Genomic DNA, 56194 nt, shown 5'->3' on the forward strand with positions numbered 1-56194 from the left:
ACGATGCATTGCGCGCCGCCGAAGAGGAGGGACTCGACCTCGTCGAGATCCAGCCCAATGCGGACCCGCCGGTCTGCAAGATCATGGATTTCGGCAAGTTCAAGTTCGAAGCCCAGAAGAAGGCCAACGAGGCCAAGAAGAAGACCAAGCAGGTCGAGATCAAGGAACTGAAGTTCCGGCCGGTCACCGACGAGGGCGACTACCAGATCAAGCTGCGCAAGATGCGGGCTTTCCTGGAAGACGGCGACAAGATCAAGGTCAACATCCGCTTCCGTGGCCGCGAAATGAGCCACCAGGAACTGGGCCGCGAGATGGCGGCGCGGATCGAGGCCGACCTCGGCGAGGACATCGTCATCGAGTCGCGGCCGCGCCTGGAAGGCCGGCAGATGGTGATGATGATCGCGCCGAAGAAGCGCTGACCGGTCGCGTCCTAGGGCGCCGCAGGACTCCAGCTCGCCTGTTCCGGACCGGGGCAGGGTGAAGAGAGGCGCCGCAAGGCGCCTCTTTGCGTTTTCGGCAACGCCGCCATTTGGCCGCGCCCCAGGGCGATTGCCCGGCGAGGCCCGGCGGACGCGGACGCGCCGCTTTCCGGAAGGCCAAGCCGATGATTTGCAAGCCAAAGCGGCGCGCGGCATAATGCGCGGCTCCCGGCCTGTCCGGGTGATTTGAGCGGTATCAGGACCGGCCGGAATCCCGTGGGGATCGAGGCCTGAACACCGGCATGGGCATGGATGGAAAGTGTGGCGAGCGCCACCGCCCGGTCAGTACTCGTATCCCACAAGGACTCTCGCAATGCCCAAGATCAAGACGCACCGGGGCGCTTCCAAGCGTTTCCGGAAGACGGCTTCCGGCAAGTACAAGGCCGGCCACGCCAATCGCAGCCACATCCTCACCAAGAAGGCGACGAAGCGGAAGCGCAATCTCCGCCAGACGAACCACATTCCGGCGTGCGACAGCGGTCGTCTCGACCGCATGCTGCCGTATCTCTGAGGAGGACTGAACCATGGCACGAGTCAAGCGTGGCGTCCAAGCGCGCCGCCGTCACAAGAAGGTCCTCGGCCGCGCGAAGGGCTATTACAACGCCCGTCGCAAGGTCTTCCGCGTCGCCAAGCAGGCCGTCATCAAGGCCGGCCAGTACGCCTACATCGGTCGCAAGCAGAAGAAGCGCGACTACCGTTCGCTGTGGATCACGCGTATCAACGCGGCGGCCCGTCTGAACGGCATCAGCTACAGCCGCTTCATGAATGGCCTGCTCAAGGCTGGCATCACGCTGGACCGCAAGGTCCTGGCCGATATCGCGGTGCACGATGCGACCGGCTTTACCGCGCTCGCCGAGAAGGCGAAGGGCGCGCTGGCGGCCTAAGGCCGTCGTCTCCACCGTAAAGCGGTACTGCCGCCGGATCCGTCCGGCGGTCACGTGGGGAAGGGCGCAAGTCCTTCCCCATCGTTTTTTGCGGCATCCGAACGTGCGACGCCCCGGTTTCGGGCGCGTCTGCGACGCGGACCTTTCATCAGTGACGGGCCTGTAGATGAGCGAAATCGAATCCCTGTCGAGCCGGGCGCTGGCCGACATCGACGCGGCGGACACGCCCGAGGCGCTCGAAGCGCTGCGCGTGGCGCTGCTGGGCAAGAGCGGCAGCATCACCGCCCAGCTCAAGGCGCTCGGCGCACTGCCTGGCGACCAGCGCAAGGCGGCCGGCGAGGCCATCAACCGCGCGCGCGACGCGATCGGCGCGGCATTGGCCCAGCGCAAGACCGCGCTCGAGGACGCCGCGCTCGACGCGCGCCTGGCCTCGCAGACGATCGACGTGACCCTGCCAGGGCGCGATGCGGGTCGCGGCGGCGTGCATCCGATCAGCCGTACCCTCGAGCGCATCGCCGACATCTTCGGCCGGCTGGGCTACGAACTGGCCGACGGCCCGGAGATCGAGGACGACTGGCACAACTTCGAGGCGCTGAACTTCCCGCCGCACCATCCGGCACGCGCGATGCACGACACGTTCTATTTCGCGCCCGACGCGGCCGGGGTCGCGCGCCTGCTGCGCACGCACACCTCCGGCGTGCAGGTGCGCTACATGGGCGAGCACCGCCCGCCGTTGCGGATGATCGCCGCCGGCAAGGTCTACCGCTCCGACAGCGACCAGACCCACTCGCCGATGTTCCACCAGGTCGAAGGCCTGCTGGTCGACGAGCACGCGACGTTCGCTGATCTCAAGGGCACGCTCAGCGAGTTCGTGCGCGCATTCTTCGAGCGCGATTTCGAGATGCGTTTCCGTCCCAGCTACTTCCCGTTCGTCGAACCCGGCGCCGAGGTCGACATCGCCTGGCAGCAGGCCGACGGCAGCACCCGCTGGCTGGAGGTGCTGGGCTGCGGCATGGTGCATCCCAACGTGCTCAAGGCGGTCGGCATCGACCCCGAGCGCTATACCGGCTTCGCATTCGGCATGGGCGTGGAGCGCTTCGCCATGCTGCGCTACGGCGTCGATGACCTGCGCGCGTTCTTCGAAAACGACGTGCGGTTTCTCAGGCAGTTCGCCTGAGGGATGGGCCATGCGTGATCCGGGCAGACCGATCACGCGCGCCATCGCGACCTGCCGCTTTTTGAACCACGCATCCCCCATTACGACTCACGGAATTTCAGCATGAAATTTTCCGAAAGCTGGCTTCGCCAGCACGTGCGCACCGAGGCATCGCGCGAGGACCTGGCGGCGACGCTGACTGCGATCGGCCTGGAGGTCGAGGACATCGTGCCGCTGGGCGACGCGCTTGAGGGCGTGGTCGTGGCGCGCATCGTCTCGGCCGAGAAGCACCCCGAAGCCGACCGGCTGCAGGTGTGTCAGGTCGATGTCGGCGGCGCGGCGCCACTGCAGATCGTCTGCGGTGCGCCGAATGCGCGCCCGGGCCTGGTCGCACCGCTGGCGACGATCGGCACGCGCGTGGGCGAGTTGACGATCCAGGCCACCAAGCTGCGCGGCGTCGCGTCCAACGGCATGCTGTGCTCGGCCAAGGAGCTGGGGCTCGACGCCGATGCCTCAGGACTGCTCGAACTGCCCGACGACGCGCCGGTCGGCCGTCCGCTGGCCGATTACCTCGGCCTGCCGGACGCCACGATCGAGCTCAAGCTCACCCCCAACCGCGCCGACTGCTTCAGCGTGCGCGGCATCGCGTTCGACGTCGCTGCCGCCTTCGGCAGTCAGGTCGCGCCGCTGCAGGCGCCGCCCGTGGACGTCGCATCGGACGCCGCGTTGCCGGTGACGCTCGATGCCGGCAGCGACGCACCGCGGTACCTGGGCCGGGTGATCGAGGGCGTCGATGCGACGCGTCCGACCCCGGTGTGGATGGCCGAGCGCCTGCGCCGCAGCGGCATCCGCCCGGTCAGCTTCCTCGTCGATGTCACCCAGTACGTGATGCTCGAACTCGGCCAGCCGATGCATGCCTTCGACCGCGACCTGCTGACCGGCCCGGTGGGTGTGCGCCGTGCGCGCCAGGGCGAAACGCTCAAGCTGCTCGATGGCCGTGACGCGACGCTCGACCCGCAGTTCCTGGCGATCACCGACAACGACCGCGTCGTCGCACTCGCGGGCCTGATGGGCGGCTTCGACACCCGCGTGACCGATGCCACGCGCAACGTGTTCCTGGAATCGGCGCACTTCGCTCCCGACGCGATCATCGGCCGCAGCCGACGCCTGGGCCTGCACACCGATGCCGCGCACCGCTTCGAGCGCGGTGTGGACCCCGAACTGCCGCGCACCGCGCTCGAGTACGCGACGCGGCTGATTCTGGACGTCGCCGGCGGCCGGGCTGGCCCGGTGACGGCCGCCGAGCTCGATGCGCATCTCGCGCAGCCGCGTACGATCGCGCTGCGCCGCACGCGGCTGGCGCGCGTGCTGGGGCTGACCGTCGACGACGCCGAAGTCGAGCGCATCCTGCGTGCGCTCGGGCTCGAGGTCGCCGCCGATGCCGACGGTTGGCGGGTCACCGCGCCGACGCGGCGCTTCGACCTGGCGATCGAGGAAGACCTGATCGAAGAAGTCGTGCGCATCCACGGCTACGACCGGGTGCCAACGACGCTGCCCGGGGGCGCGACGCGGATTGCCGCCCCCAGCGAGACCCAGGTCGCCGAGGCCGAGCTGCGTCGCCAACTGGTGGCCCGCGATTGCCTGGAGACGGTCAATTTCGCCTTCGTCGACGCCGCCCTGCTCGCGACCTGGCAGGCCGACGACGGCGCTGTGCCGCTGGCCAACCCGCTCAGCGCGGAATTGGGCGTCATGCGGACCGCGCTGCTGCCGGGGCTGGTCGCGACACTGGCGCGGAACCTCGCCCGCCAACAGACGCGCGTGCGGCTGTTCGAACTCGGCAAGGTGTTCGCAAGCGTGGATCCGGCGTCGGGAACGGCGGGTGCGCCAGTCGAGACATTACGGGTCGCGGCGGCCGTCGCCGGCGATGCGCAGGCCGAGCAGTGGGGCCAACCGGCGCGGCCGGTCGATTATTTCGACCTCAAGGGCGACCTCGAGGCGCTGGCCGCGGTCGCGGGTGCGCAGCTGACGTTCAGGCGCTCGACCGCGGCGCACGGCCACCCGGGCCGCTCGGCGGATGTGCTGCGCGATGGCGTGCAGGTCGGTTGGATCGGCGAACTGCATCCGCGCCTGCTGCGTGCGTTGGACATCGACGCATCGGTCGTGGCGTTCGAACTCGATGCTGCAGCACTGCAGGCCCGTGCGCTGCCGCGTGTGGCGCCGCTCTCGCGTTTCCCCTCGGTGCGCCGCGACCTGGCGATCGTCGCCCCCGACGCCGTCGACTGGGCCGCGCTGGAGGCCACCGTCCGCGCGGCCGCCGGCCCGCTGCTGACCGGGATCCGCCTGTTCGACCGTTATGCCGGGCAGGGCGTCGAATCGGGTTTCAGGAGTCTCGCCATGGGCTTGATTCTGCAGGAAACTTCACGCACTCTGACCGATCGCGATGTCGAAACAGTGGTCGCGAACGTGGTCGAAGCGCTGGCGCGCGACCACGGCGCGAAGATCCGAGGCTGAGGTGGACAAGGGGATGCGGGCGTGGCGTTGACGAAGGCGGACATGGCCGAGAAGCTCTACGAGGAAGTCGGGCTGAACAAGCGCGAGGCCAAGGAGTTCGTCGATGCGTTCTTCGACGTCCTGCGCGAAGCGCTGCAGCACGGCCGCCAGGTCAAGCTGTCGGGCTTCGGCAACTTCGACCTGCGGCGCAAGAACGAGCGTCCCGGCCGCAACCCCAAGACCGGCGAGGAGATCCCGATCTCCGCGCGCACGGTGGTCACCTTCCGCCCCGGGCAGAAGCTCAAGGAGCGGGTCGAGGCCTACACCGGCACCGTCGGCGCGGGAGCGGGTCATGCTTGATCCGGGCAGCAACCGCGAACTGCCGCCGATTCCGGCCAAGCGCTACTTCACGATCGGCGAGGTCAGCGAGCTGTGCGACGTGAAGCCGCATGTGCTGCGCTACTGGGAGACCGAGTTCCCCAGCCTGAGCCCGGTCAAGCGCCGCGGCAATCGCCGCTACTACCAGCGCCACGACGTGCTGATGGTGCGTCAGATCCGCGGTCTGCTCTACGAGCAGGGCTACACGATCGGCGGCGCGCGTCTGCGCCTGGAAGGCGCGGGCGCCAAGCAGGAGTCGGCGCTCAGCAGCCAGATCGTGCGCCAGGTGCGCATGGAACTCGAGGACGTGCTGCAACTGCTCAAGCGTTGACGCAGGCATGGGCGAAACGCTCGCCAACGGGTATACTGCCCAGCTTTCCGGGGTATAGCGCAGCCTGGTAGCGCACTTGTCTGGGGGACAAGTGGTCGTCGGTTCGAATCCGGCTACCCCGACCAAATATTGAGGCCCGCCTTGCGCGGGTCTTTTTTTGTTCTCAAGTCCCAGGATTCTGCCCGTTCGATTAGAGACCCGTCCTCGGAGCGCGCGTCGCGCCGGCCGGAGACTGCTTCCCGGCTCGAACAGCGCGTTCCGCTGCCCTGCCCGGCGAAGCGCCCCGCAATGAGGCCGACAGCCACTTTTTCCAGTAGGCGGCTCTATGTCCACCCGAAGCCGGATTGCCAAAGTCCGCGACAGCGGACTGACGGCCGGTGGCCGCGTCGAGCGCGCCATGGATGGCGCGCGCCCGAGTCAGGACAGGGTGAGGATGGATGGCGTTGCGCGGCATGCCGCGCATCCATGCGAACGCCACGCGTGCTTCGCGTGGCTGGGCCGTGAAGCGGTCCTGACCGAGGGAGGAGCGGCTACCGGCCGGCAGGCCGCTGCCTATTCGAAGTGAAATTTCTATCCCCACACTTGCTTTTGAGCATCCACCTGACTGCGGCCTGGTGGCCGGATTGCCAGAGGCTTGCCGGGCGACCCGTGCCGGCATCCAATCGCGGCTTCGGATCTGGGATGCCATCGATGCGCGAGCGAATCGTCGGAATCGTAATGGGCATGGCGCTGATCGCAGGGGCGGCCCCGGCGTGGGCGCAGGCGCCCGCTGCCGGCGCGCCGCCGCCGCCGTCCGGTGAGGCGGGCATCGTCGACATGGGGCCGGTCGTGGTCTCGGGCGTCCAGCCCGGCCCGGGTCTGTGGCAGGTGCGCCGCGGCGATCACACGCTGTATGTGCTCGGAGAGGTGTCGCCGTTGCCGCGCGATATCGACTGGAACACCGACGAGGTCGAGGCGGTCATCGCGCGTGCGCAGACCGTGATCACCGCGCCGCAGATCGAGTTGCGTGCCGATGTCGGGCGGTTCCGAACGCTGTTGATGGTGCCGGCGCTGCTGCGGGCGCGGCGCAATCCGGACGGCAAGCAGTTGCAGGATGTCGTGCCGCCCGCGCTCTATGCGCGCTGGGCGCCGCTGAAGGCGCGATGGATCGGGCGCAGCGATCGCGTCGAGCGCTGGCGGCCGGTGTTCGCGGCCGGCGAGCTCTATGCCTCGGCGATCTCACGGATGCGCATGCGCCAGGACGGCATCATCGAGCCGGTGGTCACGCGCCTGGCGAAGTCGCATCGGGTGCCTATTGTCCGGACCGACCTCGAGATCCGGGTGGAGGACACGAAGGCGGCGCTGCGCGAGTTCGGCGGCGCGCCGCTCGACGACCTGCCCTGCTTCGAGCGCATGCTCGCGCGGATCGAGCGCGATCTGCAGCACATGGGCGAGCGCGCCAACGCCTGGGCCGTCGGCGATATCGATGCGCTGCGCGCGCTGCAGGGCGAGAACACCTACACCGTGTGCATGCGGACCTTCACCCAGGGCGCGCTGGCCAAGCGGCTTGGGGTGGAAGACGTCGACCGACGCGTCGAGGCGAAGTGGCTCGAGACGGCCGAGACCGCGCTCGCACAGAACCAGACGACGTTCGCGGTGCTGCCGATGTCGCTTGTGCTCGGCGAGCATGGCTATCTCGCCAAGCTGGCAGCCAAGGGCTACGAGGTCCAAGCGCCGTAGCGTCATCCGCCGGCGCCCACGGCGCGGCGGACCGTGCACGCGAAGCGCGTGGGCTCAGGCCTCCACAAGCAGGGCGAAGCCGCCATAGATCATGCGCTTGCCATCGAACGGCATTTCGCCGTCCGGGCGCATCCGCGGGTCCTCCATCAGCTTCGGCCACGCCGCATTGCGCAGCTCCCGGTTGGGCCATTCGATCCACGAGAACACCACGTGTTCGTGGTCTTCGAGCAGCACCGCACGTCGGAAATCGGTGTGCTTGCCCTCGGGCACATCGTCGCCCCAGGCCTCCATCACGCGCACGGCCCCGTACTCCAGAAACGCCTCGGCGGTCTTGCGCGCCATCGCGGTGTACGCATCGCGTGCGCGCGCTGGGACTGGCAGCACGATGCCGTCGACATAGCCGCCGCGGCCGGTCCCGGCGTCGACGAGGGAGGCGAAGCCGCCTAGGATCATGCGCTTGCCATCGAAGGGCATGTCCTGCATCTGTTGCATGCGCGGATCGGCCATCATCTTCTCGTGGGCCTGGTCGCGGGTCGCGCGGTCGGGATACTCCATCCAACTGAACACCACGGTCTCATCGTCGGTCGCCTGCACAGCGCCCTGGAAATCGTTGCACTTGCCGCGTGGCACCTCGTCGCCCCAGGCCTCCACACAACGGACGTGCCCGTACGTCTTGAACACCTTGAACGCATCGCGGGCATGCTGTGCGTAAGCGTCCTTGTTGGCGGTCGGCACTGCGACCACGAAACCCTGGACATAGGTCATGCGCTTTCTCCTGTCGGATGGAACGAGGCGTCGCGATGGGCGTGATTGCCGATCCTGGATCATGAAGTTATAAAAAACAACAATGAAGTTAGAAAAAGAAACTGAATCGGCGCAGGCGATGGTGGGGCGCTGGTACGACGACGCCTGCGGCGCTGCGCTTGCGCTTGAACTCGTCGGCGAGCGCTGGGCGCTGCTGGTGATCCGCGAACTGATGTTCGGCCCGCGCCGGTTTTCCGACCTCAAGGCCGACCTCACCGGGATCAGTGCGAACGTGCTGACGCAGCGGCTGGCAGGGCTGGAACGCGTCGGCGTGCTGCGCAAATGCCAGTTGCCACCGCCGGCCCGGGGGCAGGCCTACGAGCTGACGGCCTGGGGCTACGAGGCCGAGCCGATCTTCCAGGTGCTCGGCCGTTGGGCGGTACGCTCGCCGCTGCACGACCCGACGCGGCCGCTGTCGGCGGTCTCGATGATGCTGTCGCTACGGACGATGCTGCGGCCCGATCGTGTGCCGCTGACGATGACGGTGGCCTTCCGCTTTCCCGGCAATGCCTTCATCGGCCGGCTGTCTTCGGCGGGGCTGACGATCGAGCGCGGCGATGCGGACGGGGCGGACGTCGTGTTCGACACCGAGACGACCACGACCTTCGTCGGTCTGGTCTACGGCGGCCTGTCGTTCGCCGAGGCCGAAGCTGCCGGCGCGTTGCGCCTGACCGGCGATCGCGCGCTGGCCTTGCAGTTCATCGGCTGCTTCGCGCTGCCCGACAAGATCGAAGCGGGCGCCCGGTAGCGCGGGCGCCTCAGTCAAGGCTACGTGTCTGATACCGCCGGTGCGCGGGTCGCGACCGGGTGCGGGCGATCAGAACGCGACGCGGCGGCTCAGCCCGCGGCGCTGCCCACGACCGGTGCGGTCGCTGCCGCCAGATCCGGCCAGCGCGTCAGCACCGCGGCGCGGATGCCGGCGACATCGAGTCCGGCCTCGGCCAGCAGGTCTTCGCGACTGGCGTGGTGCTGGAACGCATCGGGCAAGCCCAAGTGCAGCACCGGCATCGCGATGCCCTCGGCATTGAGCAGTTCGGACACACCCGAACCGGCGCCACCGGCGACGACGTTGTCCTCCAGGGTCACGAAGCCGTCGTGCGAACGCGCGAGTTCAAGGACCAGCGCGCGGTCGAGCGGGCGCACGAAGCGCATGTTGACGACCGTCAGATCCAACTCGGCGGCGACGGCCTCGGCGGCCGGCACGATGGCGCCGAAGGCAAGCAGGGCGATGCGGCGGCCCTGTCGGCGGATCTGCGCCTGCCCGATCGGTAGCGTCTCCAGGCCCGGGTCGATCGCCACGCCAGGGCCGGTGCCGCGTGGGTAGCGCACCGCGGCCGGGCCTTCATGGCGGAAGCCGGTGGTGAGCATGCGCCGGGCTTCGTCTTCGTCGGCGGGCGCCATGACGACCATGTTCGGCACGCAGCGCAGAAAACTCAGGTCGAGATTGCCGGCATGCGTGGCGCCGTCGGGCCCGACGACACCGGCGCGATCGATCGCGAACAGCACGTCGAGATTCTGCAGCGCGACATCGTGCACCAACTGGTCGTAGGCGCGCTGCAGGAACGTCGAGTAGATCGCCACGACCGGTTTGGCGCCCTCGCAGGCCATGCCCGCAGCCAGCGTCACGGCGTGCTGCTCGGCAATCGCGGTATCGAAATAGCGCTCGGGGTATTCCTTGGAGAACCGCACCAGGCCCGAGCCCTCGCGCATCGCCGGGGTGATGCCCAGCAGACGGTCGTCGACGGCGGCCATGTCGCACAGCCAGTCGCCGAACACGTCGGTGTAGGTCGGCTTCTTCGCGCCGCCCTTGGCGACCACGCCCGTGCTCGGGTCGAACGGCGAGACCGCGTGGTAGCCGATCTGGTCGCCCTCGGCGAGCTCGTAGCCCTTGCCCTTGGTCGTGATCACGTGCAGCAGCTGCGGCCCTTTGAGGCCCCGCAGCGTCTTGAGCGCACCGACCAGCGCCTTCATGTCGTGGCCGTCGATCGGGCCGGTGTAATGGAAGCCCATCTCCTCGAACAGCGTGGACGGCACGAACATGCCCTTCCAGTGTTCTTCCCAGCGGCGCACGAACTTCGCCGTCGGATTGTTCTTGTCGCCCAGCAGCTTCTTGCCGCTTTCGCGCAGGGCATTGAGCGTGCGGCTGCCGGTCATGCGGCCGAGCATCTGGGTCAGGCCGCCGACCGCCTCGCTGATCGACATGCGATTGTCGTTGAGCACCACCAGCAGGTCGGGCTCGGGCTCCATGCCGCCGGCGTGGTTGAGGGCCTCGTAGGCCATGCCGGCGGTCATCGCGCCATCGCCGATCACGGCGACCACGCGGCGCTCGTTGCCGGCGCGCGCGTTGGCGATGGCCATACCCAGCGCGGCCGAAATCGAGGTGCTCGAGTGGCCGACGCCGAAGGTGTCGAACTCCGATTCCTCGCGCTTGGGGAACGGCGCCACGCCGTCCTTCTGCTTGACCGTATGGATGCTGTCGCGGCGGCCGGTGAGGATCTTGTGCGGGTACGTCTGATGGCCGACGTCCCAGACGATGCGGTCCTCGGGCGTTTCGTACAGGTAATGCAGCGCGGTCGTGAGTTCGATCACGCCCAGCCCGGCGCCGAAATGGCCCCCACTGCGGCCGACGGACTCGATCAGGTAGGTGCGCAGCTCGTCGGCGATCGCCGGCAGTTCGCTCTCGTCGAACTGGCGCAGGTCGGACGGCGCGTCGATGCGCGCAAGGCGCGGGTAGCGCGAGGAATCGATCATCCGCGCATTGTAAGGCCTGGCCCTGCCCGGGCGTCATGCCGCGGTCACGCGGCGGGTTGGCGAAGACCGCGCATGATGTATGGCGTCCCGGTTGCGAGAATGACGCGGCGCACAGGCCGCACGCCGCAGATGCCTGTCGCTTGGCGTCAGACGACGGCGCGTGGGCCGCGGCGGGGCAGGTGGGCGCTCAAAAAGCTCATCTGGTCGGCCAGAATGTTGCGGTTGCTCAGGATCAGATGCTCGATCCAGCTGGGCCGGAACGGCACCGCCAGCAGCGGCATGCCGGCCTGTTGCGGCGTACGCCCGCCCTTGCGGGAGTTGCAGGCCACGCAGGCCGAGACCACGTTCTCCCAGATGTCGAGCCCGCCCTGGGACAGCGGGGCGACATGGTCGCGCGTCAGCGACTGGCGCCCGACCTGGCGGCCGCAGTACAGGCACAGGTGATGGTCGCGGGCGAACAGCGCGGGGTTGGTCAAGGCCGGGGTCGGATCGAGCGCACTGGCGCGCGCATGGCTGCGGCCGGCGATGATCGGGTGCAGGTCCAGCCGGCTCCGGCGGCCGGTTGCGCGGCACAGCCCGCCCAAGACCGTGATGCAGGGCGCGCCGAGGGTCCAGGCGACCGCGTCGCGTGCGTACAGGCACGCCGCGTCCTGCCAACTGATCCAGTTCAATGCCCGGCCATGTGCGTCGAGCGCAAGCAGGCGCACACCGGCAGTGTGGGGGCGGGGCGCGGAATCGAATGCCGATGCTTCGGCGACCGGCGCCGGATCGGAACCGGTGGGGACGAGGCGAGGACGCGCGCAGTCGGTCTCCATCGGGAATCGAGCATATACCCGAACTGTGACGGTTTGTGCAAGACGCGCGTCGAGCGGATCGCGGAGGCGCCGCAGGTCAACGGGCCGGGCGCGCCACTGGCTGTATCAGCGCAGTGGCGCGCCCGGCTTGGGTCAGCTGTCGAAGGCCTCATCGGCCAGCGACAGCAGCGGTGCCGGGCCGCTCTCGATCGCTGCGGCGTGCGCCAGCGTGCGCGGCAGCAGGCGTGCGAAGTAGAACCGCGCGGTCTCGCGCTTGCCGGCCTTGAACGTCTCCGGCCGCGACGACGCATCGGCGACGGCCACGCTGCGTGCCCACCAGTAGGCCAAGGCCACGTAGCCGGAGAAGAACAGGTAATCGTGCGCGGCGGCGCCGACTTCCTCGGGATCGGCCGCGGCGCGTTCGGCGATGGCGCGGGTGAGCGCCTGCCACTGCGCGGCCTTCTCACGCAGCGGGCCGACGAACTCCGCCAACTGGGCATCGCCCTCGTGCTCGCTGCAGAACGCCTCGATCATGCCCAGGAACACGCGCAGTCCCGCGCCCTGCAGCTGCAGCACCTTGCGGCCCACCAGGTCCAACGCCTGGATGCCGGTGGTGCCCTCGTAGAGCGTGGTGATGCGCGCGTCGCGCGCCAATTGCTCCATGCCGTGCTCGGCGATGTAGCCATGGCCACCGAAACACTGCAGCGCGTGATAGGTGCACTCGTTGCCCCACTCGGTGAGGCAGGCCTTGACGATCGGGGTCAGGAAGCCGAGCAGGTCGTCGGCCTGGCGGCGTGCGGTCTCGTCGGCGGCGCCATGTGCGGCATCAACCAGCGAGCCGGCGTGGTAGGCGAGCAGGCGGCCGCCCTCGGTCAGCGCCTTGCAGGTCAGCAACATGCGGCGCACGTCCGGCTGCACCAGGATCGGGTCGGCCGGCTTGCTGGGCAACTTGGGACCCGACAGCGCCCGCGACTGCAGGCGCTCGCGTGCGTAGCGCAATGCGTTCTCGTAGGCACGCGTCGCCAGGCCCAGGCCCTGCACGCCGACGCCCAGGCGCGCGGTGTTCATCATGGTGAACATCGCCAGCAGGCCCTTGTGCGGCTGGCCGACCAGCCAGCCCTCGGCGCCGTCGAAGTTCATCACGCACGTCGCCGAGCCGTGGATGCCCATCTTGTGCTCGACCGCGCCGCAGCGCACCGCGTTGCGCGCGCCGAGCGTACCGTCGCGCCCGACCTTGACCTTGGGCACGACGAACAGCGAGATCCCCTTGCTGCCGGCCGGCGCATCAGGCAGGCGCGCCAACACCAAGTGGATGATGTTGTCGGTCAGGTCGTGCTCGCCGGCGGTGATGAAGATCTTGGTGCCGGTGATCGCATAGGCGCCGTCGGCCGCAGGCTCGGCGCGCGTCTTGAGCAGGCCGAGGTCGGTGCCGCAGTGCGGCTCGGTCAAGCACATCGTGCCGGTCCAGGTGCCGGCGATCAGCGGCTTGAGGAAGACTTCTTTCTGCCACGCCTCGCCGTGGTGGTGGAGGGCATTGACCGCGCCGTGCGAGAGCAACGGGAAATTGCTCCACGCCAGGTTGGCCGCATCGATCATCTCCTCCAGGCAGATGCCCACCGTGTGCGGCATGTTCATGCCGCCGAACTCCGCCGGTGCGCTCATGCCGGTCCAGCCGCCTTGCGCGAACTGGTCGTAGGCGTCCTTGAACCCGTCGGGCGTGGTCACCGCGCCGGTGGCCTTGTCATAGCGCACGCCCTGCTCGTCGCCGATGCGATTGAGTGGCGCAAGCACGGTCTCGCACAGCCGGGCGCACTCGTCGAGCACCGCATCGACCGTCTCACGGTTGGCGTCCTCGAAGCCCAGGGAAGCAAACAGGGACTCGACCTGCAGCACGTCGTGCAGCGCGAAGCGGATGTCGGTCAACGGGGCGTGGTAGGTGCTCATGGGGTCGGCTCTTCTAAAAGGGGAGCGGGCACACAGCGCGTGCTCGGCGGGAGGTGCGCGACGGGATCAGCGCAGCACGCCGGGCAGGCCCGGCACGGGGCTGAGCGCGCTGTCGCGGCGGACGCTGTAGTCGCGGGCGGCGCCGCGATCGTCGGGGGCCGCACGCAGCGTCCCGTCGATGCGATAGGGCAGGCTGCGCCCGGCGGCCAGCGCATCAGCCGTCTGCAGCCGCGCCGGCGCGCTGGGCGCGAACGCCAGCGTGAGCACATCGGCAGACTCGGGCCCGATCGTGATCGGGGTCGAGGACGCCAGCGTACCGGCCGCGTCGCCGCCGACCGTCAGGTCGAGCTGGATGGACTCGAAGCGCATCGGCACGCTGCTGTAGTTCTGCACTCGCAGATCCACCGACCAACTGCCGTCGGCCGCGACGCTCAGTTGCTGGATGCTCGCCGCCGGCTCGGAGACACGGCGCGGGCTGGTGACGCAGGCCGCGACCACGCAGGTCGCCAACAGGAGGGTCAGCAGCTTCCACGGCTTCATCGCAGCGCTCCGTCGAGGGTGGGCCCACGATGTTAGCGCGTCGCCGCGCCCGGCCGATGCCTGGGTGGGTGCCATCGACAATGGGGCGCTCAAGAAATGGTTGCCGTTCTGCGGCGCGCCCCGTATCATGCGCGTCCCGCAGTGGCCGGGTAGCTCAGTTGGTAGAGCAGGGGATTGAAAATCCCCGTGTCGGGGGTTCGATTCCCTCCCCGGCCACCATTGCGTCACGGAAAAGCCCGCAGAAATGCGGGCTTTCTCGTTTCTGGGCGTGGCCGCTCAGGACTTGCACTGCCGCTGTGCTTCAAGCACACCGATGCCGGGGCGCCTGCTTCGGCCGTCCGCTACGTCGATGCGATCGTGGCCTACTGCGAGAGCTTGGAGACGTTCCCGGAGCGGGGGACAAAGCGGGACGATCTATCCCCGGGCCTTCGGATCACGAGTTACCGTAGCGCCGCTGTGATGCGTTCCTGAGGATGCCGAACGGGAAGTAGTCTCGATCTTCGGCGTGTTCTACGGTGGCCAGGACGATGAGGGGATGTGGTCGCTCGACGGCTAATGGCGGCAGTGTCACAGCAGCCCTGCGACCCCATGACACGGCCTGAGCGCCACCCCATAATCCGCGCTTCGCTGCCGCCCGGCGGCTGAAGGACAACGCGTATGCATGCAGTGACCACCATGGAAGTGTTCCTGATCGCGATGGCGATCATCTTCTGTGTGCCGTTCCTGATCTGGCGCCTGGGGCGCACGGACTACTTCGCGCCGCTGGTCGTGGTGCAGATCCTGACCGGCATCGTGCTTGGCCCGGGCATCCTGGGGGCGGCGTTCCCGGGCTACTACACCTTCGTGTTCCGGCCGGAGGTGGTGCAGATCCTCAACGGGCTCGGCGCTTGGGCGGTGATGCTGTTCGTGCTGATCGCGGGGATCGAGCTCGACCTGAGCAAGGCGTGGGTCAACCGCCGCGAGAGCGGCATCACCGCGGGCCTGGCGCTGGGTGTGCCGCTGGTATTCGGTGCGTTGGCGGCGGTCGGCTTGCTGCGCTTTCCGGGCTGGATCGGCGTTTCGGGCGCGGACTGGCAGTTCGTGGTCGGCGTGGGCATGGCTTGCGCGGTGACGGCGTTGCCGATTCTGATCCTGCTGATGGAGAAGCTCGACATCCTGCGCCGGCCGATCGGGCAACGCATCCTGCGCTATGCCAGCCTCGACGACATCGCCATCTGGGGCGTGCTGGCCCTGGTGCTGCTCGACTGGGAGCGCATCGGGCGCCAGGTCGGCTTTCTGCTGGCGTTCGCTGTCGCCTGCGTGGTGTTCCGGCGTTTGATGCGGGCGATTGTCGAACGCGACCGCTGGTACGTGATGCTGATCTGGCTGGCGGTGTGCGCCTTCGGTGCCGACTGGTCGGGCCTGCACTTCATGGTCGGCGCGTTCCTGGCCGGCGTGGTGATCGATGCGGACTGGTTCGATCAGCAGGACATGGACCGGCTGCGGCACAACGTGCTGCTGGTGATGATGCCGGTGTTCTTCCTCAGCACCGGCCTGCGCACCGAATGGAGCGTGGGCGGCGCGGCGGTGTTCGTCGCCGCACTGGTGCTGCTGGTGGCGTCGGTGGCGGGCAAGCTCGCCGGTGTCCACCTGGCGGGACGCCTGCTCAAGTGGGCGCCTGGCGAGGCCTCGCTGATCGGATGGCTGCTGCAGACCAAGGCGCTGATCATGATCATTTTCGCCAACATCCTGCTCGACAAGGCCATCATCTCGAGCGCGACGTTCACCGCGTTGCTGCTGATGGCGGTGATGAGCACGATGCTCACGATCCCGATGGCCACGCCGCGCCTGCGCGCGCTGGGAATGGGCAAGTAGATCGGCCGAGGGGGCGAACGCGTCCAGGCCGGTGCGCCCAGGTGGTGATCAGCCGGCCACGCGCTGAACGCGTGCCGGCGCGGGCCTGGAACGCCGCGCAGGCGGGCGCATGATCGGTATCGGATACCGCGCGAGATCGAAGGAGGTCCGCATGCGCCGCCATCCCGCCCCATTCGCTGCCGCGCTGGTCGCTGCGCTGGCGCTCGGCGCCTGCGCCAGCCCCGGGCTCCGCGACAGCGAGAAGTACGCGCTCTACGACGCGCACGCCGGCACGCCGGTCGATCATTTCCGTTACCTGGGGCAGATCAACGGTTGGACGCCGCTGGGTGACAGCGCGCTCGCGGTCTGGACGCGTCCGGGCGAGGCCTTTCTGCTCGACCTGTCGGGGCCGTGCCAGGACTTGAGCTATACGCCGGCGATCGGGCTGACCAGTACCATGAGCCGGGTCGATGCGCGGTTCGACAAGGTGCTGGTGCACAGCCGCAGTGCCATCAGCATGCCGTGCCACATCCAGCAGATCCGGCCGCTCGACGTCAAGGCGGTGCGCGCGGCCGAAAAGCACAACCGCGAGGGTGGGCCCTCGCTTGACCGGCCGTCCGACGCGCCGGCGCCGGCGGCTCAGCCTTCCGATTCGGGCACGTAGCCCATCGGGCGATCGGTCTGCCGCTCGAACAGGTACTTGCGCATCTCGCCTTCGAGGAAGGCGCGGTGCTTGGGGTCGAGCGGCGAGAGCCGGTTTTCGTTGATCAGCATGGTCTGGTGCGCCAGCCAGCGCGCCCAGGCCGGCTTGCCGATGCTGGCGAAGACCTGCTTGCCCAGTTCGCCCGGCCAGGGGATGAAATCCAGGCCCTCGGTTTCGATCTGGTCGTGGACGCAGTGCACGCGTCGGCTCATGTCAGTCCTCCAGCGCAACGCGCGGCGACAGCAGCAGCGTGCGGATCGGTGCGGGAATGCCGAGGGTCGCGAGTTCGTCGCGGGCCACCCAGCGCAGGTCGTCATTGTCGCGCACGGCGCGGCGCGGAGCGAGGCCGGCCCAGTGCAGCGGATGCAGTTGCAGGCGGTAATGGGTGAAGCCGTGATGCACGGTCTGCAACCTGTGCGGCGTGTCGCGGTCGCCCGCGTCGATCATGTGCGGCGCGTGTGCATCCAGCCAGGCCAATGCGGCGTCGGCATCCTCGCCCTGCGGCAGTGACCACAGCGCGGCCCACACGCCGGTGGCCGGACGCCGGTGCAGCAGCACGCGGCCATCGCGGTCCTCGAGCAGCAGCACGGTCGCCTCGCGCTCGGGCAGCGTCTTGGTCGGCTTGGGCGTGGGCAGTTCCTCGACCCGGCCCTGGGCGAACGCCACGCAGTCGTCGTTGACCGGGCACAGCAGGCAGGCCGGCGAATGGCGCGTGCACAGGGTGGCGCCGAAATCCATCTGCGCCTGGGTGTAATCGGCCATTCGCGCCTGCGGCAGCAGTGTGTCGGCGATCGCCCACAGCGTCTTCTCGACCTTGGGCAAGCCGGGCCAGCCGGAAACGCCATGGTGACGCGCGAGCACGCGCTTGACGTTGCCGTCGAGAATCGCGAAGCGGTCGCCCCAGGCCTGCGACAGGATTGCCGCCGCAGTGCTGCGACCGATGCCGGGCAGTGCGAGCAGCGCGTCGAAGTCGCGCGGCAACTCGCCGTCGTGCCGTTCGACGCAGGCCTGAGCGGCGGCCTGCAGGTTGCGCGCGCGGGCGTAGTAGCCCAGCCCCGACCACAACGCGAGGACATCGTCGCGCGGGGCGGCGGCCAGCGCGCGCACGTCGGGCAGTGCGGCGACGAACCGCTCGAAGTACGGAATCACTACCCGCACCTGGGTCTGCTGCAGCATGATCTCCGACAGCCACACCCGGTACGGCGTGCGCGGATGCTGCCAGGGCAGGTCGTGGCGGCCGTGGACGTCGAACCAGGCCAGCAGGCGGTCAGCGTAGGACGTCGTCATTGCGCGTCGCCGTCGTCGATGTCGATCTCGAGGCCTTCGAGCGTCGCACCCGGCACCTCGAGGCGATCGATCCGCAGCTGCCCGCGCAGCGGTGGCACCGGCGTGCCGCTGTCGAGCGCATCGAGCCAGCGCAGCAGCTCGGGCACCCGCGCACTGCCATCGAACCGCGCACCGGCATGGGCCACGCGCAGCGACAGTGGCGCGCCCAGTGTCGCGGGTCCGGTATAGCGGACAGAGAACGGCAGCGGGCCGTCCGTCTGTGACAGCGGCGCGGGCAACGGGGGCCAGCCCGCCGGCCAATGCGCGATGCGCCCGTCGAGCGCGATGGCCAGCGTGTCGTCGTAGGCGATGCGCCCGCCAGCCGAGAGGCTCGGCACCATGCCATCGGCGCGGGTTGCCAGCCCGACCGGCGCCAGGACCAGGTCGCCATCCGCGAACGTCAGTCGACCCTGCAGGCCGAATGCGAACGGCAGGTCGGTGCCCTCGGCACGCCAGCGTGCGTCCATCGCCACGCGCAGGGGCGCCAGCGTCAGCCCGGGAGCGTCGGGCTCGACGCGCGTAGCGTCGAGTGCGAGTCGAGTGTCGAGCCGTCCGTCGCCGCCGTCGACCGACAGCGTGCCGCGTGCCTCGATGCGGGAGAAGTCGAGCGGGCGGTCGGTGCGCAGCCGCAGGCGGAACGGGATACGCAACGCATCGACGTGCGCGGTGCCCGCGACCTGGCCGGCGAACGCGCGCTCGGCGTGCAGCGACGGGACATCGAGCGTCAGCCCCTCGATACGCCAGCCCTGGGCGTCGAGCCTGCCGTCGCGCACATGCAGGCCGTTGGTGAACGGGGGCAGGGCGCCGTCGCCCGGCGGTCGTGTGTCGAGCCAGTGCAGCAGCACCGGCAGCTGCAACTGCGGGCCGTCGAGTTCGACGCGGGTGATCTCCAGATCGGCGCCGCGGCTGCGGATGGTCTTCCACGGCAGCGCCAGCAGCACGCGTCGGGCCTGCAGCATCGGCGCCTGCGTGCCCGGCACGCGCACGGTCACGGCGTGGACCACCAGTTGCGGGGTGCCGCGCAGGCGGTAGTCGACCGCGCCATCGAACTGGATCGACAGACCGAGGGCGGGCTCCAGGCGCGCGAGCGCCAGACGCAATGCACGCTCGGGCGGCAGCAGCAGCCAGAGCGCGGCGATGCCGGCCGCGAGCAGGGCGGCGATGCCCACCAGCCATTTCAGCCCGCGCCGACGGCGGCGCGGCGGCACCGGCGTGGCCGGCGCCTGCCCCGAGGCGCTCACGTCCCCAGCGTCTCCGGCAGCATCGCGTCGACGAAGGCCTGGGCATCGAACACGCGCAGGTCCTCGGGGCGTTCGCCGATGCCGGCGAAGCGGATCGGGATGCCGAACTCGCGTGCCAATGCGAACAGCACGCCGCCCTTGGCGGTCCCGTCGAGCTTGGTCACGACCAGGCCGGTGACCTGGACCGCGGCATTGAACTGCCGCAACTGCGACAGCGCGTTCTGGCCGGTGGTGCCGTCGATGACCATCAGCACTTCATGCGGCGCGGTCGCATCGATCTTGCCGAGCACGCGGCGGATCTTGCCCAGTTCGCCCATCAGGCCCTGCTGGGTATGCAAGCGGCCGGCGGTGTCGGCAATGAGCACGTCGATGCCGCGCGACTTCGCAGCCTGCAGCGCGTCGAATGCAACCGCGGCCGGGTCGGCATCCTGGCCCTGGGCGACCACGGCCACGCTGTTGCGCTCGCCCCAGGCCTTGAGCTGGGCGACCGCCGCGGCGCGGAAGGTGTCGCCGGCGGCCAGCATCAGGCCGTGGCCCTCGTCCTTGAAGCGCTTGGCGAGCTTGCCGATGGTCGTGGTCTTGCCAACGCCGTTGACGCCGACGGTGAGGATCACGAAGGGCTTGGCGGTCGGATCGATCGTCAGCGGCCGGGCGACCGGGGTCAGCATTGCGACCAAGTCGGCGCGCAGCGCTTGCAGCAGTGCATTGGCGTCGGCGAACGCGCGCGCTTTCATGCGCTTGCGCAAGGATTCGACCAGCTCGGTGCTCGCCGCCACGCCGACATCGGCGGTGAGCAGTGCGGTTTCGATCTCGTCGAGCAGATCGTCGTCGAGCTTGGGATTGCGCGAGAACAGGCCGCCGAAACTGCGCGCGAAGGTGCTGCCGCTCAGCCGCTCGCGCCAGCCCGACTTGCCAGCCGCGGCGGCGGGCTTGGTCGCGAACACGACCTCGGCCATCGCGGCAGCCGGGTCGTAGATCGCAGGGCGCGGCGGCGGTGGCGGCGTCACCGGCGCGGGTGTCGGCGCGAGGGCATCGGCGGCGGGCGAGGTGGTCGGCGCGATCGGCGTCGCGGCGGGCGTCGCGGTTGCGGCAATCGAGGTGTCAGGTGCAGGCGTCGGCGCGGCAGGCGTGGCCGGGACGGGCGCCGACGGAGCCGCAGGCACTGCCACGGGCGCTGCCGCCGGCGCGGGCGCGAGATCCGTGGAGGGCGTCGGGGTTTCGACCGGTGGCGTGGCGGTCGGCGCGCCGAACGCAGCGGCGATCTCCTCGTCGGTGAGACGGCGCCGGCCGCCCTCGGATTGGGGTTTGTCGCGCTTGAACCAGCTGACCATGCGGCCGTCGGAGCCTGGATGGGGGAGAATGGCGCGCATGGTATCACCCGCATTTTCCACGCCCCGTGCAGCGGGGCGCCGATGAAACCGTCCTCCGGCAGGGTCCGCATCGTCGGCGGTCGCTGGCGCGGCACACGGCTGGACGTGCCCGACGCGCCGGGCCTGCGTCCGACCGGCGACCGCGTGCGCGAGACCCTGTTCAACTGGCTGCAGCCGGCATTGCCGGGCGCGCGCGTGGTCGATGCGTTCGCCGGCACCGGCGCGCTCGGGTTGGAGGCGGTCTCGCGCGGGGCGCGCTCGGCCCTGTTGATCGAGCGCGACCCGGCCCTGGCCGCCGCGCTGTCGGCGGTCGCCGCCCGTCTGCCTGGCGGGGAGGCGGTCGACGTCCGTCGGGGCGACGCGTTGCCGCTGCTCGCAGCGCTGCCGGCGGCGGGCTTCGATGTCGCTTTCGTCGACCCGCCGTTCGCCGCCGACCTGTGGACGCCGGCGCTGGCTGCGCTCGATGCCGCCCTCGCGCCGCAGGCCTGGTTGTACGTCGAGTCGCCGGTGGCGCGGCCGGCGCAGGCGCCCGCCGGCTGGCGCCTGCATCGGGAACTGTCGACCCGCGAGGCGCATTGCGCGCTCTGGCGCCGGGACGGCTGAACCGCGCCCGGCGCTGCTACACTTTGCGCCCGCGCCACGCCGCACCCCTGCCTCCCGACAGCGAACGTCAGCCATGAGTGCGAGTCGCAAACGCATCGCGGTGTATCCGGGCACCTTCGACCCGATCACCAACGGCCATGTCGACCTGGTCGACCGGGCGGCACCGCTGTTCGAACGCCTGATCGTGGGCGTGGCCGAAAGCCCGGCCAAACGCCCGGCGATGTCGCTCGACGAACGCGTGTCGCTGGCGCGCGAGGCGCTGGCCCATCACGACAACATCGAGGTCATCGGCTTCGACTCGTTGCTCGCGCATTTCGTCGCCAAGGTCGAGGCCGGGGTGCTGCTTCGCGGCCTGCGCGCGGTGTCGGACTTCGAGTACGAGTTCCAGTTGGCGAGCATGAACCGGCACCTCATTCCCGAGGTCGAGACGCTGTTTCTCACGCCGGCCGAGCAGTACGGCTTCATCTCCTCCACGCTGGTGCGCGAGATCTCGCGCCTCGGCGGCGACGTGTCGGGGTTCGTGCCCGCCGCGGTCGATCGCGCACTGCGCAACCACTCGCAACGCTGACGTTGCCCATCCAAACGCAAGAGAAACAAGAGGGAATGCCATGAAGTCCATCACCCGCGCGCTGCTGATCGCCTGCCTGGTCCTGCCAGTCATCGCCTGCGGCAAGAAGGAAGAAACCCAGCAGGCGCAGGCCGCGCCGGTGGCGGCCCCGACCACCGAGGACAAGGCGGCGTGGAACGCCTACCTCAACGAGGTCGCCAGCCGCCACATGGAAGGCATCAACAACTCGCCCTACGTCTACCTGGTGCCGCCGCCGCCGGCCAACGTGGCCGAGGCGCCGCCGGCCGACGCCCAGACCCCGGCCGATGGCGAGGCTGCGGACCTGTCCACCCCGGTCGACGGCAACTACGAGCGCCTGCTCGACAAGGCCAAGCTGGACGTGGCGCGCGGCATCGTGCGCGGCAACCTGCTGATCTACGCCGGGCTGAATTCGGCGCGCACCGCCGACCTGACGGTCGCCTCGTTCGCGGAAGTCGAGCCGGGCACGATGAAGGGCGTGCGCGTGCTGTTCATCGGCGAGGAAGCCGACAACGCCCGCGTGAAGGCCGCCGTCGAGCCGGCCGGCGTGGAGTACGTGTTCGTCGACACCGCCAAGTAAGCCCCAGGGCGCCGGCCTGGCCGGCGCTCTCGAGCCACACGACGCCGTCGTTGCCCGTTCGGGCACGGCGGCGTCGCTGTTTCCGGGGGCGGCGAGTGTGCCGCACCTACTGGGCGACCCGGTTCCAGCGATGGAACGCCGCGCGCCGCCGCACTCACTACAATGTGCCGATGTCCCTGAAGATCAATGCGCTCTGCGTCAACTGCGACGTCTGCGAGCCGGCGTGCCCGAACCAGGCGATTTCGCAGGGCGAAGAGATTTACGTGATCGATCCGGCGCGCTGCACCGAGTGCGTCGGACACTTCGACGAACCGCAGTGCGTGGTGGTGTGCCCGGTGGAGTGCATCGACCCCGATCCCGATCTTCCCGAAACCCAGGCCGAGTTGCTGGCCAAGCTCGCGCGCCTGCAGCAGGAGTCGTCATGAGCCGTTCCCGTGTCCCCGCTGCCGGCTTGCCGGCGCTGCTGCTCTCGCTATTGCTGTTGGCGGTCGCCCCGTCGTGTGCGCGCGACGTCCGTCCGCAGTCCGCACCGGTCGCAGCGCAGACGCAGGCGACGCCGCCCGGCAACGCGGTCGCCTCGGCGCATGCGCTGGCCACCGAGGCCGGCCTGCAGGTGATGCGCGAAGGCGGCAACGCGTTCGACGCCGCGATCGCGACCTCGGCCGTGCTGTCGGTCGTCGAGCCGATCTCCTCGGGCCTGGGCGGCGGTGGTTTCTTCCTGCTGCACGATGCGGCATCCGGGCGCGACGTGTTCATCGACGCGCGCGAGACCGCGCCGGCCAGCGCCCACCCCGATCGCTATCGGACCGCGGATGGCCAGTTCGACCGCGATCGTGCCGAGAACGGCCCCTGGTCGGCCGGCATTCCCGGCCTGCCGGCCGCGTTCGTGCACATCGCCGAGCGCTACGGCCGGCTGCCGCTGGCGCAGTCGCTGGCCCCGGCGATCCGGATCGCCGAAGACGGGTTCCCGGTCTATGCCCGGTTCGCGCGCGGCTACCAGTCGCGGCGCGAGGTCATGGAGCGGTACCCGGGCACGCGCGCGGTGTTTCTGGCCGGCGGCCGAGCGCCGCAGGAGGGCGATCTGTTCCGCCAGCCGGAGCTGGCGCAGACGCTGCGGCTGCTCGCCGAGCGCGGGTTCGACGGCTTCTATCGCGGACCGACCGGCGAGAAGCTGGTGGCCGGGGTCAATGCCGAGGGCGGGCAGTGGACCGCCGAGGACCTGGCTGGATACCGGGTCGTCGAGCGGGCGCCGATCCGCTTCCAGTACCACGACTGGACGGTGACGACCGCGCCGCCGCCGTCGTCGGGCGGCATCGCGATGGCGCAGATGCTGCAGATCCTCGAACCCTATGATCTGCCGGCGCTCGACGATGCCGCGCGCACGCATCTGGTCGTCGAGTCGATGCGTCGCGCGTTCCGCGACCGCACGTTCTACCTGGGCGATCCGGATTTTGTGAAGATCCCCGAGCGCACGCTGCTCAGCCGCGACTACGCCGCTGGCCTGCGCGCGACGATCAATCCGGCCAAGGCCACCCCCAGCGACTTGCTGTCGGGCGATCCCACGCCGCTGGAGGACGAGGAGACCACACACTTCTCGATCGTCGATGCCGCCGGCAACCGCGCCGCGGTCACCCAGACAGTGAATCTGCTGTTCGGCAGCGGCCTGGTCGCGCCCGGCACCGGGGTGCTGCTCAACAACGAGATGGATGACTTCGCACTGCAGCCCGGCGTGCCCAACGCATTCGGGGTCATGGGCTTCGATGCCAATGCGCCGCGGCCGGGCAAGCGCCCGCTGAGCTCGATGACGCCGACCTTCCTCGAGTCGCCCGACCGCGTCGCGGTGCTGGGCACGCCCGGCGGCAGCCGGATCATCACGATGGTGCTGCTGGGCGTACTCGGCTACGACGCCGGACTCGACGCCCAGGCCGTCGCGGCGCTGCCGCGCTATCACCACCAGTGGATGCCCGATGCGATCTCGGCCGAGTCCAATGCGTTCTCCGCCGACACCGCGGCGCGATTGCGCGCGATGGGCCATACGGTCGACCTACCGGGCGACCGCGCGGCTGGCGGCCGCGGTTCGAGCCACGTGTGGGGTAATCTGCAGACCGTGCTGTGGAACCGTGCCGACGGCACGCTGACCGGCGGCAGCGACCCGCGCAATCCGGTGGGCGCAGCGAAGGTCGAGCCGGCTGCAGGCAACCGTAACGCGCGTCCCGAACACACACGCCCCCGGGGAATGGACACCATGGAGCCCACACGATGACCCCACGTATTGCGTTGTTGATCGCATCGCTGCATGTCGTGCTGTACGTCGCGCTGTCGGTGCGGGTGGCGCTGCACCGTGCCAGTGCCAAGGTCGGCATCGGCACCGGTGGCGACCCGGTGCTCGCGCGCAAGGTCCGCGTGCAGGCCAACTTCGGTGAGTACGTGCCGCTGGCCCTGCTGATGCTGGCGCTGCTCGAACTCGCCGCATTCGATCCCCGGCTGCTGTGGACCCTCGGGCTGGGGCTGTTGCTGGCGCGTGTGTTGCACGCCGTCGGGCTCGGCGGCTCGGCCGGCTATTCGATCGGCCGCTTCGGTGGCGCGATGCTGACCTTCGCGCTGCTGCTGACGATGGCCGGGCTGGGTATCTGGCGTTTCGTCGCGGTGGCGACGCTGGCCTAGAAGGCGCTACCCCGCGGGATCGCACTGCGGCACCTTGCGATGAGCCGAGCTTGTGCAAATGGCTCCGGGCACCATCGACAATCGAAAGCAAACCCAAAGCTTATTTACTGTTTGGGCCGCAACGATCTTGCGCAGGTGGCGATGTAGATGCGGCCAAATTGAGTTCGAAAACGCCTTCTCGCGTACGCTTCCCTTACAGGTCAGCCGAACTGGGCAACTAGGAAATCCACGAAGCTGCGTAGCTTTGGCGACCGATAGCGGTCCGCCGGATAGACCACATGCATCGGCCGGGCCGGTGGTTCGTATTCGGGTAGCAACTGCACCAGGCGCCCGGCCCGCATGTCTGCCTCCAGCAGGATCGTCGGCTGCAGCACGATGCCCAGGCCGTGCAGCGCGGCAACCCGCAGCGCCTGGCCGTGGTTCACTTGCAGCCGCCCCGAGATCGGAATGCGAGGAGCTCGGTCTGCGTCCGTGATACGCCAATGCCTCAACGCGGCGGGGTTGAACGACAGGCAGTCGTGGTGCTCCAGATCGACCGGTGTCCTCGGGACGCCGCGACGAGCCAGGTAGTCGGGCGATGCGCAAATCATCAGTCGGTAGGGAGACAGCGGCTTGGCGATCAGCGCCGAATCCGGCAACTGGCCGATGCGCACGGCCACCTCGAAGCCATCCTCGACCAGATCGACAAGCCGGTCGCTCAAGACCAGATCAATATCGACCTGCGGGTGGCGGTCGAGGTACGTCGGTAGGGCCGGCACCAGCACTTCGGTGCCGAAGGTCACAGGCGCGCTGATGCGCAGCCTGCCCGCGGGCGCCAGTTGCAGCGTCTGCGCCTGCGCGTCGGTCTCGGCCACCAGGCGCAGGATCTCCTTGCAGCGCAAGTAGTAGTCCTCGCCGAACTCGGTCAGGTGCTGCCGTCGCGTCGTGCGGACAAGCAACTGCATGCCGAGGCGTTTTTCTAGCCCGCGCAGGTGATTGCCCGCCATCGTCGCGGACATGCCACTTGCGGCCGCAGCGGCGCTCAGGCTCCCTTTCTCCACAGCCAGGACGTATATCCGCATGCTGTTCAGTAGGTCCATTATCCAGTGGCGCTTTAGAATCAATAAAGTGTTCGAGAGTTTATCTCCCCTGATTTGTCAGTAAAGATGCCTCCTGTTCGTGGCGTCATCGTGCGCGTGCCGAGGGACCGCAGCTTTCGGCGACGGTCGGCTCCGTCCGCGCCCCCCATCCGATCGACACAGGAGCCATCATGGATTCACAGATCGCCGGGCGCGCAGCGCTCGTCTCCGGTGCTAGCGCCGGCATCGGTGCCGGGATCGTCCGTGTCCTGGCCGGGCACGGCGTCCGGCTCGCCGTTACGGCACGCCGGCGCGAACGCCTCGCGCAACTGGCCGATCAGATCATCGCGACGGGAGCTTGCGCGCCGGTCATCATCAGTGGCGACGTGACAGATTCGCGCCAGGCGGCGCGCATCGTCGCCGATGCGGTGGCTGCGCTTGGCCCCATCGACATCCTCGTTAACAGCGCCGGCGGGTCGCGCCCGACGCGTCCCGACGCCCCGGACTGCGATTGGGACGAGGCGCTTGCGCTAAATTTCACCGCCGCACGACGGATGACTCAGGCAGTGCTGCCGTCGATGCTGGAGCGGCGCTGCGGTCGCGTCATCAACCTCAGTGGTTCGATGGAGCCGCGTTCGCTCAACGCTGCCACTGCGGCCAAGGCAGCGCTACACCTCTGGGCCAAGGGTCTGTCCTGTGACGTGGCGGCGCAGGGGATCACCATCAACACGATCGCGCCCGGCCGCATCCATAGCGAGCAGATCCTCGACACCCTGCATCCAACCGAGGAAAGCCGGCGCGACTTCATCGAACGCCACATTCCCATTGGCTACTTTGGCGAGCCTGAGGACGTCGGCCACTTGGTCGCCTTCCTGGCGTCGCCGCAGGCGCGCTACATCACCGGCGCCGTGATCCCCATCGACGGCGGCATGCACGGCTTCGCGCACTGAACATCCACCCGCACCCACCTTGCTTCTGGAGGGACTGGCCGCGCTCGCACGCAATGCACGGCGCATCGCTTAGTCGGCAAGATGGCACTGATGACCGGCGGCGGTGCCTGTATGGACGGAGCGGTCGCCGTGGGCCGTGGGCTGCGAAGGCGCGAACGTGGTGATCGTCAGGTGTTGCCTCGCTGAGTTGCAGCGTCGCTGAGAAGATTGCCGGTGCGTGTCAGCCCGCCGTGTCCTGTCGACGAGCGTGCACCACCATGCGCAGATGACGTTCCTCGTCGATCGTCAGCATCGTGTGCTCGAACGGCACCGGCGCGCCGTCTACACACAGCCGGCGCTCGCCGCTGCAGGGCGCGCCGGCATCGTGGTGTGCCCACCAGGCCGCGAACTCCGGCGATACCTGACGCAGGTTATCGACCAGGGCCTGGGCGTCGGCATCCTGTGCGCCGCGGGCGTAGTCGCGCCGAAAGCTCGAGAGCATGGCGCGGGCCTGGACGTCCCAGTCGACGAGGCGCGTGCGCATGGCCTCATCGGCGAACAGCAGCCAGAGCAGGTTGCGCCGTTCGGGCGGATGCGCGCCGAAGCCGAACAGCGCGTCGGCCGGCGCATTGAATGCCAGCACGTCCCAGCGCAGGTTGAGCACATGCACCGCGTGCGGAGCGAGGTCGTCCATCAAGCGCCGGACCAGGGGCGGGACCTGACAGAACGTGCGCCCGGGCTCGGCCGGCGGCCGCGCATGCGCGAGCAGATACAGGTGCCGCCGCTCGGCGGCGTCGAGCCGCAGCACCCGCGCCAGGTTGTCGAGGAACGTGGACGAGACGCCGATGTCGCGCCCTTGCTCCAGCCACGTGTACCAACTCAGGCCGACCCCGGCGAGCGCGGCGACCTCTTCGCGGCGCAGGCCCGGCGTGCGCCTGCGGCCGCCGTTCTGCAGGCCGACATCGCCCGGCGACAGGCGTGCGCGGCAGGTCCGCAGGAAGCTCGACAGTTCGGGGCGGGCGCGTTGCAGGCGGCTCATCAATCGGGCACCGGTTGCTTGTAGTAACAGTATCAATGGACAAATTGTAACCGGATAGGTGCGACGCCAGACTCCGGCTCCCCCGTTCGGACTCCCCGTCATGCCCGATTGCCGCGCCCCTGCGTCCTCGTCTGTTGCGACCGCTGCCGATGTGGCCGTGGCGGCGCCGGCCCGGCCCCCGTGGCTCGGCCTGGCCGTGCTGCTGCTCGCCGGCTTCGTCACGATCTTCGACCTGTTCGTGGTCAATGTCGCGATCCCGTCGATGCAGGCCACGCTCGATGCGAGCCTGGCGCAGGTGGGACTGGTGGTCGCCGGTTACGAACTGGCCTTTGGTGTGCTGCTGATCGCAGGCGGCCGGCTCGGCGACCGCCATGGCCGCCGCCGGCTGTTCGTGGTCGGCATGGCGGGGTTTGCGCTGGCGTCGGCGTTGTGCGGACTGGCGCCCGACGCCAGCGTGCTGATCGCCGCGCGGGTGCTGCAGGGGCTGGCGGCCGCGTTGCTGTTCCCGCAGGTCTATGCCTCGATCCGGGTGCATTTCGAGGGGACGGCCGCTCGCCGCGCGTTCGGCCTGCTCGGCATGACGCTGGGCCTGGCCGCGATCGCCGGTCAGGTACTGGGCGGCTGGTTGGTGCATGCCGACATCGGCGGCCTGGGCTGGCGCACGATCTTCCTGATCAACGTCCCGATCGGCGTGCTGGCGATCGCGATGGCACGCCTGGTGCCCGAATCGCGAGCGCCCGAGCGCCCTACGCTCGACTGGGGCGGCGTCGCCTTGGTGAGTACCGGGCTGGGATTGTGGCTGGTGCCCTTGCTGGAAGGACCCGCTCACGGCTGGCCGGCGTGGATGCTGATCGCGCTGGTGGCCGGTGCCGTCCTGCTGGCCGTGTTCGCGCGACAGCAGGTCCGACGCCGTCTGCGCGGTCAGGACCCGTTAGTCGACATGCGCCTGCTGTGCGATCGGCAGTTCGCCGTCGGTGGCCTGCTGGTGCTGCTGGTCTACTCGACTTCGAGTTCGTTCTTCCTGTGCTTTGCGTTGCTGGTGCAATCGGGGTTCGGACTCGGCCCGTTGGCGGCCGGCCTGTTGTTCGCGCCGTGCAGCGTGGGCTTCGTGCTCGCTTCGCTGTCGGCGCCGCGGCTGGTGGCCCGCTTCGGTTCGGTGGCACTGGCGGTCGCTGCGGTGGTCTACGCGGCTTCGCTGGCCTGGCTCGTCGGCAAGGTGCACAGCGCGGGCGGGGCGCTGTCGCCTGGGCATCTGGTGCCGACGCTGGTCGTCGTCGGCGCCGCGCAGGGGCTGATCATGACGCCGCTGCTCAACCTCGTACTCGGCACGGTCGATGCGGCACGCGCGGGCATGGCCTCGGGCGTGATCTCGACGCTGCAGCAGGTCGGCGCGGCGTTTGGCGTGGCGATCGTCGGCATGGTATTCGGCGCGGCGCTGTCGGGCGCTGTCGGCGACGACCTGCGTGCGCGTTACGCCGACGCCTTCGTCGCCGGCATGGCCTGCAACGTCGCGGCGGCGTGTGTCGCCGCGCTGCTGCTGTACCGGATGGCGCGCAGCGGCGGGCCGGGCAGTGGGACGCTGCCATCGAGGAGTTGATGGACGATGTCGCGGCAGCCGGTCGGGGTGGTTAGCGTTCGTCGGCAAGCCGACGCACGCGTCATTCGCCCGCTATTGACGCGCGGCGGTCTAGCTTCGGATTCGACCAGTAACGGCGAGGCCGGCATGTTCAATGTGATCCGCGTGGCGCCGGATCGGATCGACGTCGAGATCGACGGGCGGTTCGACCGGGAGACGATGGCGGCGCTGATCGATGCGTTCGTCGAGGCGGCGGACGGCATCGACGGCGGCGCGATGCTCTATCGCGTGCGCGATGTCGACTTGCCGTCGTTCGGTGCGGTCGCAGTCGAATTCTCGCGGTTGCCGGCGCTGCTGCGCGCGGTGCGGCGTTTCGATCGCATCGCAGTGGTCGCCGAATCGCTGTGGATCCGCCGCCTCTCGGAACTGGAAGGGCTGCTGGTGCCGGGCGTCGAGGTCCGCGGTTTCACGCCCGAATGCGCCGGTGACGGCCAGACGTGGTTGCGCGAGCGATAAGGGCGCCACGCGTTCGGCTCGGTGATGGCGCACCGCAGCAAGCATGTTCGGCGACAAGTGGCTACAGTGCCTGCACCGCCGATTGACGCCGAGCGCGCCCATGCCGCTGCCTGCTCCAAGCCGTGCTGTTTTTTTTGGCCCCAGTAATGGTAGCGCTAACTTTTCTGCGCCGGAGGCGCGCGCATGAGCCTCGTCGCCGGCCTCGATCTCGGCACGCAGAGCATCAAGCTCGTGGTCTACGACCCGGCATCGCGGCAGGTGCTGGCGACGCAGGGGCGGGCGTTGGATCTGATCGCCGGCGACGACGGCAGCCGCGAGCAGCACCCGTCCGACTGGCTCGACGCGATCCGCGCTTGTTTCGCCGCAGTCGACCCGGCACTGCGCGCGCGTATCGCCGCGCTCGGCGTTTCGGGCCAGCAGCACGGCTTCGTGCCGCTCGATGCAGAAGGGCAGGTGCTGGCGCCGGCCAAGCTGTGGTGCGATACCAGCACCAGCGCGCAATGCGCGCCGATCATGGACGCCGTCGGCGGCGTGGCGGCCTGCATCGCACAGGCCGGCAATCCGATCCTGGCAGGCTATACCGCGTCCAAGTTGCCTTGGACGAAGATCCATCGGCCGGAGGTCTACGCCAAGCTGGCGGCGATCGCGTTGCCGCACGACTACGTCAATAGTTGGCTGACCGGCGCGCGCTGGATGGAGCACGGCGATGCGTCGGGCACCGGCTGGCTCGACGTCCGCACGCGGACCTGGTCGTCGGCGCTGTTGCAGGCGACCGACCCCGAGCGCGACCTGTCGGCCTGCCTGCCACCGCTGGTCGAGGCCGATGCGCTGTTCCCCGTCCGGCCCGAGATCGCCGCCGAACTCGGGCTGTCGCCGCAATTGCGGGTATCGACCGGTGGCGGCGACAACATGATGGCGGCGATCGGCACGGGCTGCGTGGTACCGGGGCGGCTGGCGATGAGCCTGGGCACCTCGGGCACGTTGTTCGCCTACAGCGACACGCCGGTGGTGTCGGACTCGGGCGCCTGGGCCGCGTTCTGCGACTCGACCGGGGGCTGGCTGCCGCTGATCTGCACGATGAACTGCACGGTGGCGACCGAGCAGGTCGCACGGATGTTCGGCTTTGCGACGCGCGAGGGCGATGCGCATATCGACGCGACCGCGCCGGGCGCCAGCGGGCTGACCTTGCTGCCGTTCTTCAACGGCGAGCGCACGCCCGACCTGCCGTTGGGACGCGGCGTGCTGACCGGCCTGACGGCGCACAACATGGACGCCGCGCACCTGTACCGCGCTGCGATGGAAGGCGCGACCTACAGCCTGAAATACGGCTTCGACGCGTTCGTGTCGGCCGGCATGGCGTTCGATCGCGTCGTGCTGACCGGTGGCGGCGCCAACAGCGCGGCCTGGCGGCAGCTGGTCGCCGACGTGTTCGCGCTGCCGGTGGATGTGCCGGTGCAGGGCGAGGGTGCGGCGTTCGGTGCGGCGCTGCAGGCGCTGTGGGCGCTCGGCCGCGCGCAGGGCGATGCGACGTCGATGGCAGCGCTGGCCGCCGCGCATGTCGCCACTGATCCCGCGCGTGCATGCACGCCCGAGCCGCGCCGCGCACCGGCCTACCGCGCCGCCTACCGGCGCTTCACCGATCACCTCGACGCAGTGCGGCCGCTGTACGCCGCGCCGGCCGCGTAGGCGCGAGCGCCTGCCGATCCGTCCTTTCCACTTCAACACGGGACCGCATATGACCACGACCCCCTTCATCGGCAGCCGGGAGTACTTCCCCGGCATCGGCCAGATCCCATTCGAGGGCAGGACTTCCGACAATCCGCTGGCCTTCAAGGTCTATGACGCCGGCAAGAAGATCGGCGGCAAGACGATGGCCGAGCACCTGCGTTTTGCGGTGTGCTACTGGCACACGTTCTGCAACGCCGGCGCCGATCCGTTCGGACCGGGCACGCGGCGCTTTCCGTGGGACGGCGGCGCGCCGCTGGCGGCGGCCGAGGCCAAGCTCGATGCCGCGTTCGAGTTCTTCACCAAGCTCGGCGTGCCGTACTGGTGCTTCCACGACGTGGACCTGGCGCCCGACGCCGACGACATCGGCGCGTACGAAAAGAATCTCAAGCACATGGTCGCGTTGGCCAAGGAACGCCAGGCCGCGACCGGCATGAAGTTGCTGTGGGGCACGGCGAATCTGTTTTCGCACCCGCGCTACATGAACGGTGCCTCGACCAACCCGGATTTCGCGGTGGTCGCGCGGGCGGCGGTGCAGGTCAAGGCGGCGCTGGAGGCGACCGTGGAGCTGGGTGGCGAGCACTACGTGTTCTGGGGCGGCCGCGAAGGCTATGCCAGCCTGCACAACACCGACATGCAGCGCGAGCTGGCGCATTTCGCGCGGTTCCTGACGATGGCGCGCGACTACGGACGCAGCATCGGGCTCAAGGGCAATTTCCTGATCGAGCCCAAGCCGATGGAGCCGATGAAGCACCAGTACGACTTCGACAGCGCGACCTGCGCCGGCTTTCTGAAGGCGCACGGGCTGGACAAGGATTTCAAGCTCAACATCGAGGCCAACCACGCGACCCTGTCCGGGCACACCTTCGAGCACGACCTGCAGGTGGCCTCCGACCACGGTCTGCTCGGCAGTATCGACGCCAACCGCGGCAATGCGCAGAACGGATGGGATACCGACCAGTTCCCGACCGACCTGTACGACACCGTCGGCGCGATGCTGGTGGTGCTGCGCCAGGGCGGTCTAGAAGGCGGCCTGAACTTCGACGCCAAGCCGCGCCGCGAATCGACGGACATGGAAGACCTGTTCATCGCGCACATCGGCGGCATGGATGCGTTCGCGCGCGGCCTTGAAGTGGCGTATGCGCTGCTGCACGCGTCGCCGTGGGAGCAATGGCGACGCGATCGCTATGCCAGCTTCGATGGTGGCGACGGCCAGGCGTTCGAGCAGGGCAGGCTGTCACTGACCGACCTGCATGCGATCGCCGCCAAGGCGGGTGAGCCGCAGCAGCGCAGCGGCCGCCAGGAGGCCTACGAGAACCTGCTCAACCAGTACCTGCTGCGCTGAGCCCGATGCGCCGTCGGCCCGCCACCGCGAACATCCTGACCGGCGCGCCCACCGGGCGCGCCGCGAGCGGGCAGGGCGCGTTACTTCTTCTTCGGCGGAGCGGCGACCGAGTCGCGCGCAATCAAGCGGTGCGGCACCACCCGGTCGGTGAGCACGCGGGTGCTGGCGTCGTTGCGGCGGATGCAGCGCAGCAGCACGTCGATCGCGGTATCGGCCATCGAGGCGATCGGCTGGTGCATCGTCGTGAGCTCGGGCCAGACCGTGGTCGCGGCCGAGGTGTCGTCGAAGCCGACGACCGACAGATCGCGCGGCACGTCGAGCCCGCGACGATGCGCGACCGAGATCGCCGCGGCGGCCATGTCGTCGTTGCTGGCGAAGATCGCGCTCGGCGGCTTGCGATGGCCCAGCAGTTTCTCGGCCGCCTTCAGCCCCGAGCGGTAGGTGTAGTCGCCCTGGTGCACCAGTGTGGGGTCGTAGGCGATGCCGGCGTCCTCGAGCGCGGCCTGGAAGCCCTGGAAACGCCGGGTGCTCGCGCTGAGGTCGGCGCGGCCCTTGATGAACCCGATCCGGGTGTGGCCGCGTTCGATCAGGTGTTCGGTCATCTCCTTGCCGGCGCGGAAGTCGTCGATGCGCACGCAGGAGATGTCGTCGCTGAAGCGGCCCGACGCGATCGCGACGACCGGGATGCCGGCGCGCACGAACTCGGTCACCGCGGCGCGCGATTCGCACAGCGGCGGCGGCAGGATCACCGCGTCCACGCGCTTGCCCATCGCTCGGGCGGCCTTGCGCTCGGCTTCGGCGTCGAGATCGTCCCAGTAGTCGACCACCAGTTGGATCGGTGTGCGCGAGGCGACGCGCAGCAGGCCGAGCAGCAGTTCGCGCAGATAGGCACCGCTGGGGTTGGTGTAGATCAGCGCGATGCGGGTGTGCTGCGCGGCGGCGAGCGAACTGGCCGCCAGATTGGGGGTGTAGTTGAGTTCGCGCACCGCGCGCGTGACCCGCTCGCGGGTGGTGTCGCGCACCTTGCCCTGGCCATTGATGACCCGCGAGACGGTCATCGGCGAGACACCGGCCAGTGCGGCGACCTCGTCGATGGTGACGCCACGGGTCTTGCGGCGGACCGATTTTTTCGGCTTGTCCAAAAGCGTTCCTTCGTCCGGACGGCGGTGTGCAGGCCCCGTCCGCAAGGCTAAGGGAACTGGAGTGAAGCCGTCCAAGGGGAGGTGATGGGATGTCGGGGATGTTACCGCTAACTATCTGGTTCCGCGACTGGATCCGGCCGGTGTGGCCGGCGGCGGTGCTGGCGCTGGTCGCGCTCGTCGGCCCGGTGCCGGCGCAGGCCGAGGACGGATATGCCCTGTGGCTGCGCTATGCCCAGGCCGGGGCCGAACGCGGACCCGAGGCGCCGCGGGTCTCGCAACTGGCGATCGCCGAGGCGACGCCGACCCAGCGCGCGACGCGCGACGAACTGCTGCGCGGCCTGCAGGGGTTGCAGGGGCAGGCGCCCGCCGTGGTCGGCCGCGTCGGCCGCCCCGACGCGTTATTGGTGGGCACGCCGCAGTCGCTGCCGGCGATCGCCCGGCTGGCGCTGGACCTGGGCGACCTCGGCCAGGCGGGCTACCTGATCCGTTCGATGTCCGTGGACGGGCATCCGGCGACGGTCATCGCGGCCAACACCGATGTCGGCGCGCTCTACGGCGCGTTCGCGTTCCTGCGCCTGATGCAGACCGACCAGCCGATCGCCGATCTCGACCTGCGTCAGGCGCCGCGGATCGAACGCCGGGTGCTCAACCATTGGGACGACCTCGACCGCCACGTCGAGCGCGGCTACGCCGGTCAGTCGATCTGGGACTGGCACCGGCTGCCGGGTTGGCGCGACCCGCGCTATACCGACTACGCCCGCGCCAACGCCTCGATCGGTATCAACGGCACCGTGCTCAACAACGTCAATGCCAACGCTGACGTGCTGACGCCGATGTACCTGGAGAAGGTGGCCACGCTGGCGGACATCTTCCGGCCGTGGGGCATTCGGGTGTACCTGTCCGCGCGCTTCAGCGCCCCGATCGAGATCGGTGGGCTTGAGACTGCCGACCCGCTGGACCCGGCAGTCCAGCGCTGGTGGCGGGCCAAGGCCGACGAGATCTATGCGGCGATCCCGGACTTCGGCGGCTTCCTGGTCAAGGCCAACTCCGAGGGCCAGCCCGGCCCGCAGGACTACGGCCGCTCGCATGCCGACGGCGCCAACCTGCTGGCCGATGCGCTGGCGCCGCACGGCGGCATCGTGATGTGGCGGGCGTTCGTCTATTCCCACGACGAACCCGAGGACCGCCACAAACAGGCCTACACCGAGTTCGTGCCGCACGACGGCGCGTTCCGCGACAACGTGATCGTGCAGGTCAAGAACGGCGCGATCGATTTCCAGCCGCGTGAACCGTTCCATCCACTGTTCGGCGCGATGCCGAAGACGCCGCTGATGATGGAGTTCCAGATCACCAAGGAGTACCTCGGCTTCTCCACGCATCTGGCCTACCTCGGGCCGCTGTACGAAGAGGTGCTGCGCGCCGATACCCAGGTGCGGGGGGAGGGCTCGACCGTCGCGCGGGTGATCGACGGCTCGCTGGACCGTGATGTGCCCGGCAGAAGCGCGCTGACCGGTATCGCCGGTGTCGCCAACATCGGCAGCGACCGCAACTGGAGCGGCTCGCATTTCGACCAGGCCAACTGGTACGCCTACGGGCGTCTGGCATGGGACCCGATGCGGGCCTCGCGCGAGATCGCCGAGGAATGGACCCGCATGACGTTCGGCAACGCCCCGGGCGTGGTCGAACCGATCGTCGGCATGATGATGGGCTCGCGCGAGGCGGTGGTCGACTACACCGGTGCGCTCGGACTGCATCACCTGATGGGCCGCGGCCATCATTACGGCCCCGGCCCCTGGGTCGAGGGTGGCCCGCGTGCGGATTGGACCTCGGTCTACTACCACCGCGCCACTCGTGAGGGCATCGGCTTCGACCGCAGCCGCCGCGGCAGCGATGCGGTCTCGCAATATGCGCCGCCAGTGGCGGATGTGTTCGACGATCCCGACCGCGTGCCCGAAACGTTGCTGCTGTGGTTCCACCATGTGCCCTGGGATCGTCCGATGGCCTCGGGGCGCCCGTTGTGGGACGAGCTGGTGCAGCGCTACGACCGCGGCGTCGCCACGGTGCGCGACATGCGCAGCACCTGGGATGGACTCGCGGGCCGTCTCGATGCCGAGCGGCATGCGCAGGTGGCCGCCTTCCTCGCGATCCAGGAACAGGAGGCGCAGTGGTGGCGCGACGCCAGCATTGCGTACTTCCAATCGATCTCCGGTCGCCCGCTTCCCGCAGGCACCGCAGCGCCGGCGCATCCGCTGGCGTACTACCAGTCGCTTGAGTTTCCGCACGCACCGGGAGATACCCGATGAACGGCCGCCCCCACCCAACCCTCCCCCGCAAACGGGGGAGGGCAATCGAGCACTCTGCACAGGGCAGGGTGCAAACAACCGAGCACCCCGCACAGATCTGGAAGCGGGCAATCGAGCATTTCGCACAGGGCCGGATGCGGGCGATCAAACGCCCCGTCCAAGAACAGGGGCAAGCAAGCGGGCCCTTCGCCCACGATTGGCGAAGGGCAATCGAGCACCCTGCGCAGGACTGCGGGCGCGCAATCGAGCATCCCATTGGTCCGTCGACGCCGGCTTTCGCGCACCTCCCCCGCGTGCGGGGGAGGTCGGCGCCGCAGGCGCCGGGTGGGGGCGGGGGCCTTGCACGCATTGCGTGCCTGCTTGTGCTGCTCGCCCTCGCACCGCTTGTCCACGCCGACACGCGCGAGGCGGCGTTGCTGCATCCGTTGATCCAGGACCACGCCGTCCTCCAGCGCGACCGCCCCGTGCGCCTGCAGGGCGAGGCGCCGGCCGGCACGGTCGTCCACCTCACGCTGGCGGACCGCCGTGCGCAGGCGCGCGCCGATGCCGACGGCCATTGGCAGGCCGAACTGCCGGCGTTGCCGGCCGGCGGTCCCCACACCTTGACCGTCCGCGCAGGCGAGACCACCCGGACCGTCCGCGACCTGCTGGTCGGCGACGTCTGGCTGTGCGCGGGCCAATCGAACATGGAGTTGCAGGTCTGGCGTTCGCTCGATGCCCGCGCCGAGATCGCAGGCGCCGATGCGCCTGACATCCGCTTGCTGACCGTGCCGCAGGTGAGCAGCCCGGTCCCCTTGGCACGCTTCACCGAGCCCGTCGCCTGGCAACCGGTCATGCCGGAGAGCGTGCGCGACTTTTCGGCCGCCTGTTACTACTTCGCCCGCGAACTGCGCAAGACCGTGGACGTGCCGATGGGGCTGATCGAGGCCGCGTGGGGCGGTTCGCGTATCCAGGCCTGGACCAGCGGCGAGGCGCTGCGTGCGGGTGGCCAGCCGGGCGAGGACCTCGATGTGCTCGCGCTCTACCACGACGACCCGATGCAGGCGGCCGCGCGCTGGGGCGAGCGCTGGTCCGCGTGGTGGTTGCAGGCGCCGGGTGTGTCCGCCGACGACCGGCCCTGGACGGATACCGTGTCCGGTGACTGGCGCGACGCTCCGCACGCGCTTGGCGCGTGGGAGCGCTGGGGCGTGCCCGAACTGGCGACGTTCGACGGCATGGTCTGGTACCGGACATCGGTACGTCTGACCGACGCGCAGGCGGCGCAGGACGCCACGCTGCTGCTCGGTCCCGCCGACGAGATGGATCTGACCTGGGTCAACGGCACCGCGGTGGGCAGCAGCTACGGCGCCGGTACCCCGCGCGAGTACCCGCTGCCGCATGGTCTGCTGCGCGCAGGCGAGAACACGATCGTTGTCAACGTGCTCGACACCTACCGCGAGGGCGGCCTGGCCGGGCCGGCGTCCGTGCACCGGCTGCGGCTGGCCGACGGCGCGGTCGTGCCGCTCGACCCCGGCTGGCGTTACCGCATCGTGCCGCCGGAAACCGGCGCACCGCCGCGTGCGCCCTGGCAATCCGCGGCCGGCCTGTCGACGCTGTACAACGGGATGATCGCGCCACTGGGTGGCCCTGCGGTGCGGGGCGTGGTCTGGTACCAGGGCGAAGCGAACACAGGCGAGGCCGGCGCCTACGCAGACCAGCTGCGTGGCCTGCGCGACGACTGGCGCACGCGCTTGGGCGATCCGCGGTTGCCCTTGCTGGTGGTGCAGTTACCCAACTACGGTGCGGCGACCGAGGCGCCGGGCGAGAGCGGTTGGGCGACGCTGCGCGAAGCGCAACGCCGGGTCGCCGCCGAGCCGCACGCAGCGCTTGCGGTGACCATCGACTTGGGCGAGGCCGACGACATCCATCCGGCCAACAAGCAGGCGATCGGTCGCCGGCTCGCGCGCGCTGCACGCCACGCGGTCTACGGCGAGACGCTGACGCCGAGCGGCCCGGTGCCGCGCAGTGCGCGGCGCGAGGCCGGCGCAGTCGTGGTGACGTTCGATGCGGTCGACGGCGGCCTGGTCGCTTACGGCGCGCCAGGACCGGTCGGCTTCGAACTGTGCGGTGCGGACACCGGCAGTTGTCGCTGGGCGCAGGCCGTTCTCGAAGGCGACCGCGTGCGTCTGCACGCGCCGGACGTCGCCGCGCCGGTGCGGGTGCGCTACGCCTGGGCCGACAACCCGCTGGTCAATCTGTTCGACCGCGCTGGCCAGCCGCCGGGGCCGTTCGAGATCGAGATCCGTTGACATCCAGAGCCTTCCCCCCGCGTGCGGGGAAAGGTGCCGAAGGCGGATGGGGGCCCGTCGCAGGCGCGGCAGATGCCCTCATCCGCCACCACCATCGCATCCAGAGCCGCCCACATGTCCGTCCACACCGAACCCAGCCGTCACAGCAGCCGTCACGATCGCGAGATCGTCGAGGCACGCGTCATCGTCACCTGTCCCGGCCGCAACTTCGTCACGCTCAAGATCGTCACCCGCTCGGGCATCTACGGCCTGGGCGATGCCACGCTCAACGGCCGCGAGCTCGCGGTCGCATCCTACCTGCAGGACCACGTGGTGCCGAATCTGATCGGCCGCGATGCCGGCCGCATCGAGGATCTATGGCAGTTCCTGTACCGCGGTGCGTATTGGCGGCGCGGGCCGGTGACGATGACCGCGATTGCCGCGGTCGATGTCGCGCTGTGGGACATCCTGGGCAAGATGGCCGGTATGCCGCTGTATCAGTTGCTCGGCGGCCGCTCGCGAGAGGGCGCGCTGGTCTATGCGCATGCCAACGGCCGCGACATTGCCGAGGCCAGCGACGAGGTCGGCATGTATCTCGAACGCGGTTTCCTCGCCGTGCGCGCCCAGTGCGGCGTGCCGGGCGTCAAGAAGGCCTACGGCATCTCCACAGCCGGAAAACCCTACGAGCCGGCCGAAAGCGAACTGCCGGCCGAGACCGTCTGGAACACGCCGCGCTACCTGGAGACGGCACCGAGGCTGTTCGAGCAGTTGCGCGCCGACCACGGCAACACGGTCGAGCTGTTGCACGACGTCCATCATCGGCTCTCGCCCGTCGAAGCGGCGCGCCTGGCCCGCGATGTCGAGCCCTATCGGCTGTTCTGGCTCGAGGATGCGACCCCGGCTGAGCATCAAGCTTCGTTCGAACTGATCCGCCAGCATTCGGTCACCCCGCTCGCGGTGGGCGAGGTGTTCAACTCGATCTGGGACTGCAAGCACCTGATCGAGCGGCAGTTGATCGACTACATCCGCACGACGATCGTCCACGGCGGCGGCATCACCCACATCCGCCGCCTCGCCGATTTCGCCGGCCTGCACCAGGTGCGCACCGGCTTCCACGGCGCGACCGACCTGTCGCCGGTCACGATGGGGGCGGCGCTGCATTTCGATACTTGGGTGCCGAATTTCGGCATCCAGGAATACATGTTCCATGGCGAGGAGATCCTGGCAGTGTTCCCACACGATTACGCATTCCGCGCCGGCCGGCTGCATGTGGGCGACACGCCCGGGCACGGCGTCGACATCGACGAGGCGCTGGCCGCGAAGTACCCGTACACGCCCAAGCAACTGCCGGTCGCGCGCCTGGAAGACGGCGGGATGTGGGACTGGTGATGGGCGCGCCGACAACGGGGCCGTCCCCACGCGTCTCCCCGCATGGCTGGCTGCGCGCACTTGCGGCCGGCCTGCTGGTCGCGATCGTTGCAGCGCCGGTCATCGCCGCGGACCGGCCCGATCCCGAGCCCGTGCTGTTCGACTGGTTCGAGTACAGCGGAAGCGACCGTGCGTTCGACGCGCCGCTGCCGGCTGGTCACTTCCGCAACCCGATTCTCGCCGGCTTCCATTCCGACCCGAGCATCGTCGCGGCCAACGGGAAGTTCTACCTGGTCGCGTCGACCTTCACCTACTTCCCGGGCATCCCGATCTTCGAAAGCGAGGACCTGGTGCACTGGACCCAGATCGGCAATGCGATCCATCGTCCCGACCAGCTCGACTTCGACGGCCTGGGCCTGTCGCGCGGCGTGTTCGCGCCGACGATCGAGTATCACGACGGCACGTTTTATGTGGTCAATACCGCGGTCGATGCCGGCGGCAACTTCATCGTCACCGCCACCGATCCGGCGGGGCCCTGGTCGGACCCGGTCTGGCTGCCCGGCATCGGCGGCATCGACCCGTCGCTGTTCTTCGACGACGACGGCCGTGCCTACCTCCTCAACAACGACGCGCCGGACGGGCCGGTGCGCTACGACGGCCACCGCGCCATCTGGCTGCAGGCGATCGACATCGCGACGCTGACGCCGTTCGGTCCACGCAAGGTGTTGATCGACGGCGGCGTCAAACCCGAAGACAACCCGATCTGGATCGAGGGCCCGCACCTGTACAAGGTCGACGGCTGGTACTACCTCAACAACGCCGAAGGCGGCACCGGCCCGCAACATTCGCAGGTGATTCTGCGCAGCCGCGACGTCTGGGGACCCTACACGCCGTACGAAAACAATCCGATCCTGACCCAGCGCGACCTGCCGCCCGAGCGGGCGTTGCCGGTGACCAACGCCGGCCACGCCGATCTGGTCCAGGGACCGGACGGCAGCTGGTGGGCGGTGTTCCTGGCCAGCCGCAACTACGACGTGCGCCACTACAACACCGGGCGCGAGACGTTCCTGCTGCCGGTGACCTGGACCGACGGCTGGCCGACGATCCTGCCGCCGGACACGCCGATTCCCTATGCGCTGCCCGCGCCATCGTGGATGTCACGCGAGGCCGATCAGGCGCCGATGAGCGGCAACTTCACCTGGCGCGACGAATTCGACGGGCCCGTGCTCGACCCGGCATGGATGTTCGTACGCGTGCCCAAGCGCGACTGGGCCGATCTCGCCTCCCGCTCCGGGAAGCTTGCGATCCACCCCGGACGTGACGGCCTGGACACGCTGGGCAACCCCTCGTTCCTCGCACGCCGCCAGCAGCATCTCGGCTTCGAGGCCAGCACCGCACTGGCGATACCGGCCGCAGGCATCGTGGGCGGGCTCGCCGCATTCCAGAGCGGCAATCACTGGTACCTGCTCGGTGTGCGGCGCGATGCCGACGATGGCGCCGTGGTGTTCGTCGAACGGGCGGCCGGTGTCGATCAGCCGGCACGGATCATCGCGCAGCACACCATCGCGCGGGCCGCGGATCTGCGGCTGAAGGTGGCCGGCGATGCGGGACGCATCGGGTTCGCGTGGGCCGCCGACGACGGCGACTGGCAATGGCTGCTGCGCGATGCCGACGCCACCTTGCTGAGCACCGACCATGCCGGCGGCTTCGTCGGCGTCACCCTGGGCCCGTACGCGCGCGACGAACGATGAGCCGGGGCCGACTGTCCGAGACCCTGCTCGCAACGCTGCCACCCGCGGTCGCGCGGCCGACCTTCGATCGCGCCGCGACCCGGATCGGCATCGTGCATCTGGGGGCGGGCGCCTTCCATCGTGCACACCAGGTGGTGTACTTCGATGATGCGCTGGCGCTCGACCCCAACTGGGCCGTGTGTGCGGTGTCGCTGCGCAACCCCGATGTGCGCGACGCGCTGCGTCCGCAGGACGGCTTGTACACGCTTGCGATCCTGGGGCAGACGCCACGACTGCGCGTCATCGGCGCACTGCGCGAAGTGCTATGCGCCCGCGACGAGGCCGCGGCCGTGCTCGCGCGCCTCGCCGATCCTGCCGTCCGTCTGGTCACGCTGACCGTGACCGAGAAAGGCTACTGCCTGGCCGGCGACGGCCTGGACCTCAGCCATCCCGACATCGTCCACGACCTCGCGACGCCCGACGCGCCGGTCAGTGCGATCGGCCATGTCGTCGCCGGCCTCGCGCGTCGTCGCGCAGCCGGGCTGGCACCGTACACCGTGCTCAGTTGCGACAACCTTGCCGACAATGGCGTGCGCCTGCGTCGCGCCGTGCTCGCGTTCGCCGAACGTACCGACCCGGCGCTCGCCGCGTGGATCGACGCCGAGGTCGCGTTTCCGCGCTCGATGGTCGACAGCATCACCCCGGCCACCGACGACAAGTTGCGCACCCGCGTGGCCGATGCGCTCGGCCTGGAGGATGCCTGGCCAGTCCAGCGCGAGCCCTACACGCAGTGGGTCGTGGAGGACCACTTCTGCAACGGGCGCCCGCCGCTGGAACGGGTCGGCGTGACCCTCAGCGACGACATCGCCGGCTTCGACCGCGCCAAGCTGCGCCTGCTCAACGGCCCGCACAGCGCGCTTGCCTACCTCGGCCTGCTGCTGGACATCGAGACCGTCACCGACGCGATGCGCTATCCCGGCCTGGCCGCCTTCGTCGCGAGACTGATGCGCGAAGACATCGCGCCGACGCTGAGCGTGCCGGCCGCGTTGGACCTGGACGCCTACATCAACGCGATCCTGGCGCGCTTCCGCAATCCGGCCATCGCCCATCGTCTGGCCCAGATCGCCTGGGACGGCAGCCAGAAACTGCCCGTGCGCCTGCTCGGCACGATCCGCGATGCGCTGGCGGCCGGCCGATCCATCGATCGCCTGTCCCTGCCGATCGCCGCGTGGATGCACTTCGTGCGGCGGCAGGCACACGCCGGTGTCGCGCTGGTCGACCCGATGGCCGACACTCTGGCGCAGATCGGTCGAGAGGCGACCGGCGACGCGCATGCCGATGTGGCGCGGTTCCTAGCGCTGCGGGAAGTGTTCGCAGGTGTGGCAGAGGCGCCGACCATCGTCGATGCGATCGAACGGGGCTATGCAGCGCTTGCGCATGATCCGGCTGAGGCCGTGGCGCGCTAGGACCGATTGCCAATAGTCGGCGATGACGCGCCCGCCGCCGATGTCGCGGTAGGCAATGCCGTAGGTCGCGCGCGGTCCAGCTCAGAACGTGACCTTGACCGAGTCTGCGCTGTAGGTGGCCGGGCCGTGGTAGACGACTTCGATGTTGTTGCCATCGGGGTCGAGCACGAAGGCGCCGTAATAGCCCGGGTGGTACGGGCGTTCGCCGGGCGGGCCGTTATCGGTGCCGCCCGCCGCGATGGCGGCAGTGTGGAAGGCGTCGACGGTCGCGGGATCGCGCGCTTGGAATGCGAGGTGATGCCGACCGGTCAGCTGACCGGCGGCGGCTTGGCTGCTGGCGGTGGAGATGAACAGTTCATCGGCCCAGAAGTAGTCCGGGCCCTCGCCGGCGATCGGAATGCCGATGCTGTCGAATACCGCTTGGTAGAAGCGGCGGCTGGCGGCCAGATCGCGCACCACGAGTTGCAGGTGATCGATCAATCGGCCGCGGTGCAGTTCCATCGTTTCCATAGACACCTCGCGACAAGGCAACGGGCAGGAGAGGGCGTTGGCGAGGCGATCATGCCAGCTGCGCCATGGCTGCGCACAACTGGGTCCCGGATGTGCTGCCAGCGGCGAGTCGAGGCCCGTCCGGAGGGACGTTGTACGGCCTTGGCACACGTGCGCATCTGGCGCATTCGGCCAGACGGGAGTGCCTGCCCGCTTCCGTCTGAAGAGCACCTATGGGGCCGTGCGCGTCAGCCTCGGAGCGCGCATGCTGGCGACCGTGATCGATCGCCGCCGCCCCTGGTCAAAGTGGTTCCAGCGGTCGGCAACCACCGGCAGAGGGCAGACGTGAGCAGACAACCGCATAGGCCCCCGCACGCGCATTCCCGCACGCGCTGGCGCCCGTTTCAGACTTTCACGGCCCGGCCGCGGCTGAGCCTTGCGACGGCGGTGTTCGTTGCAGCCTGTGCCGGCTGCCTGCTGGTCGGGGCCCGGTGGCCGGTTGCGCTGTTGCTGGGGTTCGACGTCGGTGCGCTGGTGTTCCTGGGTGCGGCATGGCGGTTGTTCGATACCGCCGGTCCTGAGCGCATGCGCGAGGTCGCCGTGCGCCAGGACGCGGGCCGCTGGGGCATCCTGTGGAGCGCGATCGGGCTGGTCGCGATCTTGATGGTGGCGCTGGGCACCGAACTGTCGGCGGGAAAATCCGGGGGGATCGCGTCGATCGGTATCGCGGGCAGCAGCATCGTGCTGTCCTGGTTGTTCATGAATGTCATGTTCGCGCTGCACTATGCGCATGGGTTCTATGGAGATTATGGCGACGACCATCGCGGCCTCGATTTCCCCGGCGACAAAGCCCCCGATTACTGGGATTTCGCCTACTTCGCCCTGGTGCTTGGCATGACCTTCCAGGTGTCCGATGTGCAGATCACCAGCCGCATGCTGCGGCGGATCGCGCTGATGCACAGTGTGATCGCGTTCTTCTTCAACATGTTCGTCATCGCGGTCACCGTGAACATCCTGGGCGGGCAGGCCTGAGCCCGTCGCCGACGCGAGCGCCAGCGCGGCGGCGATAGGTCGCGGGCAGGGGCGATGCCGGTAGGGCATGGGGCGCTCCGCTTCCGCTGACACCCCAGACGCGTTAGACCGGCGGCACCGCAGGCGCGGCTCGGCGCGCGCGCCAGGCGGCAATCCGCTCACGTGCGCCCAGCACCGCGACGAAGAAGACCGGCACGAAGAACACCGCCAGGACCGTGCCGCTGACCATGCCGCCGAAGACGCCGGTGCCGATCGCGCGCTGGGTCTCGGCGCTGGCGCCCGAGGCCAGCATCAGTGGCACGACGCCGAGCGCGAATGCCAGCGAGGTCATCAGGATCGGCCGAAAGCGCAGCCGCGCCGCGGTGATCGCCGCGTCGGCCAGACTCCGGCCTTCGGCATGCAGCTGGCGGGCGAACTCGACGATCAGGATCGCATTCTTGGCCGACAGCCCGATGATCGTGATCATGCCGACCTTGAAGAACACGTCGTTCGGCATGCCGCGCAGCATCACCGCCGCGACCGCGCCGAGCAGGCCCAGCGGCACCACCAGCATCACCGAAAGCGGAATCGTCCAGCTTTCGTAGAGTGCGGCCAACACCAGGAACACCACAAGGGCCGACAGCAGCACCAGCAGCGGTGCCTGGGCCGCGGCCTGCCGCTCCTGCAGCGATTGCCCGCTCCAGGCCGCGGCGTAGCCCTGCGGCAGTTGCCCGACGAGGCGCTCCATCTCGGCCATTGCCGAGCCGCTCGACGCGCCCGAAGCGGGCCTGCCCGCGATGCGGACTGCCGGGAAGCCCTGGAATCGCATCATCTGCTGCGGCGCGGCCGTCCATTGCGCGGCAACCACTTCACGCAGCGGCACCATGCCGCCCGAGGCGTTGCGCACGCGCAGGCCCAGCACATCTTCCAGGTGCAGGCGCGCGTTGGCGTCCGCCTGCAGGATCACCTGCTGCATCCTGCCGCGATTGGGGAAATCGTTGACGTAGAGCGAACCCATGGCGGCGGACAGGGTGCTGCTGACGCTGTTGAACGACAGGCCCAGCGCCTCGGCCTTCGCACGGTCGATATGCAGCGCGATGCTGTCGCCGGGCGGCAGGCCGTCGGGGTAGACATCGGCGACCACCTTGCTGCCGGCGGCGAGCTTGAGCAGTTGAGCCTGTGCGTCGAGCAGCGCCGCCTGACCGCGTCCACCTCGATCCTGCAGCATCATCGTGAAGCCCGACGAGGTGCCGAGTTCCTCGATCGAGGGCGGCATCAGGCTCATCACCGTGCCCTCGCTCGTCGCGGCCATCGCGTCCTGCGCAAGCGCGGCCTCCCCGGCAGCGGTCGCATCGCCACGCGCGGACCAATCGGCGAGCATGGTGAAGGCCATGGCGGCATTGGGGCCCGAGCCTGCGAAGCTGAATCCCTGGACGACCAGGTTGCTCTTGATCGCCGGACGCGAGGCGACATGCGCCTCGAAGGTTTTGACGACCTCCAGTGTCCGCGCCATCGTCGCGCCGGTAGGCAACTGGATCGAGGTCATGAAGTAGCCCTGGTCCTCTTCCGGCAGGAAGGAGGACGGCACATGACGCAAGCCGAGCACCAGGACGACACAGAGGGCCGCAAACACGAGCATGACGCGGCCGCTGCGCTTCACCAGCCCGGCCACCTTGCCTGCGTAGCCGGCCGATAGGCGCTCGAAGCCGAGATTGAAGGCGCCGAAAACGCCACGACGCGCGTGATGGCCCGCCGGGACCGGTCGCAGCAGCGTGGCGCACAGCGCCGGCGTCAGCGTCAGCGCCAGGAATGCCGAGACTGCGATCGAGACCGCCATCGACAGCGTGAACTGTTTGTAGATCACCCCCACCGAGCCGGCGCCGAACGCCATCGGAATGAAGACGGCGATCAGCACCAACGTGATGCCCACCACGGCGCCGGTGATTTCCTTCATGGCCTTCGAGGTCGCCTCCCGCGGCGACAGGCCTTCGCTCGCCATCAGTCGCTCGACGTTCTCGACCACGACGATGGCATCGTCGACGATGATGCCGATCGCCAGCACCATGCCGAACATGGTGAGGGTGTTGATCGAGAAGCCGGCTAGCAGCATCACGGTGAAGGTGCCCAACAGCGCGATCGGCGCCACGATCGCCGGGATCAGCGTGTAGCGGACGTTCTGCAGGAACACGTACATCACCACGAACACCAGCGCCATCGCCTCGAGCAGCGTGTGCACGACCTTTTCGATGGAGATCCGGACAAAGGGCGCGGTGTCGAACGGAATGGAGTAGGCCATCCCGGCGGGCATGGCCGGCGCGAGTTCGGCCATGCGTGCGTGGATCGCCGCCGCCGTGCGGACCGCGTTGGCACCCGGCGCAAGCTGGACGGCCGCGCTCGTCGCCGCCATTCCATTCTCGCGGTTGGCGAACGCGTAGGACTGCGCGCCCAGCTCGACCCGCGCCACGTCGGCCAGGACGACCTTGGCGCCGTCGGCGCCTGCGCGCAGTACGATGGCCGCGAACGCCTCCGCGCTGGTCAACTGGCCTTGCACGGTCAGCGGCACGGTCAGCCGCTGGCTCGCGGGGGCGGGTTCGTCGCCGATCCGGCCCGGCGCGATCTGCGCGTTCTGTTGTTCGATCGCGCGCGCAAGATCGGCCATGGTCAGGCCGAACGCAGTGAGCTTTGCCGGGTCCACCCAGATGCGCATGGCCTGCTCAGCGCCGAACAACTGGACGCGACCCACGCCGTCGATTCGACGCAACTCCTGCACGATGTTGCGTGCCAGATAGTCGTTCAGGGCGACCTCGTCGAAGCGGCCATCGGGCGAGGTCAGGCCGACAATCATCAGAAAGCCTGAGGCAGCCGATTCGACCTGCACGCCGGACTGGCGCACCGCCTGGGGCAGGCGGGGCTCCACCGACTTGAGTCGGTTCTGGACGTCGACCTGGGCCATCTCGGGATCGGTGCCCGGCTTGAAGGTCGCGGTGATCTGCGCGGTGCCGCTGGCGTCGACCGACGAGTCGAAGTAGAGCAGGTGCTTGACGCCCGACAGCTCGCGTTCGATCGGACCGACCACCGAGTCGTCGAGGGTCTGCGGGGTCGCCCCGGGATAGGTCGCATAGATGGTGACCGAGGGCGGCGCGACGGACGGGTAGCGTGCGATCGGCAGCTTCGGAATCGCCAGCAGGCCGCCCAGCACGATGAACAGCGCGATCACCCAGGCAAAGACCGGGCGGTGGATGAAGAATTGCGACATGCGAACGTCCTCAGTCGCGTCCGGGCGTGCCGGCCAGATCGGTGGCGTCGGTCGATTCGGTGCGGGCCTGTGCGATGCCGCCTTCTTGCAGGCGCTCCATGCCCTTCACGACAAGGCGCTGTCCAGGCTGCAGCCCGTCGGCGATCCGGTAGCGGCCCTCGATGCGTTCGCCGAGGGTGACGGGCAGCAGGCGTGCATGATTCGAGGCATCGAGCACCCACACGCTGGCGCGTTCCCCGGCCCTGACGATGGCCTCTTCGGGGGCAGTCAGCGCCGTGGGGTACTGGGCATCGACCATCCGTGCCTGCACAAACATGCCGGGCAACAAGGTACGCGCCGGGTTCTCGACCTCGATGCGCAGCAGCACATCGCCTGTGCCGGCATCCACGCGCGTGCCCGAGAACAGCAGCCGGCCATGCAGGCCGGTCGGCTGTCCGTCTACCAGGATCTCGACATCGGAGGTGTCGCGTGCATCCAGGCGCCGGCGGAGCGCCGCGCCATGTCCCGCCGGCTGGCGGACATCCACATAGACCCGGTCGATCTGCTGGATTGTGGCCATGGGCGTGCTGTCGCCCGCGGTGACCAGCGCGCCTTCGGAGACCAGGGCCTGGTCGATGCGGCCGGGGATCGGGGCACTGACCCGCGAGAACCCCAGATCCACGAGCCGCCGCGCCAGGCTCGCTTCGGCCTGTGCGACATCGGCCTGGGCCTGGTCGCGCTGCGCGACCACGTCGTCGTACATCTGGCGGCTGACCACCTGGTCGCGTGCGAGGGTCGCCAGGCGTTCGCTGTGCACGCGCGTGCGCCTGGCTTCGGCCTGGGCACGGCGCAAGCTGGCGCGCGCGGTGTCGACATCCGCCCGGAGTGGGGCGGGGGCGATCTGGAACAGCGGCGTGCCGGCCTCGACTTCCGCGCCCTGCTCGAACAGGCGCCGTTGCACGATGCCGCCGACCTGCGGCCTGATCTCGGCCGTCCGCAGCGCGGTCACCCGTCCCGGGAGGTCCACACGGACGACCACCGGGGTCGGGGCGAGGGTCTCGACGGTGACACTAGGCGGTGGCGACGCGCCGTCGGCGTCGCGCTGCGCGCTGCACGCCACGAGCAACACGACCGACGCGGCCAACGGGAGGGTGCGTCGAAGGCAACGGAAGGGGGACATGGACCGCAACTCCTGCACGCGGGGCCGATCCGGGACGGTCGGCCGCTCGAGGCTGCGCAGTCTGGTCGGCAGGCGTTGGGATTGAGTGCCGTCTGTATGGAGATAAGATGGACGCCGCGTCCCGTTCAGTCCCCGGAAACCCGATGCCCTCCCGCGGTCCCAGCGTCCCGGCCGAATCCCTCGTGCTGATCGCCGAGGACGAGCCGGACATCGGCGAGATCCTGGCGGCCTATCTGCGCCGAAGCGGCCTGCGCAGCGTGCGCGCTTTCGATGGCGCCGATGCGCTGGCCAAGCACCGGACCCACCGGCCCGATCTCGTGCTGCTCGATGTGCAGATGCCGGTGCTCGATGGCTGGCAGGTGCTCAGGGAGATCCGTCACCGCGGCCATACCCCGGTGATCATGCTCACCGCGATGGACCAGGATGTGGACAAGCTGACCGGGCTGCGGATCGGCGCGGACGACTACGTGGTCAAGCCGTTCAATCCGGCCGAGGTGGTCGCCCGCGTGGAGGCGGTGTTGCGGCGGACCCGGGTGTCGGCGGCCGATGCTGCACCGACGTTGCGGGCGGGACCGATCGAGATCGATGCCGACCGTCACGCGGTGACGCTGCATCTTGACGACGGCCTGCACGCGATCGATCTGACCCTCACCGAGTTCAAGCTGCTCGCGCATCTGCTGCGCGCGCCCGAGCGGGTCTGCAGCCGCGCCGAACTGCTGGCAGCGTGCCTGCCGGAGGGCGACACGCTGGAGCGGACCGTGGACAGCCATGTCAGCAAGCTGCGGCGCAAGCTCGAGGCAGCCGGTCTGCAGGGCGTGCCGGAGAGCGTACGCGGCGTGGGCTATCGCGTCGGCCGGGCCGCATGACGCGCGCTTCGGGGTTGCGGTCCCAGATCGCGACATCGCTGGCAGTGATGTCGCTCGGGTTGATGGTGCTCTCCTTCGTCGGGTCCTATGCCTTCTACGCATGGGCGTCGGCCTACGCGCCGTCGATGCTCTCGCAGAGCTGGGTGCCATCGGGCGCCGAGTTGGCCTGGATCGTGACGACCGTGGTCGCGGCCGTGGTCATTTCGGTCTGGGTCGCGATCCGGCTGTCGCGGCGCATCCTCAACCCCTTGAATGCAGCGGCCCACGGCCTGCGCGACATCGCGCAAGGCAACCTGCACATCCGGGTCGCGCTCGATGCACGCGCCACCGGGGAGACGGCGCAACTGGCGCAGGACGTCAATGCACTGGCCGAGCGACTGCAGGACGCCATGCGGGAACAGACGTTCTGGAACGCCGCGGTCGCCCACGAACTGCGCACGCCGGTCACGATCCTGCGTGGGCGCCTGCAAGGCCTGGTCGACGGAGTGTTTGCGCCCGAGCCGGCGGTGTTCGCGGGCCTACTCAAGCAGGCCGAGAGCCTGTCGCGGCTGGTCGAGGATCTGCGCGTGCTCAGTCTGCAGGACAGTGGGCATTTCGAGATCGACTTGGTGGCGGTCGATCTCGCCCAGGAGCTGCACGGGGTCGCCGAGTCGGTCTCCGACCGCCTCGCCGCGGCCGGGTTCGACTTGCGCGTGGAGACCAGCGTGCCGCCGCGGGTGACGTGCGACCCGGCACGCATCCGGCAGGCACTCACCGCGCTGCTGGACAACGCGCTCAAGCATGCGACGCCCGGCCCGCTGCTGCTGTATGGCCGCGTCGCCGACGATGAAGCTTGCGTTGGCGTCGTGGATAGTGGCCCCGGGGTGCCGGAGGCGCTGCGGCAGCACGTGTTCGACGCGTTCCGGCGTGGCGATCCGTCACGATCGCGCGCCGGTGGCGGGTCGGGACTCGGACTTGCGGTCGTGCGGACGATCGCGATCGCGCATGGCGGCCACGCAGGGTGCCGCTCAGCCCTGGGCTGCGGCAGCGATGTCTTTCTTGCATGGCCGGTGACCGATGCGCGGCAGACGCGTGTGGACGGCAGGCTGCCGCCGCCCGCCCTTGCCGGAGACGCGCAATGATCCAGCTCATGCTGGTGTTTCTCGGCGGCGGCCTGGGCGCGGCGTTGCGTCACGGCGTCAACATGCTGGCGCTGCGTGCCGGCACGACGTTTCCCTACGGCACGCTGTGCATCAACGTCGTCGGCTCGCTGCTGATGGGGGTGGTCGTGGCCTGGTTCGCCGCGCGCAGTGGCCTGTCGCCATCGCTGCGGTTGTTCCTGATGACCGGCGTGTTGGGCGGCTTCACGACGTTCTCGGCGTTCTCGCTGGAGGCGGCGCTGCTCTATGAGCGTGGGCAACCAGGCCTGGCAGCCATCTATGTGCTGGCGTCGGTCGTCCTGTCGATCGGCGGGCTGTTCGTGGGGATGGCGCTGGTGCGGGCGGCGCTATAGGCCCCGTCAACACAATTGATATGTCGCATATGTTTGACATTCTGTAAGCCTGGCGTACGATCCCGGTATGGGCGCGATCCATGAACTCGGGCAGGCGATGCGCATGCGGCGGGCCGAAATGGGCCTGAGCCAGGCGCAGGTGGCCGCGCTGAGCGGGCTTTCCCGGCAGACGGTGAACCAATTGGAAACGGGCGCGGTGCCGGACCTCGGGCTCAATAAGGCCGAACGGCTCGCCACGCTGCTCGGATTGGCGCTACGGGTCGATGTCGGTCGCGCAGGACCACCCCGTCCCCAGAGGATGACGCCTTTGATGCGGGCAGCGGCCACGGCGAGTGTGAGCTACAAGACGCCGATCACTGCAGCCAAGCTCAAGCGCATGCTGGTGACGGGACGGGTTGTTGAGGACTATGCCCCGCATCTGCACGCGTTTCTCGACGAGGCGCCGGTGTCGTTGCTGGCATCGGTTGCCGATCAACTGCATGACCAGGTCGGCCTCGACCGCGGTGCTGTCTGGAAGACCTATCGACGGTTGGCGCACGAAGTGAAGAGTCAGCGCGAGATCTGGGTGTGAGTGCGGTCGATCTGGAGCGCCCCGGCCTCTGGCATGATCTGTTCGTCTCTGCACTCGAGCTGATGGCCCACTTGGAACAGCAGGTCCCAGGCGCCATCTGGACGTTCGGCGGTGGCACCGTGTTGATGTTGCGTATCGCCCATCGGCAGAGCAAGGACATCGATCTCTTCGTTCCCGATCCCCAGTACCTGGGTTACGTGAATCCGCGTCTGAGCGAGGTGGCCGAGAAGGTCAGCGCCGATTACGAGGAAGCTGCCGAGTACCTGAAGCTGTTTCTGCCGGGGGGCGAAATCGACGTGGTCGTTGGCGCTTCATTGACGGCTGCGCCCTACGAGACGGTGTCGTATCGAGGCAGAGCGATCAGGGTCGAAACCTCGGCGGAAATCATCGCGAAGAAGATGTGGCATCGCGGCAATCGTGCAAAGGCGCGGGACCTGTTCGATCTGTGCGCAGTGGCCGAGGTGCAGCCGGATCAGATCGAATTGGCAGTGCCCTTCATGCGCAAGCATGGCGCGGCCTTCCTCCGAGGGCTCGGCGAGCGGCGGGATGCGCTGCGACGCGAGTTCGCGCAGATCGACACCATCGGTCCTGAGCTGGATTTCGAGCATTGCGTGGCGCAAGCGGAGGCGATGATTCGCCCATGGCTCGCTGAAGATGTGAGACGTCGTTAAGGGCGTGGACGGGTCCATCGTATGTTCAACCGATCAGTCCTTTCTGCGCGTCGCGTCGCGCGCGAGCGCGCGTGCCTTCTCGTACAGCGCGTTGGCTTGCACGTCGTCGCCCTTGGCCGCGTACGCCTCGGCGAGGCTGTCCCAGGCATTGGCCGACATCGGAAACAGGTCGGCGTTCAGTGCGAACACGCGCAAGGCAGGGTCGATGCCGAAGTTCTCGCGGACGGCATAGCCGGTGGCGTTGACGGTGCGCTCGAACGCGATGTCGTCAAGTGGGCTGGCGGCGCGGATCGCGCGCGCGCGTGCGCGCAGATCGTCGTCTTGGCCCGTGTCGAGGGCGAGGCTGCGTAACGTCTCGGCCAGGGCTTCGGCCGGGAAGCGTTCGGGTGCCATCGCGGCCAGAATGCTGTCCACCAGCGTGCGCGACCAGACGTTGCGTGCGCTGCCGTTGGTCAGGTAGACGACCGTGTCGACGTCGCCGTCGAGGCTGCCCGCGAATAGCACGCGCACCCGGACCCGGGTGCCGCCGTCGTGGCCGACCTGGCGATCGATGCCGTTGTCGCCGTACTCCCAGCCGGCCGCGAACCAACCGCGCTGGCCGTCGGGCAGGGTGCGTGGCTGCCACAGCGCCTGGAGTGTCGCCCGGCCGACGAGTTCGCCGTCGGTCATGGCCTGCAGAAAGCGGGCGAGGTCGTCGAGGGTGGTATAGAGCGCGGCATGACCGAGCGCATCGTCGGGCCAGGCGAGGTCGGGGTCGGGCATGAGCTGGCCGTTCCGTCCGGTGTAAGCGGTTGCGACGCCGTGCTTGGGCAACGCGGCCGGCCCGAGCCAGGTATGGCGCAGTTGCAATGGGCGCAGGATGCGGTCTTCGACGAGTTGCGGGTAGGGCTTGCCGCCGTCTGCCGCGAGCAAGGCCGCCAGAACGAGGTAGTTGGTCTGCGTGTAGCGCGTGCGGGTGCCCGGCGCGAACTGGAGTGGGGTCTGCGCAAGGGCGGCGAAGACCGCGCGCGCATCCGCCGGAAGCGGCGCGGCCAGCGTGCCGTTCTGCGGGGCCTCGAAGTACTCGGGCAGGCCGGAGGTGTGGTCCAGCAGGTCGCGCAGGCGGATGCCCTGCCAGTGTGCCGGCAGACCGGGTAGGGTCGCGCCGATCGGGCCGTCCAGAGTCAGCGCGCCCTGCTCGATGCGCTGCACCGCCAGCGTGCTGGCGAACAGCTTGGCCAGCGAGTAGACAGGGAATACGGTGGTCTCGATGACCGGGGTGTGGGTGGCGATGTCGGCCTCGCCATCCGCGCCGCGGAACAGCACCTGGCCGTTGCGCGCGACCAGCACGGCCTGGCCGGCGATGCCGTAGCGCTGTCGGTTGGTTTCCAGTTGCTTGGTCATGGCATCGGCGCGCGCGTCATCGGCGGATGCGCTGCACGGGAGCAGCAGAGCCAGGAGGAGCCAGGCGGGCAGGATGTGTCTGGGGAGCATGGTGGTACGCCTCTCGCGCTGCGGATCGGCCCTCCCCAGACCCAGTGGGTCGGGGAGGTCGGCGCCAAGTGGTCAGGTCAGCGGACGAAGAAGGCGGTCCGTGCCACGCCGGCATTGTTGCTCGGTGCCATCCAGGCGCGGATCTCCAGTTCGTACAGGCCCGCGGCCTGGGTCGGCAGTTCGCCGACGAACAGCGCCTGGGTCGGGTCGAAAGCAAGTCGATGCCGAGTCGGGGGCCCGCCGTCGATGCGCAGGTAGGCATCCACTTCGGTGTCGCCCGCCCGCCAGGGGCCGTCCTCGGACATCGGGCAGCCGCACAGCAGGGTTACGCCTGCCCGCAGGGGAACGGTCTGGCCTGCTTGCACCCACTGGTAGGCGAGTGGACTGGCGAGGTCGACGATCAAGCCGGGCAGTTCCATCCGCCAGCCATCGCCCGCGGTGAGGTGATGTCCGGGCAGCAGCCACTGCGTGCTGGTCGCCGTGGTGGTGGCCTGGGGTTGGCTGAGTGGACCGGTCACGCTCAGGGTCACCTGACGCGGGCGGTCGAGGTCGAGCGAAGTGCGGAATGCGGCAGTCGCCTCGTTCGCCAGTGCAGCGCCATGGACGTGGGCGGTGTTCATGATCGTTTGGGTGTCGCCGGTGGTCCCCGAGGTCAGCCCGCGCGCGAGGAGCTCGCCGGTCTCCGCATCGGTCAGAGTCACGCGGACCGGGGCACTGTAGCCGCCCATGAACTTGGCGCCGCGTGCCATGACGCGGACCTCGACATCCGTTCTTTCGGCCAGGGCCTGGCTGAATGGAGTGACGAGGGCCGGCAGTCCACACAGGGCGGCGAGCAGGTAAAGGCGCATTGACAGGATCCTGAAGACAAAGGGGAGGACGCGGCCGGGGCGGGCCCGTGGCGCCGCTCGGACAAGCCTAGGGCGTTCTGCCAAAATGCCCCAATGACATGTCGTGACATTCGCTGACAGGCCGATGACGCGGCGCGTCGACCGGGCCGGGAGAACCACGATGCTGCGCTTCGACGCCTTCGGGCTGGACCCTGCGACCCTCCAGATCTTCCGAGGCGAACAGCCGCTCGACACCCCGCCCCAGGCCGTGGAGGTGCTGGCGTATCTGATCGAATGCCGGGACCGGGTGGTGCCCCGGCGAGAACTGCTCGACCGGTTCTGGCCGCGCGCGGGCACCGGCGGGGATGCCGCGCTCAATACCTGCATCCGGCGCATTCGCGCGCTGCTGGACGACGATGCGGACGCGCCGCGCTACATCCAGACCCGCCCGCGCGCGGGCTATCGTTTCATCGGCACCCTGGCCGGCGATGCGCAGGGCGCCGTCGCCAGCCCGCCACCGCGTCGCCACCGGCAGCTCGGGCTCGCGTCCGGCGTCCTCGCCGTCGTGGCGCTCGCGGTCGGCGGTGCAAGCTGGGGATATCGAGCGCTGGCGCTGGCACCGCCGCCTCACCGCATCGCCGTCGAGCCGGTGCAGGGCCTGTGCGAGTACGTGATGTTCCCCCAGTTCAATGCCGGACTGCGCGAAAGTCTGGTTGCACAGCTCAGCGGCAGCCTGCCG

Annotated in this window: 51 protein-coding genes, 2 tRNA genes and 1 pseudogene (2 of these 54 cut by a window edge); 36 read left to right on the forward strand and 18 right to left on the reverse strand. The window is 69.1% G+C overall.

Annotated elements, in window-relative coordinates:
* The 9 genes from infC to WAF18_RS09190 form a co-directional block, all read left to right on the forward strand.
* On the forward strand, positions 1-419 hold the 3' portion of the coding sequence (gene infC / locus WAF18_RS09150) for a translation initiation factor IF-3 (protein WP_183425937.1). The gene continues 127 nt to the left of window position 1, outside the view; the window shows 419 of its 546 coding nt (coding positions 128-546); its start codon lies off the left edge, out of view; it ends in the stop codon at positions 417-419.
* Positions 420-792: 373 nt separating this feature from the next.
* A complete protein-coding gene (gene rpmI, locus WAF18_RS09155) occupies positions 793-990 on the forward strand; it encodes a 50S ribosomal protein L35 (RefSeq protein WP_047136497.1) in 198 nt (65 codons plus the stop codon).
* 13 nt (positions 991-1003) lie between these two features.
* Positions 1004-1363 (forward strand): 50S ribosomal protein L20, encoded by a 360-nt coding sequence (gene rplT / locus WAF18_RS09160; protein ID WP_047136498.1) that lies wholly within the window; start codon positions 1004-1006, stop codon positions 1361-1363.
* Positions 1364-1529: 166 nt separating this feature from the next.
* Entirely contained in the window at positions 1530-2540 is a 1011-nt protein-coding gene (gene pheS / locus WAF18_RS09165) for a phenylalanine--tRNA ligase subunit alpha (protein ID WP_337244826.1), read from the forward strand.
* A gap of 102 nt (positions 2541-2642) precedes the next feature.
* Positions 2643-5030 (forward strand): phenylalanine--tRNA ligase subunit beta, encoded by a 2388-nt coding sequence (gene pheT, locus WAF18_RS09170; protein WP_337244827.1) that lies wholly within the window; start codon positions 2643-2645, stop codon positions 5028-5030.
* 21 nt (positions 5031-5051) lie between these two features.
* Positions 5052-5369, forward strand: coding sequence for an integration host factor subunit alpha (locus WAF18_RS09175; protein ID WP_183425934.1), 318 nt, complete (start codon positions 5052-5054; stop codon positions 5367-5369).
* Positions 5362-5718 (forward strand): MerR family transcriptional regulator, encoded by a 357-nt coding sequence (locus tag WAF18_RS09180; RefSeq protein WP_183425933.1) that lies wholly within the window; start codon positions 5362-5364, stop codon positions 5716-5718. The genes WAF18_RS09175 and WAF18_RS09180 overlap by 8 nt, the downstream gene beginning before the upstream one ends.
* A gap of 48 nt (positions 5719-5766) precedes the next feature.
* Positions 5767-5843 (forward strand) — tRNA-Pro (locus WAF18_RS09185).
* Positions 5844-6441: 598 nt separating this feature from the next.
* Positions 6442-7437, forward strand: a complete 996-nt coding sequence (locus tag WAF18_RS09190; protein WP_337244828.1) for a TraB/GumN family protein — start codon at positions 6442-6444, stop codon at positions 7435-7437.
* A 54-nt stretch (positions 7438-7491) separates the two neighbouring features.
* On the opposite strand, the gene WAF18_RS09195 is transcribed toward WAF18_RS09190, so the two are convergent.
* Complete coding sequence (locus WAF18_RS09195; RefSeq protein WP_337244887.1) at positions 7492-7887, reverse strand: DUF1428 domain-containing protein; 396 nt, start codon at positions 7885-7887, stop codon at positions 7492-7494.
* A pseudogene (locus WAF18_RS09200) lies at positions 7861-8202 on the reverse strand (DUF1428 domain-containing protein); the annotation flags it as partial. The pseudogene WAF18_RS09200 and the gene WAF18_RS09195, both read right to left, overlap by 27 nt.
* Positions 8203-8284: 82 nt before the next feature.
* Here WAF18_RS09200 and WAF18_RS09205 point away from each other — a divergent pair.
* Positions 8285-8989: a winged helix-turn-helix transcriptional regulator gene (locus tag WAF18_RS09205; protein WP_337244829.1), complete on the forward strand. Its 705-nt coding sequence runs from the start codon at positions 8285-8287 to the stop codon at positions 8987-8989.
* An 89-nt stretch (positions 8990-9078) separates the two neighbouring features.
* On the opposite strand, the gene dxs is transcribed toward WAF18_RS09205, so the two are convergent.
* The 4 genes from dxs to WAF18_RS09225 form a co-directional block, all read right to left on the reverse strand.
* Positions 9079-10992 carry a 1-deoxy-D-xylulose-5-phosphate synthase gene (gene dxs / locus WAF18_RS09210; protein WP_337244830.1) on the reverse strand — a complete coding sequence of 638 codons (1914 nt, stop codon included), beginning with the start codon at positions 10990-10992 and terminating at the stop codon, positions 9079-9081.
* Between the two features lie 146 nt (positions 10993-11138).
* The gene (locus tag WAF18_RS09215) at positions 11139-11807 is read right to left on the reverse strand and encodes an HNH endonuclease (protein WP_183425928.1); all 669 of its coding nucleotides are present in this window, start codon (positions 11805-11807) and stop codon (positions 11139-11141) included.
* Between the two features lie 132 nt (positions 11808-11939).
* Positions 11940-13730: an acyl-CoA dehydrogenase C-terminal domain-containing protein gene (locus tag WAF18_RS09220; protein ID WP_337244831.1), complete on the reverse strand. Its 1791-nt coding sequence runs from the start codon at positions 13728-13730 to the stop codon at positions 11940-11942.
* Positions 13731-13796: 66 nt separating this feature from the next.
* Positions 13797-14270: an LEA type 2 family protein gene (locus WAF18_RS09225; protein ID WP_337244832.1), complete on the reverse strand. Its 474-nt coding sequence runs from the start codon at positions 14268-14270 to the stop codon at positions 13797-13799.
* 143 nt (positions 14271-14413) lie between these two features.
* Here WAF18_RS09225 and WAF18_RS09230 point away from each other — a divergent pair.
* From WAF18_RS09230 to WAF18_RS09240, 3 genes are all read left to right on the forward strand, one after another.
* Positions 14414-14489 (forward strand) — tRNA-Phe (locus WAF18_RS09230).
* A 438-nt stretch (positions 14490-14927) separates the two neighbouring features.
* Positions 14928-16124, forward strand: a complete 1197-nt coding sequence (locus WAF18_RS09235) for a cation:proton antiporter (RefSeq protein ID WP_337244833.1) — start codon at positions 14928-14930, stop codon at positions 16122-16124.
* A 151-nt stretch (positions 16125-16275) separates the two neighbouring features.
* Positions 16276-16767 (forward strand): DUF6491 family protein, encoded by a 492-nt coding sequence (locus tag WAF18_RS09240; RefSeq protein ID WP_337244834.1) that lies wholly within the window; start codon positions 16276-16278, stop codon positions 16765-16767.
* Here the strand turns inward: WAF18_RS09240 and WAF18_RS09245 are convergent.
* Genes WAF18_RS09245 through ftsY form a run of 4 tightly spaced genes read right to left on the reverse strand, consistent with a single transcriptional unit; the run spans position 16743 to position 20704 of the window.
* Positions 16743-17018, reverse strand: a complete 276-nt coding sequence (locus WAF18_RS09245; RefSeq protein ID WP_241943902.1) for an oxidative damage protection protein — start codon at positions 17016-17018, stop codon at positions 16743-16745. The two genes, WAF18_RS09240 and WAF18_RS09245, sit on opposite strands and share 25 nt — an antisense overlap.
* Position 17019: 1 nt before the next feature.
* A complete protein-coding gene (gene mutY, locus WAF18_RS09250) occupies positions 17020-18093 on the reverse strand; it encodes an A/G-specific adenine glycosylase (protein WP_337244835.1) in 1074 nt (357 codons plus the stop codon).
* Positions 18090-19373, reverse strand: coding sequence for a hypothetical protein (locus WAF18_RS09255; protein ID WP_337244836.1), 1284 nt, complete (start codon positions 19371-19373; stop codon positions 18090-18092). Before WAF18_RS09255 ends, mutY begins: the two co-directional genes overlap by 4 nt.
* Positions 19370-20704, reverse strand: coding sequence for a signal recognition particle-docking protein FtsY (gene ftsY, locus WAF18_RS09260; RefSeq protein WP_337244888.1), 1335 nt, complete (start codon positions 20702-20704; stop codon positions 19370-19372). The genes WAF18_RS09255 and ftsY overlap by 4 nt, the downstream gene beginning before the upstream one ends.
* Positions 20705-20785: 81 nt before the next feature.
* Here ftsY and rsmD point away from each other — a divergent pair, with 81 nt between their 5' ends.
* The 6 genes from rsmD to WAF18_RS09290 all read left to right on the forward strand — a co-directional run bounded on the left by rsmD (position 20786) and on the right by WAF18_RS09290 (position 25176).
* Positions 20786-21346: a 16S rRNA (guanine(966)-N(2))-methyltransferase RsmD gene (gene rsmD, locus WAF18_RS09265; RefSeq protein ID WP_337244837.1), complete on the forward strand. Its 561-nt coding sequence runs from the start codon at positions 20786-20788 to the stop codon at positions 21344-21346.
* A gap of 73 nt (positions 21347-21419) precedes the next feature.
* Positions 21420-21914, forward strand: a complete 495-nt coding sequence (gene coaD, locus WAF18_RS09270; RefSeq protein ID WP_183425918.1) for a pantetheine-phosphate adenylyltransferase — start codon at positions 21420-21422, stop codon at positions 21912-21914.
* A gap of 40 nt (positions 21915-21954) precedes the next feature.
* A complete protein-coding gene (locus WAF18_RS09275; RefSeq protein ID WP_337244838.1) occupies positions 21955-22512 on the forward strand; it encodes a hypothetical protein in 558 nt (185 codons plus the stop codon).
* 170 nt (positions 22513-22682) lie between these two features.
* Entirely contained in the window at positions 22683-22937 is a 255-nt protein-coding gene (locus WAF18_RS09280) for a YfhL family 4Fe-4S dicluster ferredoxin (protein WP_183425916.1), read from the forward strand.
* Positions 22934-24775: a gamma-glutamyltransferase gene (gene ggt, locus WAF18_RS09285; protein WP_337244839.1), complete on the forward strand. Its 1842-nt coding sequence runs from the start codon at positions 22934-22936 to the stop codon at positions 24773-24775. The genes WAF18_RS09280 and ggt overlap by 4 nt, the downstream gene beginning before the upstream one ends.
* Positions 24772-25176 carry an MAPEG family protein gene (locus WAF18_RS09290; protein ID WP_337244840.1) on the forward strand — a complete coding sequence of 135 codons (405 nt, stop codon included), beginning with the start codon at positions 24772-24774 and terminating at the stop codon, positions 25174-25176. The genes ggt and WAF18_RS09290 overlap by 4 nt, the downstream gene beginning before the upstream one ends.
* Before the next feature lie 200 nt (positions 25177-25376).
* Here the strand turns inward: WAF18_RS09290 and WAF18_RS09295 are convergent, their stop codons facing one another.
* Positions 25377-26255 carry a LysR family transcriptional regulator gene (locus WAF18_RS09295; protein WP_337244841.1) on the reverse strand — a complete coding sequence of 293 codons (879 nt, stop codon included), beginning with the start codon at positions 26253-26255 and terminating at the stop codon, positions 25377-25379.
* A gap of 170 nt (positions 26256-26425) precedes the next feature.
* Between WAF18_RS09295 and WAF18_RS09300 the strand changes: the two genes are divergently transcribed.
* Positions 26426-27184 carry an SDR family oxidoreductase gene (locus tag WAF18_RS09300; RefSeq protein WP_337244842.1) on the forward strand — a complete coding sequence of 253 codons (759 nt, stop codon included), beginning with the start codon at positions 26426-26428 and terminating at the stop codon, positions 27182-27184.
* A gap of 220 nt (positions 27185-27404) precedes the next feature.
* On the opposite strand, the gene WAF18_RS09305 is transcribed toward WAF18_RS09300, so the two are convergent.
* Positions 27405-28202: a helix-turn-helix transcriptional regulator gene (locus WAF18_RS09305; RefSeq protein ID WP_337244843.1), complete on the reverse strand. Its 798-nt coding sequence runs from the start codon at positions 28200-28202 to the stop codon at positions 27405-27407.
* A gap of 100 nt (positions 28203-28302) precedes the next feature.
* Between WAF18_RS09305 and WAF18_RS09310 the strand changes: the two genes are divergently transcribed.
* From WAF18_RS09310 to xylA, 4 genes are all read left to right on the forward strand, one after another.
* The gene (locus tag WAF18_RS09310; RefSeq protein WP_337244844.1) at positions 28303-29799 is read left to right on the forward strand and encodes an MFS transporter; all 1497 of its coding nucleotides are present in this window, start codon (positions 28303-28305) and stop codon (positions 29797-29799) included.
* A 126-nt stretch (positions 29800-29925) separates the two neighbouring features.
* Positions 29926-30294 (forward strand): STAS/SEC14 domain-containing protein, encoded by a 369-nt coding sequence (locus tag WAF18_RS09315; protein WP_337244845.1) that lies wholly within the window; start codon positions 29926-29928, stop codon positions 30292-30294.
* A 183-nt stretch (positions 30295-30477) separates the two neighbouring features.
* Entirely contained in the window at positions 30478-31980 is a 1503-nt protein-coding gene (gene xylB, locus WAF18_RS09320) for a xylulokinase (RefSeq protein ID WP_337244846.1), read from the forward strand.
* 49 nt (positions 31981-32029) lie between these two features.
* Entirely contained in the window at positions 32030-33364 is a 1335-nt protein-coding gene (xylA, locus tag WAF18_RS09325; protein WP_337244847.1) for a xylose isomerase, read from the forward strand.
* A gap of 80 nt (positions 33365-33444) precedes the next feature.
* Here xylA and WAF18_RS09330 read toward each other — a convergent pair whose 3' ends face one another.
* Positions 33445-34506, reverse strand: coding sequence for a LacI family DNA-binding transcriptional regulator (locus tag WAF18_RS09330; protein WP_337244848.1), 1062 nt, complete (start codon positions 34504-34506; stop codon positions 33445-33447).
* 98 nt (positions 34507-34604) lie between these two features.
* Here WAF18_RS09330 and WAF18_RS09335 point away from each other — a divergent pair, with 98 nt between their 5' ends.
* The 5 genes from WAF18_RS09335 (at position 34605) to WAF18_RS09355 (ending at position 43640) form a co-directional block, all read left to right on the forward strand.
* Positions 34605-36809: an alpha-glucuronidase family glycosyl hydrolase gene (locus WAF18_RS09335; protein ID WP_337244889.1), complete on the forward strand. Its 2205-nt coding sequence runs from the start codon at positions 34605-34607 to the stop codon at positions 36807-36809.
* Positions 36810-37171: 362 nt separating this feature from the next.
* Positions 37172-39097: a sialate O-acetylesterase gene (locus tag WAF18_RS09340; RefSeq protein ID WP_337244849.1), complete on the forward strand. Its 1926-nt coding sequence runs from the start codon at positions 37172-37174 to the stop codon at positions 39095-39097.
* A gap of 114 nt (positions 39098-39211) precedes the next feature.
* The gene (gene manD / locus WAF18_RS09345; protein ID WP_337244850.1) at positions 39212-40465 is read left to right on the forward strand and encodes a D-mannonate dehydratase ManD; all 1254 of its coding nucleotides are present in this window, start codon (positions 39212-39214) and stop codon (positions 40463-40465) included.
* Positions 40466-40515: 50 nt separating this feature from the next.
* On the forward strand, positions 40516-42195 hold the full coding sequence (locus tag WAF18_RS09350) for a glycoside hydrolase family 43 protein (RefSeq protein WP_337244890.1): 1680 nt from the start codon (positions 40516-40518) through the stop codon (positions 42193-42195).
* On the forward strand, positions 42192-43640 hold the full coding sequence (locus tag WAF18_RS09355) for a mannitol dehydrogenase family protein (RefSeq protein WP_337244851.1): 1449 nt from the start codon (positions 42192-42194) through the stop codon (positions 43638-43640). Before WAF18_RS09350 ends, WAF18_RS09355 begins: the two co-directional genes overlap by 4 nt.
* Before the next feature lie 81 nt (positions 43641-43721).
* Here WAF18_RS09355 and WAF18_RS09360 read toward each other — a convergent pair whose 3' ends face one another.
* Complete coding sequence (locus WAF18_RS09360; protein WP_337244852.1) at positions 43722-44150, reverse strand: VOC family protein; 429 nt, start codon at positions 44148-44150, stop codon at positions 43722-43724.
* Between the two features lie 426 nt (positions 44151-44576).
* Between WAF18_RS09360 and WAF18_RS09365 the strand changes: the two genes are divergently transcribed.
* Positions 44577-45161 (forward strand): DUF1345 domain-containing protein, encoded by a 585-nt coding sequence (locus WAF18_RS09365; protein WP_337244853.1) that lies wholly within the window; start codon positions 44577-44579, stop codon positions 45159-45161.
* 103 nt (positions 45162-45264) lie between these two features.
* Here WAF18_RS09365 and WAF18_RS09370 read toward each other — a convergent pair whose 3' ends face one another.
* Together WAF18_RS09370 and WAF18_RS09375 are read right to left on the reverse strand one after the other, a co-directional pair.
* The gene (locus WAF18_RS09370) at positions 45265-48396 is read right to left on the reverse strand and encodes a multidrug efflux RND transporter permease subunit (RefSeq protein ID WP_337244854.1); all 3132 of its coding nucleotides are present in this window, start codon (positions 48394-48396) and stop codon (positions 45265-45267) included.
* 10 nt (positions 48397-48406) lie between these two features.
* The gene (locus tag WAF18_RS09375; RefSeq protein ID WP_337244855.1) at positions 48407-49555 is read right to left on the reverse strand and encodes an efflux RND transporter periplasmic adaptor subunit; all 1149 of its coding nucleotides are present in this window, start codon (positions 49553-49555) and stop codon (positions 48407-48409) included.
* 143 nt (positions 49556-49698) lie between these two features.
* Between WAF18_RS09375 and WAF18_RS09380 the strand changes: the two genes are divergently transcribed.
* The 5 genes from WAF18_RS09380 (at position 49699) to WAF18_RS09400 (ending at position 53155) form a co-directional block, all read left to right on the forward strand.
* Positions 49699-50421 (forward strand): response regulator, encoded by a 723-nt coding sequence (locus WAF18_RS09380; RefSeq protein ID WP_337244856.1) that lies wholly within the window; start codon positions 49699-49701, stop codon positions 50419-50421.
* Positions 50418-51542, forward strand: coding sequence for an ATP-binding protein (locus tag WAF18_RS09385; RefSeq protein ID WP_337244857.1), 1125 nt, complete (start codon positions 50418-50420; stop codon positions 51540-51542). Before WAF18_RS09380 ends, WAF18_RS09385 begins: the two co-directional genes overlap by 4 nt.
* A complete protein-coding gene (crcB, locus tag WAF18_RS09390; RefSeq protein WP_337244858.1) occupies positions 51539-51913 on the forward strand; it encodes a fluoride efflux transporter CrcB in 375 nt (124 codons plus the stop codon). The genes WAF18_RS09385 and crcB overlap by 4 nt, the downstream gene beginning before the upstream one ends.
* Before the next feature lie 67 nt (positions 51914-51980).
* Positions 51981-52484 carry a helix-turn-helix transcriptional regulator gene (locus WAF18_RS09395; RefSeq protein WP_337244859.1) on the forward strand — a complete coding sequence of 168 codons (504 nt, stop codon included), beginning with the start codon at positions 51981-51983 and terminating at the stop codon, positions 52482-52484.
* Entirely contained in the window at positions 52481-53155 is a 675-nt protein-coding gene (locus WAF18_RS09400) for a nucleotidyl transferase AbiEii/AbiGii toxin family protein (RefSeq protein ID WP_337244860.1), read from the forward strand. Before WAF18_RS09395 ends, WAF18_RS09400 begins: the two co-directional genes overlap by 4 nt.
* A gap of 33 nt (positions 53156-53188) precedes the next feature.
* On the opposite strand, the gene WAF18_RS09405 is transcribed toward WAF18_RS09400, so the two are convergent.
* Positions 53189-54538: a serine hydrolase domain-containing protein gene (locus WAF18_RS09405; RefSeq protein ID WP_337244861.1), complete on the reverse strand. Its 1350-nt coding sequence runs from the start codon at positions 54536-54538 to the stop codon at positions 53189-53191.
* A 167-nt stretch (positions 54539-54705) separates the two neighbouring features.
* Positions 54706-55476, reverse strand: a complete 771-nt coding sequence (locus WAF18_RS09410; protein WP_337244862.1) for a hypothetical protein — start codon at positions 55474-55476, stop codon at positions 54706-54708.
* A 160-nt stretch (positions 55477-55636) separates the two neighbouring features.
* On the opposite strand from WAF18_RS09410, the gene WAF18_RS09415 reads away from it, so the two are divergent.
* Positions 55637-56194, forward strand: partial view of a winged helix-turn-helix domain-containing protein gene (locus WAF18_RS09415; RefSeq protein ID WP_337244863.1) — the 5' portion only. 231 nt of this gene lie beyond the right edge of the window; 558 of the gene's 789 nt are visible here — the first part of the coding sequence; it begins with the start codon at positions 55637-55639; the stop codon falls past the right edge of the window.

It is taken from the genome of Luteimonas sp. gir (genome assembly GCF_037198055.1).
In the GTDB taxonomy this organism is placed as follows: domain Bacteria; phylum Pseudomonadota; class Gammaproteobacteria; order Xanthomonadales; family Xanthomonadaceae; genus Luteimonas; species Luteimonas citri_A.

Bases quoted from the DNA above. Each gene is read 5' to 3' on its own strand.
- rpmI (WP_047136497.1), top strand. From the start codon at position 793: ATGCCCAAGATCAAGACGCACCGGGGCGCTTCCAAGCGTTTCCGGAAG.
- rplT (WP_047136498.1), top strand. From the start codon at position 1,004: ATGGCACGAGTCAAGCGTGGCGTCCAAGCGCGCCGCCGTCACAAGAAG.
- pheS (WP_337244826.1), top strand. From the start codon at position 1,530: ATGAGCGAAATCGAATCCCTGTCGAGCCGGGCGCTGGCCGACATCGAC.
- pheT (WP_337244827.1), top strand. From the start codon at position 2,643: ATGAAATTTTCCGAAAGCTGGCTTCGCCAGCACGTGCGCACCGAGGCA.
- WAF18_RS09180 (WP_183425933.1), top strand. From the start codon at position 5,362: ATGCTTGATCCGGGCAGCAACCGCGAACTGCCGCCGATTCCGGCCAAG.
- WAF18_RS09190 (WP_337244828.1), top strand. From the start codon at position 6,442: ATGGCGCTGATCGCAGGGGCGGCCCCGGCGTGGGCGCAGGCGCCCGCT.
- WAF18_RS09205 (WP_337244829.1), top strand. From the start codon at position 8,285: ATGAAGTTAGAAAAAGAAACTGAATCGGCGCAGGCGATGGTGGGGCGC.
- dxs (WP_337244830.1), bottom strand. From the start codon at position 10,992: ATGATCGATTCCTCGCGCTACCCGCGCCTTGCGCGCATCGACGCGCCG.
- WAF18_RS09215 (WP_183425928.1), bottom strand. From the start codon at position 11,807: ATGGAGACCGACTGCGCGCGTCCTCGCCTCGTCCCCACCGGTTCCGAT.
- WAF18_RS09220 (WP_337244831.1), bottom strand. From the start codon at position 13,730: ATGAGCACCTACCACGCCCCGTTGACCGACATCCGCTTCGCGCTGCAC.
- WAF18_RS09225 (WP_337244832.1), bottom strand. From the start codon at position 14,270: ATGAAGCCGTGGAAGCTGCTGACCCTCCTGTTGGCGACCTGCGTGGTC.
- WAF18_RS09235 (WP_337244833.1), top strand. From the start codon at position 14,928: ATGCATGCAGTGACCACCATGGAAGTGTTCCTGATCGCGATGGCGATC.
- WAF18_RS09240 (WP_337244834.1), top strand. From the start codon at position 16,276: ATGCGCCGCCATCCCGCCCCATTCGCTGCCGCGCTGGTCGCTGCGCTG.
- WAF18_RS09245 (WP_241943902.1), bottom strand. From the start codon at position 17,018: ATGAGCCGACGCGTGCACTGCGTCCACGACCAGATCGAAACCGAGGGC.
- mutY (WP_337244835.1), bottom strand. From the start codon at position 18,093: ATGACGACGTCCTACGCTGACCGCCTGCTGGCCTGGTTCGACGTCCAC.
- ftsY (WP_337244888.1), bottom strand. From the start codon at position 20,704: ATGGTCAGCTGGTTCAAGCGCGACAAACCCCAATCCGAGGGCGGCCGG.
- rsmD (WP_337244837.1), top strand. From the start codon at position 20,786: ATGAAACCGTCCTCCGGCAGGGTCCGCATCGTCGGCGGTCGCTGGCGC.
- coaD (WP_183425918.1), top strand. From the start codon at position 21,420: ATGAGTGCGAGTCGCAAACGCATCGCGGTGTATCCGGGCACCTTCGAC.
- WAF18_RS09275 (WP_337244838.1), top strand. From the start codon at position 21,955: ATGAAGTCCATCACCCGCGCGCTGCTGATCGCCTGCCTGGTCCTGCCA.
- WAF18_RS09280 (WP_183425916.1), top strand. From the start codon at position 22,683: ATGTCCCTGAAGATCAATGCGCTCTGCGTCAACTGCGACGTCTGCGAG.
- ggt (WP_337244839.1), top strand. From the start codon at position 22,934: ATGAGCCGTTCCCGTGTCCCCGCTGCCGGCTTGCCGGCGCTGCTGCTC.
- WAF18_RS09290 (WP_337244840.1), top strand. From the start codon at position 24,772: ATGACCCCACGTATTGCGTTGTTGATCGCATCGCTGCATGTCGTGCTG.
- WAF18_RS09295 (WP_337244841.1), bottom strand. From the start codon at position 26,255: ATGGACCTACTGAACAGCATGCGGATATACGTCCTGGCTGTGGAGAAA.
- WAF18_RS09300 (WP_337244842.1), top strand. From the start codon at position 26,426: ATGGATTCACAGATCGCCGGGCGCGCAGCGCTCGTCTCCGGTGCTAGC.
- WAF18_RS09305 (WP_337244843.1), bottom strand. From the start codon at position 28,202: ATGAGCCGCCTGCAACGCGCCCGCCCCGAACTGTCGAGCTTCCTGCGG.
- WAF18_RS09310 (WP_337244844.1), top strand. From the start codon at position 28,303: ATGCCCGATTGCCGCGCCCCTGCGTCCTCGTCTGTTGCGACCGCTGCC.
- WAF18_RS09315 (WP_337244845.1), top strand. From the start codon at position 29,926: ATGTTCAATGTGATCCGCGTGGCGCCGGATCGGATCGACGTCGAGATC.
- xylB (WP_337244846.1), top strand. From the start codon at position 30,478: ATGAGCCTCGTCGCCGGCCTCGATCTCGGCACGCAGAGCATCAAGCTC.
- xylA (WP_337244847.1), top strand. From the start codon at position 32,030: ATGACCACGACCCCCTTCATCGGCAGCCGGGAGTACTTCCCCGGCATC.
- WAF18_RS09335 (WP_337244889.1), top strand. From the start codon at position 34,605: ATGTTACCGCTAACTATCTGGTTCCGCGACTGGATCCGGCCGGTGTGG.
- manD (WP_337244850.1), top strand. From the start codon at position 39,212: ATGTCCGTCCACACCGAACCCAGCCGTCACAGCAGCCGTCACGATCGC.
- WAF18_RS09355 (WP_337244851.1), top strand. From the start codon at position 42,192: ATGAGCCGGGGCCGACTGTCCGAGACCCTGCTCGCAACGCTGCCACCC.
- WAF18_RS09360 (WP_337244852.1), bottom strand. From the start codon at position 44,150: ATGGAAACGATGGAACTGCACCGCGGCCGATTGATCGATCACCTGCAA.
- WAF18_RS09370 (WP_337244854.1), bottom strand. From the start codon at position 48,396: ATGTCGCAATTCTTCATCCACCGCCCGGTCTTTGCCTGGGTGATCGCG.
- WAF18_RS09375 (WP_337244855.1), bottom strand. From the start codon at position 49,555: ATGTCCCCCTTCCGTTGCCTTCGACGCACCCTCCCGTTGGCCGCGTCG.
- WAF18_RS09380 (WP_337244856.1), top strand. From the start codon at position 49,699: ATGCCCTCCCGCGGTCCCAGCGTCCCGGCCGAATCCCTCGTGCTGATC.
- WAF18_RS09385 (WP_337244857.1), top strand. From the start codon at position 50,418: ATGACGCGCGCTTCGGGGTTGCGGTCCCAGATCGCGACATCGCTGGCA.
- crcB (WP_337244858.1), top strand. From the start codon at position 51,539: ATGATCCAGCTCATGCTGGTGTTTCTCGGCGGCGGCCTGGGCGCGGCG.
- WAF18_RS09395 (WP_337244859.1), top strand. From the start codon at position 51,981: ATGGGCGCGATCCATGAACTCGGGCAGGCGATGCGCATGCGGCGGGCC.
- WAF18_RS09405 (WP_337244861.1), bottom strand. From the start codon at position 54,538: ATGACCAAGCAACTGGAAACCAACCGACAGCGCTACGGCATCGCCGGC.
- WAF18_RS09410 (WP_337244862.1), bottom strand. From the start codon at position 55,476: ATGCGCCTTTACCTGCTCGCCGCCCTGTGTGGACTGCCGGCCCTCGTC.